51 protein-coding genes and 1 riboswitch (2 of these 52 cut by a window edge) are annotated in these 57,671 nt (G+C 38.6%); of the genes, 11 read left to right on the top strand and 40 right to left on the bottom strand.

The features are described from left to right. On the top strand, positions 1 to 168 hold the 3' portion of the coding sequence (locus JHE06_RS01845; RefSeq protein WP_058919874.1) for a YdiK family protein. Its footprint begins 39 nt before the window's first position; 168 of the gene's 207 nt are visible here — the last part of the coding sequence; its start codon lies off the left edge, out of view; the stop codon is at positions 166 to 168. A 14-nt stretch (positions 169 to 182) separates the two neighbouring features. On the opposite strand, the gene JHE06_RS01840 is transcribed toward JHE06_RS01845, so the two are convergent. Further along, positions 183 to 845, bottom strand: coding sequence for a redox-sensing transcriptional repressor Rex (locus JHE06_RS01840; RefSeq protein ID WP_058919873.1), 663 nt, complete (start codon positions 843 to 845; stop codon positions 183 to 185). A gap of 315 nt (positions 846 to 1,160) precedes the next feature. On the opposite strand from JHE06_RS01840, the gene abc-f reads away from it, so the two are divergent. Beyond that, positions 1,161 to 3,119 carry a ribosomal protection-like ABC-F family protein gene (abc-f, locus tag JHE06_RS01835; RefSeq protein WP_201089210.1) on the top strand — a complete coding sequence of 653 codons (1,959 nt, stop codon included), beginning with the start codon at positions 1,161 to 1,163 and terminating at the stop codon, positions 3,117 to 3,119. Between the two features lie 247 nt (positions 3,120 to 3,366). On the opposite strand, the gene JHE06_RS01830 is transcribed toward abc-f, so the two are convergent. From JHE06_RS01830 to tsaB, 5 genes are all read right to left on the bottom strand, one after another. Continuing rightward, positions 3,367 to 4,074: a DNA alkylation repair protein gene (locus JHE06_RS01830; RefSeq protein ID WP_201089208.1), complete on the bottom strand. Its 708-nt coding sequence runs from the start codon at positions 4,072 to 4,074 to the stop codon at positions 3,367 to 3,369. Positions 4,075 to 4,304: 230 nt separating this feature from the next. Beyond that, on the bottom strand, positions 4,305 to 5,345 hold the full coding sequence (tsaD, locus tag JHE06_RS01825; RefSeq protein ID WP_201089206.1) for a tRNA (adenosine(37)-N6)-threonylcarbamoyltransferase complex transferase subunit TsaD: 1,041 nt from the start codon (positions 5,343 to 5,345) through the stop codon (positions 4,305 to 4,307). Between the two features lie 27 nt (positions 5,346 to 5,372). Next, complete coding sequence (gene rimI / locus JHE06_RS01820) at positions 5,373 to 5,864, bottom strand: ribosomal protein S18-alanine N-acetyltransferase (RefSeq protein WP_058919869.1); 492 nt, start codon at positions 5,862 to 5,864, stop codon at positions 5,373 to 5,375. Continuing rightward, positions 5,851 to 6,459 (bottom strand): ribosomal protein S18-alanine N-acetyltransferase, encoded by a 609-nt coding sequence (rimI, locus tag JHE06_RS01815; protein WP_058919868.1) that lies wholly within the window; start codon positions 6,457 to 6,459, stop codon positions 5,851 to 5,853. Before rimI (JHE06_RS01815) ends, rimI (JHE06_RS01820) begins: the two co-directional genes overlap by 14 nt. Beyond that, positions 6,443 to 7,165, bottom strand: a complete 723-nt coding sequence (gene tsaB, locus JHE06_RS01810; protein ID WP_201089204.1) for a tRNA (adenosine(37)-N6)-threonylcarbamoyltransferase complex dimerization subunit type 1 TsaB — start codon at positions 7,163 to 7,165, stop codon at positions 6,443 to 6,445. Before tsaB ends, rimI (JHE06_RS01815) begins: the two co-directional genes overlap by 17 nt. 776 nt (positions 7,166 to 7,941) lie before the next feature. On the opposite strand from tsaB, the gene JHE06_RS01805 reads away from it, so the two are divergent. Both JHE06_RS01805 and JHE06_RS01800 read left to right on the top strand, forming a co-directional pair. After that, positions 7,942 to 8,163, top strand: coding sequence for a CsbD family protein (locus tag JHE06_RS01805; protein ID WP_201089202.1), 222 nt, complete (start codon positions 7,942 to 7,944; stop codon positions 8,161 to 8,163). 77 nt (positions 8,164 to 8,240) lie between these two features. After that, complete coding sequence (locus JHE06_RS01800) at positions 8,241 to 8,999, top strand: NAD-dependent epimerase/dehydratase family protein (RefSeq protein WP_201089200.1); 759 nt, start codon at positions 8,241 to 8,243, stop codon at positions 8,997 to 8,999. A 62-nt stretch (positions 9,000 to 9,061) separates the two neighbouring features. On the opposite strand, the gene JHE06_RS01795 is transcribed toward JHE06_RS01800, so the two are convergent. The 6 genes from JHE06_RS01795 to JHE06_RS01770 form a co-directional block, all read right to left on the bottom strand. Beyond that, positions 9,062 to 9,997, bottom strand: a complete 936-nt coding sequence (locus JHE06_RS01795; protein WP_201089198.1) for an RluA family pseudouridine synthase — start codon at positions 9,995 to 9,997, stop codon at positions 9,062 to 9,064. A 202-nt stretch (positions 9,998 to 10,199) separates the two neighbouring features. After that, positions 10,200 to 11,192: a LacI family DNA-binding transcriptional regulator gene (locus tag JHE06_RS01790; protein WP_201089196.1), complete on the bottom strand. Its 993-nt coding sequence runs from the start codon at positions 11,190 to 11,192 to the stop codon at positions 10,200 to 10,202. Between the two features lie 33 nt (positions 11,193 to 11,225). Next, positions 11,226 to 12,284, bottom strand: a complete 1,059-nt coding sequence (locus tag JHE06_RS01785) for an aldose epimerase family protein (RefSeq protein ID WP_201089194.1) — start codon at positions 12,282 to 12,284, stop codon at positions 11,226 to 11,228. 21 nt (positions 12,285 to 12,305) lie between these two features. Beyond that, positions 12,306 to 13,802 carry a UDP-glucose--hexose-1-phosphate uridylyltransferase gene (gene galT, locus JHE06_RS01780; protein ID WP_058919862.1) on the bottom strand — a complete coding sequence of 499 codons (1,497 nt, stop codon included), beginning with the start codon at positions 13,800 to 13,802 and terminating at the stop codon, positions 12,306 to 12,308. 20 nt (positions 13,803 to 13,822) lie between these two features. Further along, positions 13,823 to 14,818 carry a UDP-glucose 4-epimerase GalE gene (gene galE / locus JHE06_RS01775; RefSeq protein ID WP_058919861.1) on the bottom strand — a complete coding sequence of 332 codons (996 nt, stop codon included), beginning with the start codon at positions 14,816 to 14,818 and terminating at the stop codon, positions 13,823 to 13,825. Positions 14,819 to 14,822: 4 nt separating this feature from the next. Beyond that, complete coding sequence (locus JHE06_RS01770) at positions 14,823 to 15,995, bottom strand: galactokinase (protein WP_201089904.1); 1,173 nt, start codon at positions 15,993 to 15,995, stop codon at positions 14,823 to 14,825. Between the two features lie 285 nt (positions 15,996 to 16,280). On the opposite strand from JHE06_RS01770, the gene pfkA reads away from it, so the two are divergent. Beyond that, a complete protein-coding gene (pfkA, locus tag JHE06_RS01765) occupies positions 16,281 to 17,249 on the top strand; it encodes a 6-phosphofructokinase (RefSeq protein ID WP_058919859.1) in 969 nt (322 codons plus the stop codon). Positions 17,250 to 17,320: 71 nt separating this feature from the next. Here pfkA and JHE06_RS01760 read toward each other — a convergent pair whose 3' ends face one another. From JHE06_RS01760 to JHE06_RS01720, 9 genes are all read right to left on the bottom strand, one after another. Then, positions 17,321 to 18,049, bottom strand: a complete 729-nt coding sequence (locus JHE06_RS01760) for a DUF975 family protein (RefSeq protein WP_201089192.1) — start codon at positions 18,047 to 18,049, stop codon at positions 17,321 to 17,323. 256 nt (positions 18,050 to 18,305) lie between these two features. Continuing rightward, entirely contained in the window at positions 18,306 to 19,439 is a 1,134-nt protein-coding gene (locus JHE06_RS01755) for a glycerate kinase (protein ID WP_201089190.1), read from the bottom strand. 173 nt (positions 19,440 to 19,612) lie between these two features. Beyond that, entirely contained in the window at positions 19,613 to 21,223 is a 1,611-nt protein-coding gene (locus JHE06_RS01750; RefSeq protein WP_058919856.1) for a gamma-glutamyltransferase family protein, read from the bottom strand. Positions 21,224 to 21,250: 27 nt separating this feature from the next. After that, positions 21,251 to 22,456 (bottom strand): hypothetical protein, encoded by a 1,206-nt coding sequence (locus JHE06_RS01745; protein WP_201089188.1) that lies wholly within the window; start codon positions 22,454 to 22,456, stop codon positions 21,251 to 21,253. Between the two features lie 250 nt (positions 22,457 to 22,706). Continuing rightward, positions 22,707 to 23,636, bottom strand: a complete 930-nt coding sequence (locus tag JHE06_RS01740) for a 1-phosphofructokinase family hexose kinase (protein WP_201089187.1) — start codon at positions 23,634 to 23,636, stop codon at positions 22,707 to 22,709. 247 nt (positions 23,637 to 23,883) lie between these two features. After that, positions 23,884 to 25,029: a mannitol-1-phosphate 5-dehydrogenase gene (locus JHE06_RS01735; protein ID WP_058919854.1), complete on the bottom strand. Its 1,146-nt coding sequence runs from the start codon at positions 25,027 to 25,029 to the stop codon at positions 23,884 to 23,886. Between the two features lies 1 nt (position 25,030). Further along, positions 25,031 to 25,471 carry a PTS sugar transporter subunit IIA gene (locus JHE06_RS01730; protein WP_058919853.1) on the bottom strand — a complete coding sequence of 147 codons (441 nt, stop codon included), beginning with the start codon at positions 25,469 to 25,471 and terminating at the stop codon, positions 25,031 to 25,033. Between the two features lie 24 nt (positions 25,472 to 25,495). Continuing rightward, complete coding sequence (locus JHE06_RS01725) at positions 25,496 to 27,625, bottom strand: BglG family transcription antiterminator (protein ID WP_231726736.1); 2,130 nt, start codon at positions 27,623 to 27,625, stop codon at positions 25,496 to 25,498. Positions 27,626 to 27,804: 179 nt separating this feature from the next. Further along, positions 27,805 to 29,610, bottom strand: coding sequence for a PTS mannitol-specific transporter subunit IIBC (locus JHE06_RS01720; protein WP_201089185.1), 1,806 nt, complete (start codon positions 29,608 to 29,610; stop codon positions 27,805 to 27,807). A 415-nt stretch (positions 29,611 to 30,025) separates the two neighbouring features. Here JHE06_RS01720 and glmS point away from each other — a divergent pair, with 415 nt between their 5' ends. Then, positions 30,026 to 31,834 (top strand): glutamine--fructose-6-phosphate transaminase (isomerizing), encoded by a 1,809-nt coding sequence (gene glmS, locus JHE06_RS01715; protein ID WP_201089183.1) that lies wholly within the window; start codon positions 30,026 to 30,028, stop codon positions 31,832 to 31,834. 288 nt (positions 31,835 to 32,122) lie between these two features. Next, positions 32,123 to 33,148, top strand: coding sequence for a N(5)-(carboxyethyl)ornithine synthase (locus JHE06_RS01710; RefSeq protein WP_201089181.1), 1,026 nt, complete (start codon positions 32,123 to 32,125; stop codon positions 33,146 to 33,148). Between the two features lie 194 nt (positions 33,149 to 33,342). Here the strand turns inward: JHE06_RS01710 and JHE06_RS01705 are convergent, their stop codons facing one another. Next, positions 33,343 to 35,061: a Na+/H+ antiporter NhaC family protein gene (locus JHE06_RS01705; protein WP_201089179.1), complete on the bottom strand. Its 1,719-nt coding sequence runs from the start codon at positions 35,059 to 35,061 to the stop codon at positions 33,343 to 33,345. A 97-nt stretch (positions 35,062 to 35,158) separates the two neighbouring features. After that, a riboswitch (Lysine riboswitch) is annotated at positions 35,159 to 35,340 on the bottom strand. Positions 35,341 to 35,562: 222 nt separating this feature from the next. Here JHE06_RS01705 and JHE06_RS01700 point away from each other — a divergent pair. Then, positions 35,563 to 36,435, top strand: coding sequence for an SDR family oxidoreductase (locus tag JHE06_RS01700; protein WP_201089177.1), 873 nt, complete (start codon positions 35,563 to 35,565; stop codon positions 36,433 to 36,435). A 204-nt stretch (positions 36,436 to 36,639) separates the two neighbouring features. Then, positions 36,640 to 37,506 carry a hypothetical protein gene (locus tag JHE06_RS01695; protein ID WP_201089175.1) on the top strand — a complete coding sequence of 289 codons (867 nt, stop codon included), beginning with the start codon at positions 36,640 to 36,642 and terminating at the stop codon, positions 37,504 to 37,506. A gap of 50 nt (positions 37,507 to 37,556) precedes the next feature. Here the strand turns inward: JHE06_RS01695 and JHE06_RS01690 are convergent, their stop codons facing one another. Next, entirely contained in the window at positions 37,557 to 38,225 is a 669-nt protein-coding gene (locus tag JHE06_RS01690) for a DUF421 domain-containing protein (protein ID WP_201089173.1), read from the bottom strand. A gap of 282 nt (positions 38,226 to 38,507) precedes the next feature. Here JHE06_RS01690 and JHE06_RS01685 point away from each other — a divergent pair, with 282 nt between their 5' ends. Further along, on the top strand, positions 38,508 to 38,771 hold the full coding sequence (locus JHE06_RS01685) for a YrhK family protein (protein WP_201089171.1): 264 nt from the start codon (positions 38,508 to 38,510) through the stop codon (positions 38,769 to 38,771). Between the two features lie 144 nt (positions 38,772 to 38,915). Further along, entirely contained in the window at positions 38,916 to 40,013 is a 1,098-nt protein-coding gene (locus tag JHE06_RS01680) for an AI-2E family transporter (RefSeq protein ID WP_201089169.1), read from the top strand. Positions 40,014 to 40,104: 91 nt separating this feature from the next. Here JHE06_RS01680 and JHE06_RS01675 read toward each other — a convergent pair whose 3' ends face one another. The 17 genes from JHE06_RS01675 to JHE06_RS01595 all read right to left on the bottom strand — a co-directional run. Continuing rightward, positions 40,105 to 40,710: a VanZ family protein gene (locus tag JHE06_RS01675; RefSeq protein WP_201089167.1), complete on the bottom strand. Its 606-nt coding sequence runs from the start codon at positions 40,708 to 40,710 to the stop codon at positions 40,105 to 40,107. A 238-nt stretch (positions 40,711 to 40,948) separates the two neighbouring features. Further along, positions 40,949 to 41,221: a hypothetical protein gene (locus JHE06_RS01670; RefSeq protein WP_201089165.1), complete on the bottom strand. Its 273-nt coding sequence runs from the start codon at positions 41,219 to 41,221 to the stop codon at positions 40,949 to 40,951. A 163-nt stretch (positions 41,222 to 41,384) separates the two neighbouring features. Next, positions 41,385 to 42,788: a hypothetical protein gene (locus JHE06_RS01665; protein ID WP_201089163.1), complete on the bottom strand. Its 1,404-nt coding sequence runs from the start codon at positions 42,786 to 42,788 to the stop codon at positions 41,385 to 41,387. A 79-nt stretch (positions 42,789 to 42,867) separates the two neighbouring features. Beyond that, a complete protein-coding gene (locus tag JHE06_RS01660) occupies positions 42,868 to 44,835 on the bottom strand; it encodes a bifunctional metallophosphatase/5'-nucleotidase (RefSeq protein ID WP_201089161.1) in 1,968 nt (655 codons plus the stop codon). 236 nt (positions 44,836 to 45,071) lie between these two features. After that, complete coding sequence (locus JHE06_RS01655; RefSeq protein WP_201089159.1) at positions 45,072 to 45,413, bottom strand: zinc ribbon domain-containing protein YjdM; 342 nt, start codon at positions 45,411 to 45,413, stop codon at positions 45,072 to 45,074. A 176-nt stretch (positions 45,414 to 45,589) separates the two neighbouring features. Continuing rightward, positions 45,590 to 46,567: a DUF1002 domain-containing protein gene (locus JHE06_RS01650; protein ID WP_058919839.1), complete on the bottom strand. Its 978-nt coding sequence runs from the start codon at positions 46,565 to 46,567 to the stop codon at positions 45,590 to 45,592. A 203-nt stretch (positions 46,568 to 46,770) separates the two neighbouring features. Beyond that, positions 46,771 to 47,454, bottom strand: coding sequence for a YjjG family noncanonical pyrimidine nucleotidase (locus JHE06_RS01645; protein ID WP_201089156.1), 684 nt, complete (start codon positions 47,452 to 47,454; stop codon positions 46,771 to 46,773). Positions 47,455 to 47,483: 29 nt separating this feature from the next. Then, positions 47,484 to 48,671, bottom strand: a complete 1,188-nt coding sequence (locus JHE06_RS01640; RefSeq protein WP_201089154.1) for an MFS transporter — start codon at positions 48,669 to 48,671, stop codon at positions 47,484 to 47,486. 95 nt (positions 48,672 to 48,766) lie between these two features. Beyond that, positions 48,767 to 49,348 (bottom strand): hypothetical protein, encoded by a 582-nt coding sequence (locus tag JHE06_RS01635; RefSeq protein ID WP_058919836.1) that lies wholly within the window; start codon positions 49,346 to 49,348, stop codon positions 48,767 to 48,769. A gap of 319 nt (positions 49,349 to 49,667) precedes the next feature. Then, a complete protein-coding gene (locus tag JHE06_RS01630) occupies positions 49,668 to 50,309 on the bottom strand; it encodes an HAD family hydrolase (RefSeq protein ID WP_082664232.1) in 642 nt (213 codons plus the stop codon). 91 nt (positions 50,310 to 50,400) lie between these two features. After that, on the bottom strand, positions 50,401 to 51,525 hold the full coding sequence (locus JHE06_RS01625) for an NADH-dependent flavin oxidoreductase (RefSeq protein WP_201089152.1): 1,125 nt from the start codon (positions 51,523 to 51,525) through the stop codon (positions 50,401 to 50,403). 450 nt (positions 51,526 to 51,975) lie between these two features. Beyond that, on the bottom strand, positions 51,976 to 52,485 hold the full coding sequence (locus tag JHE06_RS01620) for a (d)CMP kinase (protein ID WP_201089150.1): 510 nt from the start codon (positions 52,483 to 52,485) through the stop codon (positions 51,976 to 51,978). 14 nt (positions 52,486 to 52,499) lie between these two features. Continuing rightward, positions 52,500 to 53,381: a peptide transporter gene (locus JHE06_RS01615; RefSeq protein WP_236253532.1), complete on the bottom strand. Its 882-nt coding sequence runs from the start codon at positions 53,379 to 53,381 to the stop codon at positions 52,500 to 52,502. Positions 53,382 to 53,616: 235 nt separating this feature from the next. Further along, the gene (locus JHE06_RS01610) at positions 53,617 to 55,065 is read right to left on the bottom strand and encodes a hypothetical protein (RefSeq protein WP_201089148.1); all 1,449 of its coding nucleotides are present in this window, start codon (positions 55,063 to 55,065) and stop codon (positions 53,617 to 53,619) included. 685 nt (positions 55,066 to 55,750) lie between these two features. After that, positions 55,751 to 56,710 carry a metal ABC transporter substrate-binding protein gene (locus tag JHE06_RS01605; protein WP_201089146.1) on the bottom strand — a complete coding sequence of 320 codons (960 nt, stop codon included), beginning with the start codon at positions 56,708 to 56,710 and terminating at the stop codon, positions 55,751 to 55,753. Positions 56,711 to 56,985: 275 nt separating this feature from the next. Next, complete coding sequence (locus JHE06_RS01600) at positions 56,986 to 57,438, bottom strand: nucleoside deaminase (protein ID WP_058919827.1); 453 nt, start codon at positions 57,436 to 57,438, stop codon at positions 56,986 to 56,988. Positions 57,439 to 57,495: 57 nt separating this feature from the next. Next, on the bottom strand, positions 57,496 to 57,671 hold the final stretch of the coding sequence (locus JHE06_RS01595) for a glucose-1-dehydrogenase (RefSeq protein WP_058919826.1). It continues 610 nt past the right edge of the window; 176 of the gene's 786 nt are visible here — the last part of the coding sequence; its start codon lies beyond the right edge, outside the window; it ends in the stop codon at positions 57,496 to 57,498.

Genomic DNA, 57,671 nt, shown 5'->3' with positions numbered 1-57,671 from the left:
TACTTGATGGCTGTTCTTTTTGTTTGGTTTACCATCAACTCCGTATCCTCAGATGGTTGGGGTATTTTCCCAATTTTGTTTGTTATCTTCGCAACCAATGATTTTATCCGAGGGTCTAAAATTCTTGAAATTTATTTGAAGATAAAAAAAGGCGGCAAACCTAAATAAGGTTGCCGCTTTTTTTATTCTTCGTCTTTCTTGTCTTTATCTTTATCTGTATTGTAATGATCTAAGAAATAAATCAACGTTTGTAATTCATTTGTTAAGTCAACATTTTGAACACGTATACTCTTTGGTACAGAAATCCGGATAGGCGTAAAGTTCATGATACCTTTAACTCCTGCTTCTGCTAAATCATTTGTGGTTTCTTGGGCTACTTCCGTAGGTACCGTTAAAATGACCACTTCGATTTGCTGTAAGCGAAGTTGTTCAACCATTTCGCTCATCGGATAAACAGGTACTCCGCTTAGGATAGTTCCAACGATTTCTTTATTGATATCAAAGGCAGCGCTGATCCGCATATTATTGCTTTGGTGAAAATTGTAATTCAATAAAGCATGGCCTAAATTCCCTACACCAATTAAAGCTACGTTAGTCAAACGATCTTGTTTCAATGTTTTGCTGAAAAAATTCATCAAGTCTTCAACATCATAACCATAACCTCTTTTTCCTAAAGCTCCAAAATAAGAAAAGTCACGGCGTATAGTAGCACTATCAACTTTTACTGCTGCACTTAATTCAGTCGAAGAAACACGTTCTTTGCCTGCATCATGCAAAAAACGCAAATAACGGTAATAAATCGGCAATCTTTTTGCCGTTGCTTTTGGTACTTTTAAATTGGACATTTCTTTTCCTCCACTTTATTATTTTCAGTCAGTTAATTAATCAAATATTTTTTCACAATTATTCCGATTTAAACGAAACTTCACAAGCGATTTTTTGTTTCAACTAAGCAATTATAGCATAGTTTTATGATATTACTAGTATTTAGGACGTTATTTTTTCCAAAAAAATGATAGAGGCACTTTTCTGCTTGTGAACATTCACAAACTTCGCTTGTGAATCAAGGGTTTCTGACCCAAAAAAATCTGTTCGAATAATATCAGAATGTTTCGTTCTATGCTAAACTATAAAAGAGAACTATGAAATGAGGAAATGACATGATTTTACTACAAGTCCAACATGTAGCTCGTTATTTTGGAGCAGATGTGTTGTTTGAAAATATTTACTTAGAAATCCAAGAAAATGCACGTGTTGCTTTAGTGGGTCGAAACGGTGCCGGAAAATCGACCTTATTAAAAATGATTGCAGAAATTGAACAACCTGATGCTGGACAGATCGTTAAGAGTAAAAATATTACGATTGGTTATTTAGCACAGAATACCGGCTTGCAATCCGAGAAAACCATTTGGGATGAAATGCTGGTCGTTTTCGAACCTGTGATCCAAATCGAGAAAAATATGCGTGCCATTGAAGTTCAATTGGGCGACCCAGGACTGTTAGCCGATAAAGAAGCTTATCAAAAAACCTTAGAACGCTACGATCAATTGCAACACGACTTTCGAGCAGCTAACGGATTCGGTTACGAAGCCGAGATCCGTTCTGTTTTGCATGGCTTCCGTTTTTACGAAGAAGACTATCAAAAAAAGATCCATCAATTATCAGGTGGCCAAAAAACACGTTTAGCGCTAGCTAAACTGTTATTAGAAAAAAAAGATTTATTGATTTTGGATGAGCCGACTAATCACCTGGATATCGAAACATTGGATTGGTTAGAGAACTATTTGCAAATGTATCGCGGGGCATTATTGATCGTTTCACATGACCGTTACTTTTTAGACAAAGTCGTCAACGAAGTTTACGAGATCAGCCGTCAAAAAATCACTCATTATAAAGGAAATTACTCCAAGTACCTAGATTTAAAAGCAGCTCAATTAGAACGCGAATGGAAAGAATTTGAAAAGCAGCAAACAGAAATCGCTAAATTAGAAGACTTTGTTAACCGCAACTTGGTTCGGGCTTCTACAACCAAACGAGCACAAAGCCGCCGGAAACAACTAGAGAAAATGGAGCGAATCGATCGACCGCAAGGCGATGAAAAATCAGCTCATTTTCGTTTTCAATCCGGAAAAGAAAGCGGCAATATGGTGTTGACCTTAGCCGATGGAGCTATTGGGTATGAACGCCAAATCCTATCTGCTCCGATTGATTTAGAAGTTCGCAAATACGATTCAATTGCCTTAGTCGGACCGAACGGGATCGGAAAATCGACCTTATTAAAGTCTTTGATTGGCCAGTTGCCATTGATTCAAGGCAGTGAGCAATTAGGGGTTAATGTTGATTTAGGGTATTACGATCAAGAACAAGCTAATTTGAATTCCAACAAAACTGTTTTAAGCGAATTATGGGACAGTCACCCAACAACTCCTGAAAAAGATATCCGCAGCATTTTGGGCAGCTTTTTGTTTACAGGCGAAGATGTTGAAAAAGCGGTCACTAGTCTAAGCGGTGGAGAAAAAGCTCGTCTAGCTTTAGCTAAACTGTCTATGCACCGCGATAATTTTTTGATTTTGGATGAGCCGACCAACCATTTAGATATTGACAGCAAAGAAGTGTTAGAGAATGCTTTGATCGATTTCGACGGCACACTTTTATTTGTTTCGCATGACCGTTACTTTATTAATCGGTTAGCGACTTCAGTGGTAGAATTATCGGCAGAAGGCAGTACCCTTTATCTGGGAGATTATGACTATTATCTGGAGAAAAAAGCCCAGCAAGAAGAACTCCGCCAACTTGCTGAAGCAGAAGAGCTAGAACAAAAAGGCATTCCATCCAAGCCCACTAACTCCACCGGAAAAAACAAACGCGAAATCGATAAAGATGCCCAAAAACTGGTCCGACAATTGAAACGCCGAGTCGACACACTGGAAACCGACATGTCCGCTATCGAACAAAATATCGAAACTTTTGAATTGCAGTTGACCGAACCTGAAGTGTTTGGCGATCATGTAAAAGTACAAGAAATCAATCAAGAATTAACTGCTCTACACTCCCAGCTTGACGGTATTTTAGCAGAGTGGGAAGAAAAAAGCATTGAATTAGAAGAGCTCAGTGATTGATCGACATCTTTTGAAGCAAACCTTGCTTCAAAAGATCTAAACTGAAAACAATTAACTAAATTTAAAAGGACATAGCCTATTTTATAAGACTAATAGGCTATGTCCTTTTTTCTACAAACAACTGAGGTTAAATAATTCTTTGTCAATCGTATTCATAGTTCTTAAGGGAATGAAGTTTCCGAAAAAATTTCTCTCACTTATCCGCTTCGTCTAATCACTAACTTCAACTTCTCATACGAAGCTAATGTTAACACCTTACATATTTGCGTTTGAAACCTAACTTTCCTTTATCCATCTCTTTTTGAATACTTTCATAAGCGTTTAGAAAACTGTTTTGTTTCTTTTCCCGCTTGACTTCTACGATGCCTACTTCTGCTGCAGTCTCACTAGCCTTTTCGTTTAGTGGTGAAAATGATACTCCCACAGTGTATAGAAAATTATTCATAGCAGCTTTCGTCCGCTCTGGCGAATCATGAATCGTATTTTTCACGATATCAAGCATATTAGACATCTTACTTTCAGAAAATTCATTGTCTGGACGGTTTCCTAAAAGCCAACAGTAACAACTCCAGCCTGCTGACATTTTCAGCGCTTGACCGCTTGCAATCCATTTATCGGCAATATCTTGTGCATGGTCTGACTCAGATAATGTTACGGCCACCACGTAATCGGACAGCATATAAAAATAGGCTGCATCAATCCAGCGCTCAAAGTCCGACTCTGTCATGGCTTTTGGATCGGCAATAATACCTGCAAAGTACATGGCATCATAATTCCCTGTAGCATAAAGCTCTTCAGCTAACGGTTGGTTTATTTTTATTTTCTTTGCGATGGGTTTCATAGCGCCTGTAGCCGTACCAAAAAGCGGCTCGTGGGCTCCATTAGATAGGTACATTTTCTTCATTCTTTCCTTGCCCAAAGCTTCAAGCTCCTGCATAACTGTTTCAAAATCCATTTTTTTGTACTTCCTTCCTGAATCTTAATACCTGTTGAATTGTAAGAAACTTATTGATACTCTTTTCTAAACTTCTATACTTTTCAATTTTACCATAGTTTTATACTGCTATTTTGCTTTCTGAATTGGTTGAATTGCAGACACTGCTGTTAAAAAATGTATTAGATAAAGCCAAAAAAGATTAAGTCCAATTGAACTTAATCTTTTTTGCTTCAATATTATTTTAATCATCAAGACAATGTGACTTCATAACTATCAAAGGTTAAACCTGGTTGTGCATTCAAATCATAATCTGCAAATTGTTGTTGGTTGTATTCTATATAGGCTGCAGCGCCAATCATGGCGGCATTGTCTCCACACAGTGCCAAAGGCGGGATCAAGAACTCCACTTCCGGCAACTCTTGAGCCATCGCTTTTGATAATCCGTTTCGTAAGCCTTGATTTGCAGCGACACCGCCAGCTAAGACTAGCTGCTTAACTCCCAATTCCTTAGCGGCCCGGATTGTTTTTGTTACGAGCACTTCCACAACACTTGCTTGAAAACTAGCCGCTAAATTATCAGCATCTAGTTCCTCGCCTTTTTGTTTAGCATTGTGGACTAAGTTGATAAAAGAACTTTTTAACCCACTAAAACTAAAATCATAATTATCATCTTTCAACATTGCTCGCGGGAAATGATACGTATCTTTGCCGATTTGTGCCATCTCATCAATGCGTTTGCCGCCCGGATAAGGCAGTCCTAAGACCCGGCCAATTTTATCATAGGCTTCTCCGGCTGCATCGTCTCGAGTCTCGCCGATGATTTCAAATTTTCCATCTTCTTCCATATACACTAATTCAGTATGTCCTCCGCTGACCACTAAAGCCAATAACGGGAAAACCAGCGGCTGGATCAATCGATTGGCATAAATGTGTCCTGCCATATGATTAACGGCAATTAAAGGCAAGTTATGAGCATACGCAATCGCTTTAGCTGCATTAACGCCGATCAGTAATGCTCCCACTAATCCAGGACCATTTGTTACGGCAACTGCCGATAATTCTTGGTAAGCAACTGAGGCTTCTTCCAATGCTTCTTCAATGCATTGCGTAATCTGTTCAACGTGATGCCGGCTTGCAATTTCTGGGACTACTCCGCCGAAACGCATATGGCTCTTGATTTGTGAAGCGACTATATTCGACAACAAGCGATGCCCATTTTCGACTACTGCCACACTAGTTTCATCACAACTTGTTTCAATTGCTAAAATTAAATTTCGTTTGGTTTCCATGCTTTCACTCTCTTCTACCTGACATTTTTAGTCGCCGTTCACTAACTTGCTATAGCGCATCACTTGCGCATCTTCTACGGGATTCCTGTAATAAGCTTTGCGTACAGCTACTTTTTCAAAGTCTAATTTTTGATAAACGGCAATGGCTGCTTTATTGCTGGAACGTACTTCTAAAAAAAGTTGTTCCATTCCATTTTCGCTTAAATGATTTAAACAGGCACCTAAAAATTGGCTGCCGATTCCTTGGTTTTTATAGGCATGATCCACCCCAAAATTCGTAATCTCTGCTTCGCCTAAAAAATGGTGGTAACCAATAAAGCCTATCGCTTTTTGATGTTTGATTGCAAAACCATACCCAACAAACGGAGCTTCTAAATCTGTCGAGAAGTTTTCTGCTGTCCAAGGCGAACCATTAGAGTAACTAGCTTCAGCCAGTTGATGAATTTGTTCACTAGACAATAGCACTTCTTCTGGGAAAACAAACTGAATTTCCCGAGATTCAGTTTTAATGCGGTTCATAACTATCCCTCTTTCTTAACAATAAACTCATTTCTAAAGCATCTTCATGATCTCCAGCATAATACTCTTTTTTTACTTTTCCGTCTTTGAAGCCTAATTTTCGATATAAGTGCTGAGCCGCAACATTTGAAACTCGTACTTCTAAACTGACTTTCACCATGTCTTCTTTTTGTGCCAATTGCATCATTTCTTTCATTAAACGCAGTGCAATTCCCTTGTTTCGTTCAGCAGGTACTACTGCAATATTGGTGATATGAGCTTCTTCTTCAACAAACCAAGCGCCAATAAAGGCTAGCGGGCGTTCTTGGTCTCTTACAATCAAATACAGCGCACGTGTATTGTGATTGATTTCATGCTCCAATGCCTTTTTATTCCAAGGAGCACTTCCGTTGTAGCTGAGTTCTTGGATACGGACAATATCTGGAATATCTTCATCTGTTGCTACGAACCATTGAAAAGCTTGGTCGTCTTCCAACCGCATCACAGCCGTTGATAGATGAACTCGGTTTGCTAATGTCGTCGGCCAAGATTGTCCTTCTGCTTTATTCAGTGCTGCTCGGTTCATCGCGAACCACTCTCTAAATTTTTTCAACATACGTTTCCTCCAGCTGATCTGGATGCTCTTTACGCCAATTTTCCTCCGCTTCTGCCAGCTTTAAATAATCTGGGACTAAGGTATGGGCATCTTCCGGCACTTTCGTTATCCCTAATAATCCTAAAACACCGGCTTTGGGCAAATGATCTTTCAAAGGCGCTTCAGTTATCCGTCCAGATAAATGTTGTTCAAAAATCTCTTGGTGTAATAAACGATCTTCACCAATCAATTCAAATGTTCCAGGTAAACCACTTAAAAAAACAGCCCATTTCTCCGCTGAAATATGAGTATCTGCTTCAATTTGGACTAATTCCCCTTTTTGCCATTGATACAAACCTGTATAAATATTGCCGCGTCGAGCGTCAAATAACGGCACTAAATAGTTCGGCGACTCTTCACAGTTGCCTGCTAATACAGCTAAGCTAGAAACGCCGACTATTTCCTTATCTAATGTCCAAGCTAGTGTTTTTGCGATCGTCACTCCAATTCGCAAGCCTGTATATGATCCAGGACCTTTTGCAACAACGATTCGGTCCAATGCAGACGGTTCCCAATTAACTTCTTTCATTAACGTATGAATCGCTGGCATTAATCGTTGGCTGTGATTACCTTTCACGTTTGTCGTTACTTCTCCGATAATTTTTTGATCTTCCAAAACTGCGACACTCATCACTTGATTGGATGCATCGATTGCTAATAATTTCATTGTAAAACGCCTCAGTTCTAAATAAATTCCTATTGTTTCGTTTATCTTTATATTTTAGCACATAATAGACGAAAGATTAAGCAGACGAACCACTTGTACCGTTCATGACTATAAATCAAAAGAACAATTCATTTGATCAATGGTTGCCAGCTAATTTTTAAAATAGTCGTCGTGATAGAGAAACCCTTCTTTCATATGCCATTTTAACAGGCTTCCTTTTATGATCTAACTATAAGGGGTTGCCAGCTAATCAGTGTGACTCGTGCAGTAGAGGTGTGCTTTTCACGATCCGAGACAAACTTCTCTCGGTTCAGGGCTTATTTGTCCCGTTTCCTTAGATTCGGAGTGAATGGTTAGAGCTAGAGCCTGTCTAGCTCGTAAAAGGTACGAGAAACGGCCATCTATTTGTAATTTGATGAGCCCTATCTCATCACTGTGCTCAAAAATGAGTTTATATGATGTAGTAGGTTGTTGGTTGTTTGGAAAATGTTCGGATCCGAACATTTTGCTATAAGAAAAACCAACCGAAAAATCAGCAAACGCTCTAAGTGTCAGGGATAAGAAGAGGTTTTGCCTTTTTTATGCCTTTCCCGAGAATATCTTGACACTAAGGTGAAAGGGTTATCGTTTGATTTTTTAAAATAAACACGTTAGACTTTAGTTGTAAGAGAGGTTCACACTTTTGTCACAAGTTGTTTTTGAACTCTTTACCAGCACAACTTGTACAGCAGTGAGAATTGTTTTTTAAATAATATACTTATTAGGAGGAAAACAACATGGCAGACAAAGATAACAGTATGAAAGACAAATTAAAAGGTATGAAAGACAAAGCGGTCGGTTCAGCTAAAGACGCTTATGGTGACGCTACCGATAACGTAGGCAAACAAGCTGAAGGGAAAGCTCAAAAAGCTAAAGGCGAAGTAGAGAAAAAAGTCGGCGAAACAAAAGACGATATGAAAGATCGCGCGGATGAACGTGCTGATCGCAACAATAACTAATTTAACTTTTAAAAGGCACTGCAGTTGTGGTGCCTTTTTTCTCTTTTTTTATTTTATTGACAAGGAGGAATCATTGAATGGCACGAATTTTAATTACAGGTGCAACCGGAACGATTGGACAAGTCATTACGAAACATTTAAAAAACAATCATGAATTAACGTTAGTTGATATTCATTTTTCTGATATCGATCCGGAACTTCTAGCTGGAACTGTAATAAAAGATTTGGATTTATCCATTGAAAAAAATTGGGTTGGATTATTAGACGGCATTGAATATGTCTTGCACTTGGCCGGCGATCCTAGCCCAGATGCTGAATTCTACGACACGTTATTAGATTTGAACTATAAAATCCCTTATAATCTGTTCCATCAAGCTACTCAAGAGAGCGTTAATGTAAAACGCATCATTTTTGCTTCTTCCATTCATGCAGTCGATGCTTATCCGCAAAATGTCCAAGTGCACACCAATCAACCGGTTCGCCCTGCTGACTTATATGGCGTCTCTAAAGCTTATGCAGAAGCTTTAGCTAGTTACTATGCTTATACAACGAATCAGGAAATCATCGGCATTCGAATCGGCGACTTTAAAAAAGAAGGCGAACTTGATCCAAGTTCCGGTCCTGAAGGGATGGCTACTTTTTTATCGGCTAGAGACTTTTGCCATTTGATCGATTGCACATTATCCGCTGAACTCCAAGAGCCGTTTTTATTGGTCAACGGGATTTCTAACAATACTTTTCCTCGGTTGGATATCGATCAAGCACGCGTTGCTTTGGGTTATCAACCGCAAGATGATGCTTTTCAACTCAATAAGATTTGGGATCAGCAAAATTAACTGAATAATAAAACAGCCAAGTTCTCCCATTATTTGGGAAAGCTTGGCTGTTGTTCTTTCTGTTATTTAGAATTTTGTAAAAATACTTTTGGTACTTTAGCTTGAAAACGGACAACTTCTCCTGTTCTAGGGTGTACTAAAGCTAAAGTGGACGCATGCAGACCCAGACGTTTTAGAGGATTGATTCTTGATCCGTATTTTTTATCGCCTACAACTGGATGGCCCATCTCTTCCATGTGGACACGAATTTGATTTTTACGGCCCGTTTCCAATTGAATTTCTAATAGCGAAAACTGTTCGTTTGATCGGATTTTTTTGTAATGAGTGACCGCATGTTTCCCGCCATTATCAACTGGGCTTGAAAAGACACGCATGGCTTTATTTTCCGTTAACCAAGAACTGATGGTTCCTTCTTCATTGCGAACTACGCCTTCAACTAAAGCCGTATAAATTCTTTCTTTCACAACATCGCTCCATTTTTCTTGCAGCGCTATTTTTACGGCTTCGCTTTTCGCAAACAACATCACGCCTGACGTATCTCTGTCCAAACGGTGAACGATATAAATGCGGTTTTTTTGATTGTCTTCTTTAACATAAGTCGTTAATTGTCGATAAGCTGTCAAATCATTTTCATTTTTAGAAGCCATAGACAACATGCCGGCTTCTTTGTTGATCACAATAATGTCTTCATCTTCATGTAAAATGCTGACCCCAACTAATGCATTCTCTTTGATGGCGACTTTATTAGCGACGATGCCGACTGTTTGTCCAGGCAGTAATGAATAATTATGCTGTGTGATAACCTTTCCATCTACTATCACTTGACCGCGGCTTAAAACGGATTTTATTGAATTTCGGCTGTTTTTCACTTTTTCTTGCAGCAAAAATGCTAGTAACTCAGTCGGCTCTTTCACTACATAATTAGTTGTTTTAGCATTGCTCACTTGTTTCGTTGCTTCTTTTCGTTTTCTTGCTGGCTGTCTGGAATTCTTTTTCATAAAAAAACCTCACTCTCATTTCTAATCATACCAAATAGTTGTTTTTAGACCTAGAAAAGCCTTCAAGCTACTCCTCTGACCGTTATCCTACACTTGCAGTATAACGGAAAAACCCAAAAATAAATAACCCGAAAACTAAAATTGCTTCTAAAACAGCAATTTTAGCTATCAGGTCAACTCTTCTTTCTATTTTAACCGTTTTCTATGTGGTACTTTCACGTAAAATCAAATCTGTGGATAACGTTATTTTTTTCGCTACTCTCCGATTTGATTCAAGCTGATCCATTAATAGATCAAAACCGGCTTCTCCCATCATTTCCGTATAAACTTTAACGGTACTCAATGTTGGGTAAACATACTTAGCCACACTGATATCATTGAAGCCAATCACTTCAACTTGTTCTGGAACAGATATCCCCGCTTCTTGCAACGCTCGTAAAGCACCGATAGCTAAAGCATCATTGGCCATAAAAAAAGCTGGTGGCAAATCATCGCCTAACTCTTCCATTGCTTGCTTCATTAAGTGATAACCTGATGTCACATTGAAAGAACCGATAAACCGATGCTTTTCTTGATACAAGCTCAAACGACGAAGATAGTTTCCCACTAGAATAGATCGCTTATCCACAGGCGTGCTGGATCGATCTCCGTAATTTTCCTGTCCTCCGATAAAGCCGATTCGCTGATGGCCTTTTTTTGTTAAATAATCCATTACGGAATGAACGGCCTGCTCAAAATCAACGACCACCGAATCCAGCTTACGGTCCAATAAATCGAAATCCACAAAGCAAATGCTACTTGTCCACCCTGTTAACCGTTCAATTTGAGAATCACTGAATTTCCCAATCGCTACAATGCCTTCAATATCTGCAGTTGTGTCAATATCTGTATCTTGAAAAAAACGAATGACTTCATACCCTTCTTCTTCCGCGCGTTTCTCAACACCCAGCCGGATGGATAAATAATATAAATCATCCAGTTCTTCTTTTTCAGTATACCACTGCACGATTGCCAGCTTGCCCTTTTTTTTAGCTCTCTTTTTCTGGTATTTGGTATAGTCCAAAGCTTCAGCTGCTTCAAAAATACGCTTCTTTGTATCGTCGCCTACCGATAACGTTTCATCATAATTCAACACTCGCGAAACCGTTGCACTTGAAACACCGGCTTTTTCAGCGATGTCTTTAATCGTTGCCATGCTTTTCCTACTTTCTTTTCAGTCTATTTTTTATCAAATTAAATCAAAGTGGTAAACCGTTTCTGACTGAAAAGTTTCACCCGGGTTCAAAATACTATTGCCGAAATTTTTGTGGTTGATCGCATCTGGTAAGGTCTGTGTCTCTAATGCCACTCCTGAATAAGCTAATACAGGCTGACTGTCGATGTCATAAGCCCCATCCGCCCAATTGTTTAGATACACAACGACGGCTTCACGATCGGTCGTAAACCGCACACGTCGACCGCTGACCGGATCGCTGATTTGACCGTCTGCTTGGTGTTGGTTCAATGAATGGTTCAGCACAAAAGGATGATCGTATCCTCGATTTAACTGCAACTGTGGATGATCGCTATCTACACCCGTTTTTAATGGTTTTGATTGTCTAAAATCAAAATCCGTGTCGGTTACATCCGCTAATTCGCCAGTTGGAATAGAGTCTTCTCGCAAAGGAGCATAACAATCGCTGTTCAGTTGAAGTTCATGCTCTAAAACACCTTTCGTATGATCACCTGTCAAATTAAAGTAAACATGATTCGTCGGATTAAATAAGGTTGTCTCATCTGTAGTGGCTGTATAATGGATTTTCCACTCGTTTTGTTCCGTTAATGTATAAACCACTTGCACCGTCAAATTACCTGGATAGCCATTTTCACCGTCCGGGCTTACATAAGTAAACGTCAACGTGCCTTCATCGGCATCTGCTGCTGCTTTTGTTTCGACTGTCCAAAATCGTGATTCAAAAGCTGGGTTTCCACCATGATGGTGGTTTTCACCTTCATTGACCATCACCTGAACCGTTTTATCTTTTAACTTAAATTTCCCGCCCGCGATCCGACCAGCAACACGGCCAATCGTTGCACCGTAAAATGGACGGTGTTCAACATATTTATCTACTGAATCAAAGCCCAATACGATGTTTTTATTTTTTCCGAACTTATCCGGCATCAGGATAGCCGTCACAGCAGCTCCATAATTCATCGCCGATAATTGCATCCCTTTGGTATTTACCAAAGTATACTCGTAAACTGGTTCGCCATCCACTTTTCCAAAAGGACGTTTGCTTACTTTCATTTAAATGCTCCTCCTATTCTCCTACTGTAACGTTTTGATAAATCGTTTAAAGGCCGTTTGTCCTGCCAGCGTTTGTTTGTAAACTCCCGCATCTTCCAATACACGTAAGAAAACTTCTCCTACAGCTTCTTCTACAATGTGGTGAACAGTTGCTGCAGTCGGCTGTTTTTCTGCTTTCAACACATTTGCCCATTCTTTATGAGAGTCCGCTAGGTCATTAGGTTTATCCAATAAATACTGTTCAACTTCTTGCAGCTCTGTTTTTAATCGCGGCGGCAAAATTGCTAGACCCATAACTTCGATCAAGCCGATATTTTCTTTCTTGATGTGCTGTACATCAGGATGCGGATGGAAAATACCATCCGGAAATTCTTCTGACGTCCGGTTATTTCGTAAAACCAGATCCAATTCAAAATCAGTTCCTTTGCGACGTGCGATGGGCGTGATCGTATTATGCGGCACTTCACCCGTATAAGCTAAAATAGCCGCTTCTTTATCAGAATATCCGCGCCACTGCTCTAGAATAAAGGCAGCCGCTTCAATCATCGCTTCTTTATCGGCGCTCTTCAGCCGGATTACGGACATCGGCCAGTTAACAACTCCTGCTTCAATCATTGGAAAAGCATCTAACGGAAATGAAAAGTTTACCTCCGCTTCAGCCATTGCAAAAGTATGGCGACCTCCTTGATAATGATCATGCGATAAAATTGATCCCCCAACAATCGGCAAATCGGCATTAGACCCTACGAAGTAATGAGGAAACTGTTCAACGATCCCCAGCAGTTTACTGAAAGTAGCTTTTTCCACTTTCATGGGTTTATGAACTTCCGATAAAAAAATACAATGCTCATTGTAATAAGCGTATGGCGAGTACTGTAAACCCCAGCATTCCTTATTCACCAACATTCGGACAATGCGATGGTTGCTTCTGGCCGGGTGATTAACGCGTCCGGCATAGCCTTCATTTTCCATACACAGCAAACAGATTGGATAACCGGAACTCCCCGCATGCTTCTCCAATGCTATTTGTTTGGGATCTTTTTCTGGTTTAGACAGATTGATCGTTATCTCCAGTTTGCCGAACTCACAAGGAAAATAAAATTGGATATTTTTCGCAATGCTGCGTGTTTTAATGTAATCATTTGACTGACTTAATTGATAAAAATAATCCGTCGCCGCTTGCGGTCCGAAAACGTAACGCTCCCAAAACTGGCGATTTACTTCAGAGGTCAGCGGGGTGATCAAACTCATGATCTCTGCGCCTAGTATCTCATGCGCAGCTTGGATATCTTCAATGACTTTTTCCTGCACTGCATATTCGATAAGCTGATCCAAGACGGCTAACCGTTCCGGCAGCGGATCAGACGCTGCTAAGTTTTGTTGAAAATCTTCTTTTTTCAATAAGCGCAACAATTCATTTGTTTTTAGAATTTTATCCAGTGGATCGATCTCTTGCTGGAAAACCCCTAATTCAATAAAATCAGTAATAAGTTGATTGATAGTCTTTTGCTTACCCATAAAAGTAAAAAGCCCCTTTTTTATTTTTTGGATTGGTAACCTTCTGGATGCAGCTCATGCCAGCGCCAAGCAGAAGCGATAATGTCTCTCACATCCGTTTGTTTTGGATTCCACCCTAAAACAGTTTTAGCTTTTTCACTTGAAGCGATCAAGGTACTTGGGTCGCCCATTCGGCGTGCTTCAATTTTAGCCGGAATTTCTTTTCCCGTCACTTGTCGTGCGGTTTGTAAAATTTCTTTGACTGAAAAACCTACACTGCTGCCTAGGTTAAAAATAGAACTCGGGTTGCCTGCTTTCAAATACTCTAAAGCTAGAATATGTGCTTCGATCAAATCGACCACATGAATATAGTCGCGAATACATGTGCCATCTGGCGTATCGTAGTCTTCGCCAAAAATAGCTACTTGTTCACGTTGTCCTAAAGCCGTTTCTAAAATGATGGGAACCAAATGAGTTTCTGGCGAATGGTCTTCCCCGATACTGCCATCCCATTTTGCTCCAGCCACATTGAAATACCGTAGGGCAACAAATTGCATATCATAAGCTTTACTGCACCATTTCAACATCTTTTCCATCATCAATTTCGATTCGCCATAAGGACTTTCTGGATTGGTTTCAGCTGTTTCTTTAATAGGAATGGCTTTCGGTTCGCCGTAAGTAGCAGCCGATGAAGAAAAAACGATCGGCTTAACGCCAAATTGCTGCATTACCTCTAAAGTCACTTGTGTACCATAGACATTGTTATTGAAATACTGCAACGGTTCTTGCATAGATTCGCCGACCAGCGAATTGGCAGCAAAATGCAGCACTCCTTCAACCGTTTCTTTCTCGAAAACACTGCTCAAAAAAACTTTGTCGCGAATATCGCCTTGATAAAAGCGTGCTTGCGCTGGAATGGCTTCTTGATGACCCGTTTGCAGGTTATCGACCACCGCTACCTCATACCCGCGTTCAATCAATTGGTCAACGGCATGCGACCCAATATATCCTGCCCCGCCTAGTACTACTACTGTCATAATGTTACGCCTCCTCTAGCATTTTTGCGCCGTCGCTGATACTGGCAATATAAAATTCAGCTGGATAACCGATTTCAGCTTCATACACTTTCCCAACCTTTTCAATAAAGGTCTCAATTTGATCGTCAGCAACCAATGCAATCGCACATCCGCCAAATCCTGCACCGGTCATGCGTGCCCCGATCACACCAGGTTGATCCCAAGCCGCCTGTACTAACGTATCCAATTCTATACCCGTTACTTCATAATCATCCCGCAAAGAAATATGCGAAGCGTTCATCAATAATCCGAATTCTTTTAAATTCCCAGCTTTCAATGCTTGTGCTGCTTTTAATGTCCGTTGGTTTTCACTTACAGCATGACGCGCTCGTTTTTTGATCATTTGATTTGACAATTGATCTTGATACGTTTCAAAGGTCGCTTCATCCAAAGCACCCAATGATGGAATAGAAACAAATTTTTGTAGCTCTTCCAATGCTTGTTCACATTCGCTATGACGTGTATTGTAGCCTGATTCTGCTAATTCTCGACGTTTTTTCGTATTCATAATGACAATTTTGTTGTCGCCTAATTCGACAGGAACCATTTCATATTCAAGCGTATTGCAATCCAATAAGATAGCTTTATCTTTTTCGCCCATTCCTACTGCAAATTGGTCCATAATACCAGAACTGACACCGATAAATTTATTTTCTACTTTCTTCCCGATTTTTATCAAATCCAAACGAGTTACATTTAGGTTAAACAACTCTTCCAGCATAACACCTGTCAGCATCTCAAGCGAAGCAGAGGAAGACAATCCGGCACCATTAGGAATATTTCCGTAAATCACAACATCCATTCCCGTATCAATCTCATACCCTGCTTCTTTCAAGTACTTAATGACGCCTTTAGGATAGTTTGTCCATTTATCTTCCTTACGATACTCTAAATCCGTTACATCAAATGAGATAATGCCTAACTCAGGAAAATTTTCAGAATACAAATTGATTGTCGTATCTTCTCTTTTAGCAGCCAAGCCAAAAGTCCCAAGTGTGATCGCACACGGAAAAACATTCCCGCCATTATAATCTGTGTGTTCACCGATTAAATTAATCCGACCCGGAGCAAAAAACGCTTTCATTTCTTTGTCGCCAAAAAACTCTTGAAATTTTTGTTTTAATTCTGTCAATTCCATCATCATTCTCCTTTGATTCGTAGTGTTACTCTTATTCTATTTCTTCCAGTAAAAAAGGTCAAGTAAAGTTTAGTAAATATTTTAAAAAATCTCAACTATAAGGAATAGTCCTAATTAGTATATTCCATTAGAGTTAAATGTTAAAATGAAAAAATAAGCATCATTATCTGAAACCCAATTCTAACTTTCAGATAAGGTTCTAGACTTGACCGCTTAGACTATCTATAATAGATAAGGGTTGTTGTAGATAGTAATGAGATCAAATACATTTATGAGGTGAAAAACATGAAACGTATTGCTGTTTTAACAAGTGGAGGAGACGCTCCTGGTATGAACGCAGCTGTTAGAGCTGTTGTTCGTAAAGGGGTTTACGAAGGCATCGAAGTTTTTGGAATCAACTACGGATTTGCTGGACTAGTGGCTGGAGACATCCGAAAATTAACCGTTTCTGATGTTGGTGAAAAGATTTACAAAGGAGGAACGTTCCTGTATTCTGCTCGTTATCCCGAATTTGCATCTGAAGAAGGACAATTAAAAGGTATTGAGCAGCTGAAAAAATTCGGTATTGAAGGTTTAGTGGTTATTGGTGGAGATGGTTCTTATAAAGGAGCCCTTGCTTTAACAAAGCACGGTTATCCGACCATTGGCATACCTGCTACGATTGATAATGATATTGCTGGAACTGATTTCTGTATTGGTTTTGATACAGCTATCAACACTGTTTTAGAATCTATTGATAAAATCAGAGATACAGCTACCAGCCACATCCGGACGCTGGTTATCGAAGTTATGGGCAGAGATGCTGGCGATATTGCGCTTTGGTCAGGCATTGCTGGCGGAGCGGAACAAATCATTATTCCTGAAAAAGAATTTGATATGGAAGAAATTGCAAACACGATTCGCATCGGAAGAGAACGCGATAAAAAACATAGTATTATCGTTGTTGCTGAGGGCGTAATGAAAGCAGATAAATTTGCTGCTGAACTTAGCAAATATGGAGACTTCCAAACACGTTTCACTGTATTAGGACATGTTCAACGAGGCGGTTCTCCTACAGCCCGCGACCGTGTGCTTGCAAGTGTTTTCGGAGCAAAAGCTGTTGAGTTGCTGATGGCCGGTAAAGGCGGTCTAAGCTTAGGAAACGTAGAAAATAAATACGTAGAAAATGACCTTCTTGACACTCTAAAGAATAAAAAGCATATAACCGATCCTCTTAATTTATATAAATTAAGCCAAGAAATTTCTCAAGGATAAAAGCTCCTCTCTGTTCTGAACAAAAAAAGTTCCCATCATTTAGACTGATGGGAACTTTTTTATGTTTCTTTTTAGATTATTTCTACTTGTTCGGTTCTATAATAATTTGCAGATAAGTCATCATAAAAGGCGGCCATAGTAGCATTCATATAAGGATTTAACCATAAGAATCCAATTCCGAAAGTCAAGATGCTAAGCAGTCCCCAACCAATGAAACTTAGTTGTAATTTAAAATATTCCCACTTGTGTCCATCCATCATTCTTCTGCTTTCAGTAATGCAATCTAATGCAGATGGTTTTTCATTTTCAGAATGATTTGTACGGTCTTTATAAATAAAATAAGCTTGGGAATAAGCTAATGATTTAATAATTCCTGGAACAATAAATAACAGTGTCCAAAAAAAGGTGAATATTGAAATGATAATATAAATTAATACGGATCTTAGAAAATACTTTTTAGTAAAAACTTGAAAAGCATTCTTAAATGGATGGATAGTCAATTCTGGATTTCTAAACCAATCTAAAAATGTATAAGAAATCCCGACAGTTATCAATGTAGAAATAATGCCACCAGCAGTTCCAGCGTTATCAGAAAAACTCGTTTCATAATTCGGCATATAATCAGCTGCGACATCCATAGGTTGATTCATTATTCCAACTATAACAATTGCACCTATTACGCCAATTGTTAACATCAATAATGTTGGTACTAAATTTAGTAAAATCGCGTCTTTCCATCTCCCACGAAAGAGATCTTTAACATCTTGTTTCAATTCAATTCTTCTTTTATAATTTTCCAATCCAATCGTTCCTTCCATTGTGCTTGTTTTTGCAGATAAGCCATTGTCTAAACTTAATCATACCAAAACTGCTCTTTATATATCAAACGTTAGTGATTTAATTCTGTAGTTTTCTTTAATTCTTCCTACATTATCATTTTTTAACGGATAATATCGTTTCGGCTTTCATAAAAAAAGAAAAAACTCTTTTATTTTTGCTTACATCTATAACTTGTGTAACAAGTAACCTATCGACTACTATAATTCCTCTTTATTATTACTTTCCAATCTTAATAACTGCCGCAATGTTTTGTGCAGTTTGTTTTATATTTTCATATCCCGTTTCCAATGCACTCTCTAAAGAAGTAATTTCAGAAAGAATGCTGAAGACGGCCGTCACTCCATGTTCATAAATCGCCTCATAATCACCAGATAATCGTCCGGCAATAGCGATGACCGGCACTTGATACCTTTGGGCAATTTTAGCCACACAAATAGGCGTTTTTCCATAAATCGTTTGATGGTTGACCCCGCCTTCGCCCGTAATAACTAAATCGGCATTGCGGACTTCATCTGCTAAACCGACCAACCCGCTAACCAATTCACCGCCATTTTGCAATTTACCGCCTAAAAAGGCTAATAATGCGCCTCCTAAACCGCCAGCTGCTCCTGCTCCAGCAACAAACTCAATGTCTTGATTCAAATCCTGACGAATCAAACGGGCAAAGTGTGCTAAATTTTGATCGAGTTGTTCTACTTGTTCCAGTGTTCCGCCTTTTTGGAATCCATAAACATAAGAAGCTCCTTTAGGTCCGGTTAAAGGATTGTCCACATCACACGCTACTTTGATTTCAACTTCTTTTAATTTTGGGTTTAATTTGGCAAGATCGATTGAAACTAAATCAGCTAAGCCGATTCCACTCGGGATGATTTGTTGTCCTTTTTTATCCAGCAGTTCCCCGCCTAGACATTGAATCATTCCAGCACCGCCATCATTGGTTGCACTGCCTCCGATGCCAATTAAAATTTCTTTGACCCCTTTATTTAAAGCATCTTGAATCAATTCTCCAGTACCCCATGTAGAGGTAATCAGTGGATTCCGTTCCGAAGGGGGAACTAAGTGCAATCCTGAAGCTGCCGCCATTTCAATAATGGCGACCGTACCATCTCCTGAAATACCGTAAAATCCTTCTACTGGTTCCCCTAATGGTCCTTGAACAATAAGCGTTTCCAGCCTTCCTTTTGTAGCATCAACTAAAAACTGCACTGTTCCTTCGCCTCCATCAGCCATCGGAATTTTTACATATTCTGCATCAGGAAATACTTTTTTAAATCCTTCTTCGATAGCATTGGCTGCTTCTAATGCGGTTAAACTTTCTTTAAACGAGTCTGGTGCAATGACAATTTTCATTTGGACCTCACTCTCCTCATATAAACCATTTACACGTTATCGTCTGAATGGCTTTACTGTTATTATATAAGTTTCAGCTTGTTTAATGAAGTTTATCCTTTTGAATCAAATCTAGCGGCCAATAAAAACAAAGACAAGTCACCACAAAAATGGGAAGACTTGTCTTTGTTAGTTTACCAGACAGATAAATACCCGTCTGATCTTGGTTCTGTTCCACCGACTAAAACACCATTCTTATCACGCAAAATGATTTGGCCGCGTCCGAACATAATTGTTTCATTGACCACTTCCACTTCATGTCCTTTTCGCATCAGCGCTTCGGTCACATGGAAAGGCATGCTCGGTTCAACTTGAATGTGTTTTCCTTTGATCCATTGCCATCTAGGAGCATCTAGTGCATCTTGCGGATTCAAATGAAAGTCGATCATGCTGCTGACCAGCTGCATATGCCCTTGAGGCTGCAATGGTCCGCCCATCACACCAAACGGTCCAATAGCGGTATCGCCTTGCGTTAGAAATCCAGGAATGATGGTATGGTAAGGACGCATACCCGGTACTAAATAATTTGGATGACCTTTCTCCAAAGTAAATTGACAACCGCGATTATGCAGACTGATTCCCCATCCAGGTAAAACCGTTCCGGAGCCAAAACCTGTGTAGTTGCTTTGGATATAAGAAACCATGTTGCCGTCTTTATCGGCTGTTGCAAAATAAACGGTCCCTGACTTATCCAACTCACCAGGAGCTGGCGTTAACGCTTCTTCACCAATCAGCTCGCTGCGTTCTTTTGCATACTCTTTTGATAACATCGCTTCTAATTCAACTTTCATCGCTTTGGGATCAGCGATATGCTCTAAACCATCGCTGAATGCCAGTTTGATGGCTTCAATTTGCTTATGATACGTTTCAATATCGTCTTTCCCTTTTAACTCTAAGTTCTCTAGGATATTGAGAGCCATTAAGACAATTACACCAATCCCATTCGGCGGCAGTTCCCAAACATCATAACCACGGTAATTCGTGGAAATAGGGTCGACCCATTCTACTTGGTGCTTTTCCAAATCTTCTTTGCGTATGTAGCCGCCATGCTCCCGTGAAAATGCATCGATCTCATCCGCAATTTTCCCGCGGTAAAACGATTCTCCATTTGTGTTGGCAATTTCTCGCAGGGCTTTAGCGTGACCTTCAGAAGACCACATTTCGCCGGCTTCCACCGGACGGTCATCTGGGCAAAAAACATCGAACCACGTTTTCAAAACAGGGTAATCTTTTAAAGCAGCTGAGTAAATTTTATAGTATCGTTTCCATAAACGCGCAACATTACTGGCAACTGGGAAGCCTTCTTCAGCAATTTTAGCTGCTGGTTCCAACACTTCTGTTAAAGGCAAATTGCCAAACTTTTCAGATAAAGCTACCCAACCGCTAGGCAGCCCTGGAACAGAAACAGGATCTAATCCAAATTTGCTGATTTCTTGGTAACCTTTTTTTACAATAGATTCCGAAGTCATCAAATCGGGTGCTGCTCCGCTGGCATTCAAGCCATACATTTGCCCTTCAAACCAAACCAAAACAAATGCGTCGCCTCCAATCCCATTCCCTGAAGGTTCAACCACTGTTAATGCCGCTGAAGTAGCAATTGCTGCATCAATGGCATTTCCGCCTTTTTTCAGTATTTCTAGTCCTGCTTGCGACGCCAGCGGACTTGCGCTGCCAATCATTCCTTTATGGCCGTAAACTAAATTACGTCTTGATGCGTAATGAAATAAATTCGGATCAAATTTCATAGGTATTCCCCTTTGCATTTTAATGGTTTATAAAAAGTTAACGAAAACTCCAGCGATCACAATGGATAACGTCGTAACTGTCGACAATCCGGCTACTACATAAGCTGGCATAATGTGTTCTAGAATTATTTCTTGTTCTTCAGGATCATCCGTTACGGCTTTAGCAATTTCGTTTGAAATCAAAAAAGTTGCTGGGAAGCCTAAAAATTGTCCCATGGCAATTCCCATAGCTAAATTTTTAGTTTTTGTCAGTTTCCAACCTGGCAGTAAATAGAAAACAATGTATAAAGCTATCAAAGACACCCCGATCAGCAAAATAGTCGAGAGACCTAATGAAAGCAAGTCAGCCACACTAATGTTAGCCAGCGAAGGAACGATTGTCGCAAAGACTAACATGGACAGCAATCCTGAGGCTTTCCCTTTTTCTAAGATCTTATTGGGAACCAACTTGGTATAACTCATCACTGCTCCAAATAACAAAGCCCAAATCGAATAGTTGATAGGAGTGACTGTTCCTAGTGAAACTGCAATCCAAGCAAAGAAAACAGCAATTGCTACACAGACAAAATCAGTAAAATACTTGTTGTTTCTATCAGCGAAGCCGATGTTTTTTTGTAAGTCTGCTTGCATAGATTCTTCTTCACTTGGCGTTAATACCTTTTTTTGCTTGCTGCGGTAATCAGCCAAAACGTCCTTTGCCTCTCTTACTCCAAAAAAGGAAGCTGGATAAGAACCGGCAAATTTCTTAATAGCGTATAGCACTACTCCTAAAGCAGCAGGAATAGCTAAACCTATTTCAGAAGCTGCACCACTCATGATTTGTGTCGAAACGATCCCGCCGTTTAACACTGGAATTGCTACAATAGCACTCTTAACTCCGACGATTGGAGCGACCGCTAAACAAGCCAACATGACAACAAACATGGATACAACGGCTGTCAAAACGGTTCGCCATTCTTCAGCTAATTGCTTTAAATTGATCATCGTACCCATATGAAAAATCAATAAGCCGGCCGATAAACTGCCAAATTCCGATAAACCAGCTAATTCGATAATATTAGCGGGTAAGACATTCGTCAAAAAACCGATAAGAAATAAAAATAATGCCACAAATACAGATGAAACTTTAGCTTTGGAAAGAATCCCAAAGAAGTCCCCAATCGCAAAAATACCAACTACAATCAAAAAATAAAAGTAGCTTCCACTTGTGAAAGCTGTCAAGATATCCTGCATAAAAATTCCTCCCTATAAATCGTGCTTTTTTAGTCGATTTGATTAAGATGAAAGAAAATAAACTAATCAAAATCTAATACAATGGGCATATCTTACCATTGTATTCTAATGAGTGTCAATCCTTATTCTGGCTTTATGCACAATATATACGGTTATTTAATAATGATGGTATTAAAAAAGACACCATCAAGCAAATGCCTTTTCTTTCCAAGGCAAATCTGATGGTGACTTGTTAATAATTTGTTTATTTTTAGTCCATTTGTAATTTTTCAACTCGTACTTTCTTTTGTAACAACTTAGCTTCTTTCACACTAAATGTTGTGCTGTTCGTGTATTGCACTTTGCTTGCAGCACAACCGCTCGCAAAGGCTAACGTCTCAGTCAATGGCTTTCCTAAAGATAAATTTGCTAAGAAAGCCCCGACAAAGCAATCACCAGCACCCGTATCATTCACTGCAACGACTTTAGGAACCGTGATTTGGTAAAACTCACCATCATGGCTGCAAATGCTGCCTTCACTTCCTTGCGAAACAACGACATAATCGATTTTTTTAGACAGTTCTTTTAAGTTCTCTAGTAAAGGATTTTCTGCGGAAACAATTTCTTGTATTTCAAAGGCATTCGGTTTGATAAAGTTTACTCCTACCTCAACTGCTTTAGTCAATGCTGCTCCCGAAAGATCGCATGCGATAAAACAGTTTTTCTTTTTCAATACATGCAGCAACTCTTCCAAATCTCTCAGTTCGAATCCCGGCGGCATCGAGCCGGCAATCAAAACGATATCCTTTTCTTGAATCTTTTCTTCAATTTTTTCAGTCAACAATTCTATATCATAACTGGAGACTCTAAAACCTTTTTCAGTGATCAAGATACTACCGCTAACGTTCGCTTCCAAAATAACATAGCTTTCTCGAGTCGGCTTTCCATAAACCTCTACCAAATCATAATTGAGTTCTTTTTCCTTTAAAATTTTTTCCAATTTACTTTTGTTCGTTGTACCGCAAAAACCCAATGCTTGGTTTTCTACGCCTAGTGTACTCATCGCAAAAGAACCATGGTGACCTTTTCCGCCTAAATCATACTCGACTTTACTAAGCCGGTTGTTTTTTTCTTTGACCAATGTTTTTTCAAGGAATAACAAACGGTCAATGGCTGGATTCAATGTAATGGTGTAGATCATATTTTTTTCTCCTTCCAATTGCACTATTTTCAAAAAAACCTTCTTTTTCTTCTTATTATATCACCTAACTGTACCGCTTACATTTATTAACCTTTCAGTGAACAGCTGAAAGGCTAATACCGGCTTCCGTTTTTTCATTCAGCGATGTCCAAATAGTTGCTTGAAATCGTTTAATGACAAAAAAACCACCAACATTAGCAGCTTTTTGCTGAATGTTGGTGGTTCCTTGAATCGTTTTGATTAGATACTAGACTACTTTAGTGTATTCGTCCGCGATTTTATCAATTAAGGTTTTGTCTTTCAAACCTGTTACTTCCTTAATAACTTCTTCAACTGGTTTTCCTGCTAATAATTCAGCTAGCTTTTGACTTTCTTCATCAGCAGCATCACGATAAACCAATATTTTGGCTACTGTTTTGATTAAATGTTCAGTAGACAATCCTCTTTCATTTGCTTCCCGAATAGGTCGGATAAACCGTTCATCGTAGCCTAATTTTCTCATCGGTGTTCTTGCTACACGTGTAATATCATCTGAGATATAAGGGTTCATGAAACGTGACAATATTTTTTCAATATAAGCTTGGTGCTCAGCTGCATCGAAATCCCACTTCTCAATCATTAAAGCACCTGTTTCGCCTAAAACGTGTTCAACTTGCGCTTTTACTTCTTCATCTTTTAAAGCTTCATCTATGGTTTTGTAACCCGCATATTTTCCGGTATAAGCTGTAGTCGCATGTCCGGTATTCACAGTGAATAATTTTCTTTCGATATACGGTTCTAAATCTTCTGCATAATGGGCGCCGGTTAACTTAAGGTCTTTATTTTTCAAAGCTCTTTCGTCAATGACCCATTCTTTATAAGGTTCAACTGAAACAAATAATTTATCTTCATGCGTTTGCAGAGGAACGATCCGGTCAACAGCTGCATTAGGAAATCCAATGTATTGTTCAACGTATTGAATTTCTTCATCCGATAAATGCTTGATAACTTCGCTTTTAAGGAAATCACTTCCGCCAATCATATTTTCACAAGCAATCACATCTACTGGTTGAGTAGAGTTCATTTCTTTACGTTTTTGAATTCCTTCAGCTATCAATGGTGCAATAAACGGCAATATTTTCGGGCCAATGGCAGTCGTAACAATGGCTGCCTGTTTAAAAGCTTCCACGACTTCTTCAGGATGGGTACCATTGTTGATGCCGGAAACATTTTTGACCGTAATGTGTTTTTTATTTTCTTCAGCTAATTCGATCGTATATTCTTTGTACTGGTTCAAGGCATCAATGATGTCTTTATTGACATCGATAAATGCAATGTCGAATCCATTTTCAGATAGAACTTCTCCAATAAACCCTCTGCCAATATTGCCTCCGCCAAAATGAATAGCTTGCATATTATTCGACCCCTTCCAATGCAGATAAAACTTCTTCTGCTGTAGTTGCATCTGCTAATTTAACAACGTTATCGATCTCTGAGCAATAAATAGCGATTTTTGAAAGAATGTCCAAATGCTCATTGCCGACTCCAGCGATTCCGAAAACAATGCTGACCATTTTTTCATCTTCCTCTGTTCCAAAGTTAACGCCGCCTGGAATTTGGACAACAGAAAGTCCTGATTTTTTGATCATATCTTTTGAATTTTCTGTACCATGCGGAATAGCAATAAAGTTGCCCATATAAGTGGTTAAATTCTCTTCGCGTTGAATCATTTCTTTAATGTAGCCTTCTTCTACATATCCTCCATCAACTAAAATTTGACCAGCGTAACGGATAGCTTCCTCTTTATCTACAAAAGCTTGGTTTAAACGAATGTTTTCTTTTTTTAAAATGTCCATTTTATTCATCCTCTTTCTTGTTCATTATTGTTTTTGGTATTTTTCTAAAAATAAGGCATTTAAATAATTGGTGAGCAATTTTTTCGAACCAGCATTAAAGATTTCTAAATTCAAGTCACTTTCAACAATAGCAGAACTGATCAATCCCAATACTTCTTGAGCCGCCTCGCTTAAAGGTTCAGGACCAAGCATCATTAACACTCGTTTCATCTCAATGGTCCCTTTATCAATCGAATCCATCACAAAAGATGCCGGAATGTCATAAATAGCAAAGTACGGCACGGTCACTTCTGAATCAATACAATGGAATAAAGCCATGTTCGTTCCAGGTAAACCAATAGGAGCTATAGTCATGCGCTCCAGCAGCTTCCATTTGATTTTTTCGGGATTCGAAAGAACGGCTTCTTCTTCCAAATACAAACAAATAGATTCAATCAGTTCTTCTATATTGCGGTGATTCTGCCATTTCTTCAAATCGAACCGTTCGAATAACTGATTTACGATCGTCATTTTATGATAAAAGGTTTTAAATTCATTTTCTTCTATCGGCGATGTCACTAGATTTTTAGTATCAGAAGGCTGTTTTTTCAATTTTTCGGATAGCAATTGTTTAATAGACATCCGGATGCTTTTGATTTCATCATCCATCAGCAATGGCGTAACAACTTTGTATTCTGATTCAAACCCTTGCAAGAAAATCGTGGAGAGAATCAAATCGTAGTCTTCCAATTCTAGTTGATCCAATTGAGAAATACGCGAGGTCGCGATATCAGATATTTCTGGAATATTTTTCTTTAAACGGTTTTGCACTATTTTAGCCATGCCGACACCACTTGAACAAATAACCAATACAGAAACATGCTGTCTAGCAATCAACTTCTCATAGGTGGAGGCAAAATGAATCACGATATAGATGATTTCATCAGGTAAAAACTCAATGTCTGTAAAGACTTCTTTTAAGTTTTCCTCCACTACAAGACTCAATTGTTGATACTGTGAATGTATCTTTTGTAGTAGTGAACTTACATTGCCTGGCATCGGCGCCATCGCTCGCTTAACCGCAGCAGAGATATGAGCCAGCAAATCATTGTACAAGGTTTCGTCTTGATTGAAATCCCAATCCATTTGATAAGAAACTCTACGAATCAATTCGCTCACCTTAAAACTCAAATCTGCATCATAACCTTCTGAAAAGAACTCTTTTCGTATGTGGACATTCAAGCCTTCTATCTGAAGAGCCAGAAAATAAGTTTCTGCCAAGTTTACTTCAATAGCATCCCTCTTCTGGGTAGCTTGAAAAATTCCTTTCGCGATGCTGACACTTGTGGAGTCTTCAACCGTCGTTAACGGCGTATGGAAGGATTCCAAAGTATAGCCTTGCTTGATGCGCATAATGGAAAAGGTCAACAAAATAATGAGTTTTTGAAATTGAGTATCGGTCACTTGTTTAAAGAAATCTTGATCAAACTCTTTTAGAACATAGTACACATTGGTCAACACTTGTTCATCCAATAGATTTAAAAACAAGTTCTCTCTTTTTACCCATTGGCTCTCTTTATTTTTCTTTGAGAAGCTCTCGAGCAATCGAGAAAAATCGTATTCGTTGATTTCGCTGCTGATCAATCCGCTAATAATCAACCTGCGATTGCTTTCTTCAGCAACGGCTTTGATGCCTTTGGATTTTTTTCTTTGAATTTCAATTTTATAGTCTTTAAAAATTTCTTCTATCGATTGTAGATCTGATTGGATCGTCCCCACGCTCACTTGAAGTTCAAGGGCTAAAGCTTCCATTTTAACTTCTTCTTCATTTAGCAACAATTGGATAACTAAGATGCTCTGGCGTTGTTGAACCGACAATTCTTTAGAGGAGTCATGCAGATTTTCTTGCAATTCCTGGAGTGCAATAGCATTGCCAATTAAACGATACCCCTTATCCGGTTCTCGAACTAATTTGATTTGGCTTTTGGCTAATGTGCTTTCCAGACTCGACATTTCACGGTAAATCGTCCGGTCACTAACACGAAGAGCCTCGGTCAAAAAGTCTAATGTCACTCCGTTTTTTTGTTCCAAGAGCAGCTCGATAATTTTCTTTTCTCTTTTAGAAATGTTAATCGGGATTTCCTCCTTTCCAAAAAAATCAAAATGAGTAAACACAGTGACTACTCTTCACTGTGTTTACTCTCCTTATTTTAAATTTTGGGGAAAGCATACCGCTACACACTGGTTGCAGTTGAATCCCAAAACTCTTATTCTATATAAGAAAAGTATGTTGTTTACATTACTTATCTTATCCTAGACGATCAAGTTGCTAAAGCAATAAGCCTTCCAGTGAACTATTCGTTAATAGATTTTTTTAAATCATCAATAATTTCATCGTATTTCGGACTATTCAAGAAATTTCCCACCGAAACTTGTGTTGCATGAGGCGTTTTTTGTTGTGCACGAACGGTTAATTCTTCTTGCGTAATGACCAACAAACCGTCTTCATCTGTTAGGTTATTGATCGATGAGTTTGTCACCGAGATATCCAAACCAGCTTCTTTTACTTTTTTGCGTAAGATAGAAGCTCCCATTGCACTAGAACCCATACCAGCATCACACGCAAAGATGATCTTAGAAATATTTTTAGGAACTTCACTTGATGTTGTTCCTGTATTAGCAGACACTTCTGCCGCCGCTTCAGTAGCCGTTGAGCCAGTATTTTTTAAGTTATCAATGATTTCCTCGTATTTAGGACTGTTTAAGAAGTTTTCAACAGAAACTTGTGTTGCCCGAGGTGTTTTTTGTTTTGCACGAGCTGTTAATTCTTCTTGCGTGATAACCAGCAAACCATCTTCATCTTTCAGGTTATTGATCGATGAGTTTGTCACCGAAATATCTAAGCCTGCATCTTTCACTTTTTTGCGTAAGATAGAAGCTCCCATTGCACTAGAACCCATACCGGCATCACACGCAAAGATGATTTTGGAAACTTGCGCTTGTTTAACTTGTGCTACATCGTCTGTTGAAGTTACTGCAGATGCAGATTTGCTTGTTCCTTTTGACTGAGCTTTCATAGCTTGTGTTTCTTTAAGTTTCGTTTCAAATTTTTCGGATTCTGGATCAGATTTATCGGCTTTCAAAATGACCATTGCCACTAAGAAAGAAACAACTGCTCCAGCAACTACTCCTAAAATAACTCCTAGATATCCTCCTTTAGGCGCCATTGCTAGAATAGCAATAATGGAACCTGGAGATGCTGCAGCGACTAGACCAGAGTTCATGATTGTGTTTGTCAACGTTCCAGCCATCCCTCCAGCGATAACAGCTAAGAACAGCAATGGTTTCATTAAAACATAAGGGAAGTAGATTTCATGAATCCCTCCAATAAATTGAATCAATGCAGCTCCAGGTGCAGAAGATTTAGCTGCTCCTTTACCAAAGAATGTATACGCTAATAAGAGTCCTAAACCTGGTCCTGGATTAGCTTCTAGTAAGAAAAGAATTGATTTCCCTGTTTCTGCAGCTTGTTCAATACCCAATGGTGTTAAAATACCATGATTGATAGCATTGTTCAAAAAGAGAATTTTTGCCGGTTCAATAAAAATATTTGCTAGTGGCAATAAGCCTGCGCTAACGATCCATGCTACTCCGCTAGCCAAAGCTCCAGTTAAAATCGTTACAAATGGACCTACTCCATAATAAGCAACGATCGCTAATAGAAATCCAATGATCCCACTAGAAAAGTTGTTGACCAACATTTCAAATCCTGCTTTGATCTTGTCTTTAAAAATGTCATCAAACCATTTGACACAATAACCGCCTAATGGCCCTAACGCCATCGCTCCAATAAACATTGGAACCTCTGACCCCATGATAACTCCAAATGTTGCGATTGATCCCACGACCGCTCCTCGTTGGCCATAAACCATACTTCCGCCCGTATACCCTATCAATAAAGGTAACAAATAGGACAACATCGGACCAACCATAGATGCTAAGTCGGCATTCGGCCAATACCCATCTTCAATAAATAAAGCGGTTATAATTCCCCATGCAATAAATGCCCCAATGTTCGGCATGACCATACCGCTTAAATAGCTGCCCATTCGTTGAACAAATGCTTTTGCCCCTTTTTTTCCACTATTGGTTTGTTCCACAATACTTCCTCCTCAAGTTTCACTTTGTACTTTCTACCTATAAGTAAGCTTAACTCCTTATGAATACGATTACAATAATTGGTACCGCCATTTTTGGCAAACTGTTCACTGCCATAGGTGCCTCTAACTCGATTGGTCTACATAGAAAGAAACAAACGAACAAGGTATACCAATGAAATTAAATGCAATTAAATTCTTGACTTTATCTTTATTCAAGCTTATTATTACCGTATCGCGATTATTCAAATATAAAAACCAGTCTATACCAATACAAACAAACACGTTATTTGGTATAGTCCGTTATCAATTGTTAGACGAATGCTGATGCGTCACTCGGTCATTTTCTACCGTTGACGATTCGTCATTAGAATAAACAGACTCGTATTTGTTTTACTACAGAAAGAAGGACAAGGAAATGTGTGGAATTGTTGGATATATTGGTTATCAAGATGCAAAAGATAGTTTATTGCAAGGACTAGAGAAATTAGAGTACCGAGGCTATGATTCTGCCGGTATTTACGTTATGGACGAAACTGCTACGGGCCACCTGTTCAAAGAAAAAGGCCGAATTGCCGCCTTACGAAATATAGTCGACTCTTCAATAGCAGCTAACGTCGGAATTGGCCACACACGTTGGGCAACTCATGGTGTTCCTAGCGTGGAAAACGCTCATCCTCATCAATCAAACAGCGGACGCTTCACTATTGTTCATAACGGAGTTATTGAAAATTATAAAGAAGTTTATGCTGTCTATTTAAGTGACGTTGACCTACATAGTGATACCGACACTGAGATCATCGTTCAATTAATCGCCCAGTTTGTCGAAAAAGAGCACTTTTCAACGATTGATGCTTTCAAAAAAGCGCTTAGCTGTTTAAAAGGATCTTATGCTTTAGCTTTGATTGACAACGAACAGCCCGATGTCGTTTTTGCGGCAAAAAATAAAAGCCCGTTACTGGTAGGGAAAGGCGACGGTTTTAACGTTATTTGCAGCGATGCCATGGCTATGATCCAAGAAACCAACCAATTCGTTGAGTTAATGGATGGCGAAGTCGTGACGTTAACACAAGAAGTCATCAAAATAGAAAATGCCGTTGGCGAAGTAATGGAACGTGATGCCTATACTGCCGAAATCAATCTAAACGATTTAGATAAAGGAACGTACCCTTACTATATGGCGAAAGAGATGGATGAACAACCTGCTGTGATACGCAAAATCATCCAAAGTTATCAAAATGAAGCAGGAAACCTCGAGATAGATCAAGCGATCGTAGCTAAACTGACTGCCAGCGACCGGATCTACATTGTTGCTTGCGGAACGAGTTATAATGCCGGTTGGGTCGGAAAGCAATTGCTTGAAACCTTAACGCATATCCCAACCGAAGTTCACTTAGCCAGCGAATTTGGCCACAACATGCCATTGCTGACTAAAAAACCGTTCTTTATTTTCTTATCCCAAAGCGGAGAAACAGCGGATAGCCGCCAAGTTTTGGTTAAAGTCAACGATATGAACTATCCTGCTTTAACACTGACTAATGTAGCCGGTTCAACGCTTTCTCGTGAAGCAGAATTCACCTTATTGTTACATGCTGGTCCAGAAATAGCTGTTGCTTCAACCAAAGCTTATACTGCTCAAATTGCTGTTTTAGCTATTTTGGCTGAAGTAGTCGGCAAAACAGTAGGCTTATCAGAAGAGAACAACATAATTCATGATTTAGGCATTGTCGCAAGCAGCATGGAAAGCATTCTTTCTGAAAAAGAACAAATCGAGAAACTAGCTACTGATTATCTTAGCACTACCCGAAATGCTTTTTATATTGGGCGAGGAATTGATTATTATGTAGCTATGGAAGCTTCTTTGAAATTGAAAGAAGTCTCTTATGTACAAACAGAAGGATTTGCAGCTGGGGAACTGAAACACGGCACCATCGCGCTAATCGAAGAAGGCACTCCTGTCATTGCTGTCATTACTGATGAACGCATTGCCGGACATACCCGTGGAAACGTTCAAGAAGTCCATGCCCGTGGTGCACATACCATTGTTATCGTTATGGAAGGATTGGAGCAAGCTGGAGATCAATTCATCTTACCGAAAGTCAACCCGCTGCTTTCACCTTTAGTAAGTGTTGTGCCTACTCAATTACTAGCATATTATACTAGTTTGCACCGTGGAAACGATGTCGACAAACCAAGAAACTTAGCAAAAAGTGTGACGGTTGAATAGAACTACTCTATTTATGTATCTTTTAAGAATTTAAAATTAAAGGTTGAAAATTTATACTAAAATTTGCTAAAAACAATCCTTTACAAATATTATATTCGTAAAGGATTGTTTTTTACTTATGCAAAACGATAATAAACTTTAAACATAATGTTTTAAATACTGTGCAGTTGAGGCGAACTCTTATCTCCTTTTTTCGCCTTGATTTGTAACTAGCTGTTATTAATGCGATAATAAGGTACTATGTCCGGCTTTCTCGTACATAATGATCACATATAGGAGGTTAGGAATATGCTGCACAAACAACTGAAAACTATCGGATTTGTCAACAGTCACAAAGCTGGTGAGAAGCGGATCGCCTTGCTGCCTAGAGACATTGCACAGTTAGAACATCGAGAAGCTTTATTTTTTGAAGAAAGCTATGGAAGCGGTTTAAACATTTCTGATACTGAATATGCGGCTTTAGGTTGTCAGATTGTTTCGAGAGAAATTGCTTTAGCGCAAGATATCATCTGCGATCCTAAAATTGGAGACGCTACCTTTTTAAAGGATTTACACCCAGGACAAACATTATTCGGTTGGATCCATGCTGTCCAGAACAAAGAAGTAACCGATACATTATTAGCTAATGAGCTTTCAGCATACGCTTGGGAAGACATGTATGAAGATAATCGGCATTCTTACTGGCGCAACAATGAACTGGCCGGCGAAGCAGCCGTCATGCACGCCTGTCAACTAAATGGCGTTATGCCTTACGATACCAAAGTTGCCCTTTTAGGTCGCGGCAATACTGCACGAGGCGCACAACGTATTTTAACCGGTTTAGGAGCAGACGTTCGAGTTTACGACCGTCGCCAAGAAAAACTGTTCCGAAAAGAAATGACTGAATTTGATGTGATCGTTAATGCTGTTTTATGGGATACTTCTCGTAAAGACCATCTTGTTTATCAAACAGATTTAAAACATCTTAAACCCGGGACTATGATTATCGATGTCAGCTGTGATGAACATGGCGCCATCGAAACAACCGTTCCCACTTCTTTAGAGAATCCGATTTATGAAATAGATGGTGTTGTCCACTATACCGTTGATCATACTCCGACTATTTTTTATCGTTCTTCTTCAAGCGCTATTTCAAACGAGACCGCTAAGTATATCGATGACTTGGTTGAAAATCAGCCTAATGAAATTCTAGAGAATGCTTTGATTATTGAGCGAGGATATATCATTGACGAGCGGATCAATCAATTTCAGAATAGACCGGTCTCTGATTCTTTAATAAACTCAGACCGGCAAGATCCAGCTTCAGCAATGTAAATAAGAAAAGAAGAGGTTGGGACAAAAGTCCCAGCCTCTTTTGCATATCCGAATATTTATTCTAGAACGTGTTCCAAAAAGCAGACCCGACGTCCACTTCACGAATAATGCTCGATGGTCTGTGACCATACTGCGCTCATTCGTTCCAGTGATTCGGGTCTAAACGCTTTTTGTCTCACTCCCTTCTTTTTCCATTATTTGCTGCTATCCGTAACAGGCTCCTCAACGTGTTTGCCGAAGAAATAAACAGTGGCAACTGTCACGACCATCGCAATCGGCATCACGATCCAAATCGATATCCCTAGTCCAACAGGAATAAATCCGAAAACAACAGCGATAGTAGCAACCACAATTGCATACAACAATTGGGTCTTCACATGTTCTAAATGATCTGCTCCAGCTCCCATCGACGATAAAATAGTTGTATCGGAAATCGGTGAACAATGATCCCCGAAAATAGCTCCCGTCAAGACAGCACCGGTAGTCATAACAATAAATTCTGGATCATTAGACAATGCAGCAGATAACGGTATTGCCAGTGGCATCAAAATTCCCATCGCTCCATAAGAAGTCCCTGTTGCAAATGAAATAATCGAACCAAGAATAAAAATGATCGAAGGCAATAAGAAAGCAGGCATTGAATCTGATAATAACGAAACTAAAAATTCAGCTGTACCCAATTCTCCAATAACGGCACTTAAGGACCAAGCCAATAACAAAATAGCTCCAGTAACGATCAATGACTTCATTCCGTTGATCCAAGTATCAACTGCTTCACCCCAAGTAAAGATTTTTTTCGACACGCCCATCGTCATCGCTACGATACTTGCCAACAAAGCTGCCTGGAACAAAACGATACTCGCATCTGAAGCACCAAAGGCTTCTTGTATAGCTAAAAGCGAAACAGGGCTTGTTTTTAGAACTTCTATAGCCGCAGCTTCGCCGCTTTCCATAATGGCAGCATACCCATTGAAATAGAAACCGACAAATGCTGCTATGATCAACGTTCCAATTGGAATCACCATGTTCCAAACACTCAATTTAATTCCTTCAACAGGTTCCATTTCATCCAGTTCAGTTGCTGTAACGACACTAAGGTCTTCCGCATCTTGAGCGTTGCGTTTACGCGCTCTCTTTTCAGCGTTTAACATTGGACCAAATTCTTTTAATAAGAGAGCCGTCGCCAATACAAAAGCCAGCATTAAAAAGTTATAAAAACGATAAGGCAACGTTTGAATAAAAATGCTATAGGCATTGACTGTTTCCCCAATTGCTTCATATCCATCTTTGATCAATCCTACTTCATAGCCTACCCATGTTGAAATTAAAGCTATTCCAGCAATAGGGGCAGCTGTGGCATCAACAATAAAAGCTAGTTTTTCTCTGGAGATTCTTTTCTCGTCTGTTACGGGACGCATTACAGGCCCAACGATCAGCGAGTTGGCATAATCATCAAAAAACATTAAAATCCCTAGAATCCATGTAATGACTTGTGCACTTCTAGGTCCTTTAGCTTTATTCGATAAGACAGCCGCAACAGCTTTTGCACCTCCCATTTTAGTCATTAGCGCAATCAACCCGCCTATCGTCAAAACTTGCAAAATGATTCCGGCATTCCAAGGATCAGCCAAAGAAGTCAACGCGTAATTCACTACACTTAAGAAGGCTTGCATTACCGCAAAAAAGAGCGAACCATTTGCCAAATGGAGCACATAAGCTCCTGAAAAAACACCAATAAACAATGAAATAATGACGTTTTTAGTCACAAATGCTAATAATATCGAGACAACCGGCGGAACTAACGTAAACCAACCATAATTGACGGCAGCACCGTCAACATTTGAAAAATTCATACTAGCGGCGAATACCATAAAAACCGCTACGACTAAAACCAAACCAACTTTCTTCTTCATTTCCTTACTCCCTTTCCTATTTGAACGCAAAAAAACGCCTTGAGTTCTATTCAACTCAAGGCGTACTTTATGTATTCATTCATACACTTCAATACCCTTTGTTGATAGTCCTCCACAAATTCATACCTGAAATTTTGTGACAGTGCTGAGCATATTCTGCTCAACCCCAGCAATCAACAGTTTGGCTCTGTCGAACACTTCGGCGATTTCCCCTTTCCAACTACTTCATTGTGCCCTCTCAATAGTTGTACTCTTAAAAATCGCGCCTCTATCTTTACTTTAATTAATTTGTTTTTAAAAAGCTACCTTTCTACTATACGATAGTTCTTAAGATTTGGCATTAATTCTATATGGATGCACATCAAATTCTAATCTTTCTTTTGTTAGAGAATCATTTTGTTCCCTTTGCAATTTTGCCTTTAAGTTGATTAACTTTTTAATCAAGCGTAGACTATTTATAGATCAGTAAACGCTTTCTGTTTAAATAAGGAGGATACAATAATGAAAATCTTAGTCACAGGCGCCACTGGTATGCTGGGTAGTAAAGTAGTAGAAGCTTTGTTAAAAAAAGGAGTCCCGCCCGAATCTATTGCAGTTGCTGTACGTAACCCTGAAAAAGCTGAAAATTTCATTTTACAAGGAATCGATGTTCGTCAAGCTGATTATGAAGATCCGCTTTCTTTAGAACAAGCTTTTACTGGAATTCACCGTTTATTATTGATTTCTTCTCAAGGCGATGATGATCAACGTATTTTGCACCACAAAAATGCTGTTTTCGCTGCCAAAGCGGCCGGTATAAACTTTATTGCGTACACCAGTATCAGCAAACCTGAAAACAGTCATTTAAGCATCTCCCATGTTCATCGTGTAACAGAACAACTCATTCATGAAACAGGGATTCCTTATGCGTTTTTACGAAACAACTGGTACATCGAAAATGAAATAGGTCTTGTAGAAACCATCTTAGCTGGCGAACCGTTAGTTACGTCCGCCGGCAATGGGCGTGTCGGCTGGGTCCCGCGAGTTGATTACGCCGAAGCTGCTGCGGTTATTTTAGCTGCCGGAGGCCATGAAAATAACATCTATGAATTATCGGGCACTCCTCAAACTTATACTGATATGGCACAGATTTTATCAAGTTTAGCAGATAAAGAAGTTCCTGTTTTGCAAGTAGACGATGGCGCTTATCGTCAATCCTTGATCGATCACAACACTCCAGAAGGATATCTCGATTTCTATGTAGGAATTCAACAAGCGATACGACAAGGGGATTTGGATGTTGAGAGTGAGGATTTACCGCACTTGCTCAATCGCCCTGCGATCACATTGCAAGAATCCTTAACAGAAATTGTCCACAAACTTAAAGAACACTAACCTATTTAAAACTAAAGAAGGCGTTGGAAATAAACCTTCTTTATTCGTTTGCCGCTGCTCTCTTCATTGGTGTTCTAAAAAACAGATGATTGGATATCCTTATTTCCAACTTCTATAATAGGTTGCAAGGCAGTTTCTTTAAAATCAGTCTCTGTAATTGATTCACTGACCGTACATTCTAAACTAAGAAAGGAAGAATTCTTTATGAAAAATAAGAAAGTATTTTTGCCTGCATTTATGACCCTGGCTGTGTTAGCAGGATGTTCAATGAATAATAACACTACGGAACAGCAAGCAAGCAGTGCTTCTTCTCAAATAAGTTCGCAAGAAACAACTAGCCAAAGCAGTCAATCAGAAAGCTCTATCGAAGAAAATTCCAGCAGCGAAATGACCAGCCAGTCCAGTGACAGCGCTGCAGAAAATTCGGGCGAACAAGCGGTTGACTTGACTCAACAAGAAGTGCTTGAAGCCATTGGAAATGAACTGTATACTGATGCACCTATTAAATTGCCCAAACAACTTCCAATGAAAGAAGGGAAACATTTGAGTGCAACCGCTTCTTCTAAATCCGGTATGTACGCAATTGTTTTCTATGAAAGCGATGAACCTATTCCAATTAATAACGAACAGTTAACAGATGGAACGAGTTCAGCTGAAGAAATCGCTCGATTGACCGTTCAACAATACCCGTCACAAAAAGAAGCCGATGAGCAAATAGCCCACCAAACATTCAGCGAACAAGGCGGACAAGAAGTTGATCTAGGCTACGATATCAAAGGTTACCAAGATGCAGGGGCCGGTTCTGTTTATACGGGTTGGAATGAAGGGCAGTGGGCGCTAGCTTCTCATGCAAGGACTGAAAATAGCGAACAAGGAGCTGCATTGGCAAAAGAAGCTGTAGAATTTTTAGAAAATAATCTGCTCCCCATTCCTGACCAGCATGGATTTGCCCATCTTGATGCTGAACAAGGAGACAATCGTATCCTTTGGCAAGATAGAATGACCGTTTATACTATTGATCAAGTGGTCAATCCAATAGATGCCCTCATGATTGCTGTCGCATTTGACTAACATAAGTTCCTATCCTTTTCTAAACGAATCAAGGATAGGAGTTTTTTTTATTAACCATCAATTTTATAGGGCTCTTTCACTGACTCTGCATAAGTCTTCCAGTATAAACCGTGTTCCCTTGACCATTCTGCGTATGCAATTTCAGTTACCTGAGATTGGCCTTCTTCTTTTAAAATATCCAGTAACCAATCTTTAGTTTGATGGATACTTAGTAGAGCTTTCTCACTGATTACTCCTTCATCTATTAAAAGGATGGTGAGCACCGCGTCTTCTTCTTCATTTCTCATCACACTAATCGTCCCTCCTGTTTCAAGAATCACGTATTTTGCTTCTTTCAAAGAAAAACAATTTTGTTGCCGCATCATCGTTCTCAACTGTTCCATTTCTACATGGTTGCTATTTAATCCTTTTATATTCAGTTGCCCGTCTTGTACTAACATACACGGTTGGCCTTTGATCCACTTATTGATAGTAGAATTTTTTTGAACAAGAGACTCGATAATATAAATCATCACTCCCCATACTGTCAATGCCAGAAAAAAATGACTTAACTTGATCTTTTCATCATAAATCGTTTCTTCTAAAATGCCGCCTAACACTAGAGTATAAATCAAATCGAATGGTGTAATGTCAGACATACTTTTTTTACCTAATAAACGGGTAAAAAGCAACAGTCCAACTAACCCAAAAGCAACCTTTAACACAATACTCCCATACATAGCAGACAATCCTCTCTTTTAAGCCGGTATTTTTCAAACGGTATTCTCCCTTCTTTATTCTAACCTTTCTACTAGAAAAGTACTATCGAAGCGACTGAGGTGTTTGCTGTCTTATCAGCTCATCAGCTTTATTAAGCAGCGTGCTGCTCTGTTCGAAAAAATAGAGTGAAATAACCCAAGTTTATTTTAAGAATCTGTTAAACTAAAATTAGCTCTACTGTCGCAATCCAGTGTGACTATTGAAGAAACTAAAGGAAAAAAATGAACGAAAGGATGAGCATTATGCCAAAAATCAAGCGTAAAGAAAACGACGTTGAGATTGAAGCTAAACGTTTCAAAATTTATTTCCAGAAAAAATACCAAGTTATTTCCTTAACGAACGATGTTATTACTGGGTTAATGTTTATTGCTGGGAGCTTATTGAACCTTTTTGGAGCTCCTGCTATTTATGGCAATGTTATTTATTTACTGGCCAGTATCTTCTTAACCATACGCCCTCTCCTTAAAATTTTCCGTCATACTTGGATTTCTAAAACAAAGAAATAAGCAAACAAGAGAACGATTTATGGTTTCTTGATTGTTTTCAATTGCTAATTAATGCAGAACAAACTGCTGAATAATGTTACTATGGAAGGAGATGAGACGATAAACAATCAGTTCGATCAGAGCTGATTTAAAAAGGAGACTGGCATGAATTATTTTAAAAAATCATCATTATTATTTTGGACTCTATGGCTATTAGCAGTAGCTGCTATTATTTATATAGCTTCTCAAATCAGTTTTATTTTCCACCCTATCTTTATCTTGTTTTCTACGCTTTTTATACCTATCTTAAGCGCAGGCTTTTTATTTTATTTACTAAATCCCTTAGTCAAACTTATGCAAAAAATGAGAATCAAACGCCCTTACGCCATTGTTTTGATGATGATTTTATTTATTGGCGGAATGATCTCTTTTATCATTAAAATTGCACCTGCCTTAATGGAACAACTGACCGAATTGGTTATTAATATTCCAGTTTTAATTGAAAATATCGAAATTCATGCTGAAGATTTAAAATTGCTTCCAGGACTTACGAACATAAACGTCGATGAAACATTGACTCGTTTGAATCTTTCACTTGATACCATTTCAAAAACGATTTTGTCTAGCTTTACAACAAGCATCAGTTCTATTATTTCTACCGTCACTAGTGTAGCCATTGCCTTGATCACTGTTCCAATCATATTATTCTACATGTTTCATGATGGCGAGAAATTTAAACCTGCTGTTGCAGCGATTTTCCCTAAAAATTTTCAAAAGCATGTGTTTGAATTGCTCCCCCAGATAAACGACGTTATCTCTTCTTATATCAGCGGCAAAGGATTAGCTAGTATTGTAGTGGCTATCTTGATGTATTTCGGTTTTTTAATGGTCGGTATACCCTACACTTTGCTATTGGCTATCATTAATGGCGCAACCAATCTTATCCCTTACATTGGTCCTTTCATTGGTGCAGCCCCTGCTTTTATTATCGGATTAACGATTTCTCCTGGGACCGCTTTTTTTGTTGCTTTAGTCGTTTTTATCGTTCAGCAAGTAGACGCTAACTTTTTAACTCCAAAATTTGTCGGAAAATCTCTAGCGATTCATCCGTTAACCATTATTTTTATTTTATTAGTAGCAGGAAAAATGTTTGGAATCGTTGGAATCATCTTCGGAGTCCCAGCTTTCGCAGTGATTAAAACAATTATCGTCTATATTAAGGACACTCGAACAGCTGCCAAAGAAATAAAAAAACCAAGGTAGAAAAACGACCGCCATGCTAAAAAGCTCTCTTTATTTCCAACTGTTTAATGGAAATTAAAGAGAGCTTTTTTGACAAGTTTTAAAATTCTACCTATTTAGTCATCATTCGCTTAACAAAACGAGCATTCATAAGTTGGTACCCTACGAATAATCCCATATAATTTAAAAATAGGTCACTCACATTAAAAGACCCTAAGCCTACTATGTATTGAACAAGTTCTACTGAGAATAAAGGAACAAATGCTTTTGCCACTATTTTCTTAAGGTTGAATCGCTTCAAATAAGAACCTAAGGGAACAAAACAAGCTAGGTTAAAGAACGGATCCACGCCACTGCCGCTTAACAATTCTCCAACAAAAGCTAAAGGGTTTAACGTCGTTCCTTGACGGCTTGAACTGTTGAAAAACAAAAAGCCGATCAAGGCTATCAAATACACGAGTGAAGAAAGTTTTATGTTCTTTAGACTCTTTGTACGGTAAATGATGCGATAAAGGGTTCTTGCTAAAAGAAAAGCCAAACACAAAGATACCATTAATGAAATAATGAGGCTATCTGGCAAGATGTAAATCGGCTTTAAATATAAGGCCAATTTCTGTTGAATGATGGTTTGGTAAAACCAATTTATCACGAGAAAACTGATGAGCATTAAAAAGATGAACACACGACGTTTATTTTTCTTTCCTTTGAATAGTTGCATAACCTTACTCCTGTCGTTAATTTTGCAGCATAATTTCTTACTCCATAGTAGCATGGGCATTCACAAATGTGAACAAAAAAAACAAACAAACGTTCTCGAAAGTATTCTGATTTTATTTATACTCAGTAATCGCTAGTTCCATTTGGCTATTAGCTTTTAAAGTTTTAAAAAAACAATAAAAAGCTCCTAAATTTAGCAGATGACCGCTTTAGTTTAGGAGCTTTTAGGGTTCTTGTCTTTAATTATTTTTTTCTTCCAATAAACTTATTAATGTTTTAGCATCTTCAAAAAACTGACCGTCATCATCCTCTTGAACGAATTCCAACATGAAATATCGAGCTGGTTGTTTCGCTTCACCGGCAGTGATGCGATTAGCATAATCGACTTGGTCAATTGTTTCAATGTGCTTCTTCCATTCTATTTTCCCTTCGTTTAATGGCAAGCCTTCTAATTCTTCCCACTCTTTTTTTATAGGTTTAAGGTAAACTTGATCAATCATTTTTTTATCCATAACAAATCATCCTTTTACCACTGTCTCACCTCGTTGTTAATTTTAACGTTCATTATTTCTTTATGTTTTTAATAAAAAGCTTAGTAGTTTATTTTAAAAAAACCAACTCTAATTTAAGAGATGGTTTTCCAACTAGCTTAGAGACGATGTAAACTAAGCTAGTCTAATGTTTGTATAAAAATCCTCCCATGCTAATAGCTCCTAGCAAAACAAGGATAGGTAAGGTCAAAGAACTAAAAATAGAAGAACCTTTATCTACTGATTCATTATCCGTTTCTGGATCTGTTTGTTCTATTTGTTCTTCAATGCTGCTTTGAGATGAAAACACAGTTCCCAGCTTATCAGATTCAAGCATCTCATTATCCCCATCAGATTCTTTCACTGGCGCTTTTGGAGTACTCTCCTCGATTTGATTACTCATGAGTTCTGTCGCTGCCTTTGCCCTTAGCGGCTTGTCGATAACTGAGCTGCTACCAACCTCTAAATCTGCTTTTTTTTCTATTTTTGAAGAATCAATGATGGGCTCATTTTCTGATACAATTTCTGGTTCATTCGCCGGTTCTGTTTTCTCAAGTTCAGCAGGTTCTTCTAACAATACAAACTGCTCAAAACTAGCATAACTGCCTTTCACATCTGTTATTGTAAAAAGAATCGTGTCGTTTTCTGTTAGTTTGCCTAAGCTGCTGAAATCAGCTGAAAAATTTCCTTTTTCATCAGACCTAACTTCAAGGATAAAATCTTCAGGCGATTGACGGTTTTCAACAGCAATAAGGGCATTTGAAATGGTTTTTCCAGTATAGGATGTTGTCGTAGAATAAATATCAGGTAAAATTGTTTCTTTTTTTATTTTATCACTTGCGGCTTTCCATTCTTCTGTGGGTTCTGAAACTATCTGATCCAGTATGCTGGTCGTTCCTTTAGATACGATCACAAATTGAATAGATTGCCCAATTTGAAGGGTTTCATCAATAAAAGACCACTGAAATTCTCCGGAAGAGGAAACAGATTTCACAAATGACTCGCTCAACACACCGTCTATCAATAAACGAATGGTGCTGCCCGGAACAGTGCGTCCTGTATATTCTTTTGTATAAGGATAGAGGGCTGGTAACGACGACGCTTCTTGAAGAGCTGTTTCTTCTTCTGAAGCGGTTTGGTTCATGCCCATGACTTCTGAACCGGTTGCTGCTGGCAAAATGCTTTGTTCTAATTCTGTTGTCCAGTCCGTCGACTCATCTAGAATATAAAAACGAATGGTCTCACCAATAGTAAAGTTAATCGTTCCAAAATCGATGGCAAACTTGCCTGTTTCGTTTACAGGCACTGCTGTTCGTGTTTCTTCTCGGTCGCTAATTTGATAATAAACAGTTGTTCCGACTGCACTCTTTCCATTGTAAATTTTAGTATTCTCATGAATAGCGGGAAGGGAGATAGACTCTTCCAATGCTTTTTCAGACTCAGCATTAAACTGAGTAGGTTCTTGGCCCCAAACAACCGGACCAGAAATACCAAAAACAGCTAAAAATATCAGCAAGATGGCCAACCGATTAATTTTTATTTTTCTCATAGTTGTAACGTTGCCCTTTCTTAACTCAGGATAGTGAACGATTTGCTGAAAAAAGGTTATGCTTCTCAGTAAACGCAGTTTATTTTTTTACAGATTCTGACTCTTTTAGTACCTGCGCTAATTTTTGATAAAAATCTCCTGTCGTTTTCACTTCAGAAAATGGTTCTTCGCTTACATTTGCTTTTAAAGCTAATTTTTTTACCATTGGTTTTGAAATAGGATCCGTTACATTAATGGATTCAATATTGGTCCCTTTTCCATCTTTTGTACTCGGTATTTCTATAATTCCTTTGTTAGCTAAGTAAACTACTGCTGAATAGGCAGCTGATTCTGTGTCGATTCCGACTATTCTCCAGTTGGTTTGCAAGTCCGGTTTATACTCGCCTTTTTGGACTTCCTGCAAATAGTGAATGGCTAAATTACGAATGGAACCTTCTGTTGCTCCATAAGCACTTTCATCTTGCGAAGCCCAAATCTTTTTAAATTTTTTCCCTTCAAATAGTTCTCCTTTTGAGCGAAGAAATTCCATTCGATCTGAGTTCATACCTAAGGTTAGCTGATCATCTGATTTAATTGGTGTTCCGTCTAACTTCCGCAAGTGTTTGATCCTGTGTCCAGGTTGTTCTCTTAAGTCAATTTCATATTTAACGTTTCCGAAAATGTCATTTGTCCCTTCTTCAGCTGAACGGCGCGATTTATCGAAACTAATAGTGACATCTCCTGAGCGAGCTGTATTGAAATAACCAGCGGCCCATTCCATATACTCTTTCAATTCTTTACCGGTAACTCGGTAAACCGAAACATCCCCATCTGCAAATTGGTAATTGTACCCAATATCTTTTTTTCTGATTGGGCCTCGATCTAAAGAAGCTTGATCATTATCGATTTGATGGGCAACAACGTCTGCTTCACTATAGTAAAGCATCACTTCATGCAGAAAATCGGTTAAAGGAGTTTCTTGGATCTGTACGGTTGGGATGCCTTTAATCACATCTTTAGGGACTAAATCCGTTCCTTTTAATTCCGCTATGACTTTATTGGATTCTGCACGAGCAATGTCATGATAAGGTTTTAGTAAGGTTTCCAACTCTTTATCCGATTCAGCAATGCTTCCATCCGCAGCTACAACGGGAATCACCGTTGCGTCCTTCGCTTGTAATACCCAGTGATCACCTTGGTGCTGAAACGTTAAATCAATCCGAGAAAGATGTGTCCCGTAGCGGTTAGGCTCGGTCACAAGTACACCGTTCACTTCTTCTTTTTCAATCAGCACATGATCATGTCCTGCGAAGACCGCATCTAATTCAGGGACTGCGTTTGCAATATCTTTGACGCCTGTTTCTGGAACTCCCAATTCATTTTCCAATCCCATATGAACTAAACCGATGATAGCATCCACTTTTCCATCTAATTCTGCAACAGCTTTTTTAGTTTCTTCGATCACATTTTTGATGACTACACCATCCAAATGGTCCGTATCTTTTTCATATTCAGTAACCATTGGTGTGACCATTCCGATGATACCGATTTTGATTCCTTCTCGTTCTATAATGGTGTACGCGGGTAAAAACCGTTCTCCGTTTTCTTTGTAACTATTTCCCGCTAGTTTAGGCCCCTTATATTGGCTAGTAATTTTTTCTAATTCATCCAATCCAAAATTAAATTCATGGTTTCCCAATGCCCAAGCATCGTATCCCATTTCATTCATAGCCACCATCAGAGGTGATAGAGATTGATCATTGAATACTTCAGCGTAATTATCTTGAATCGTATCTCCGGCATCTAATAAAATAGTATGCGGGTTTTCTTCTCGAACTTCTTTGGTTAGTGTTTGTAGTTGCGTTAAACTGCCTTCTAAATTAGGTTCGTCGCTTGCATAGTCCCAAGGCATAAAACGTCCATGAATATCAGAAGTCGCCAACAGTGTGATGTCGATTTCCTTTTCTTCCACATTAACACGGCCTTGTATAAAAAAGAAGCCTATTCCGATACCTAGTATAATAGCTAAAGCCAATGGTGTGATTCTATTAAATACATTTTTTTTCATGATTGTCCTCCTGCATTCGTCAGGTTTTCTTATCTTGTTTTAAAAAAACAGACAGTTCCCATTTTAACATATAAATGTCTATTTTAAATTTTTCTTGCATAAATCTCAGCAGATTTTTTGAAAGAAAAACAAAAAAACCAAAGCCGTTTAAGTTAAACGAAATGGCTTCGGTTTTTGCTGCTTCACTGATATTAAGTAGTTGGGTTAGACTGCATTTAATGGGTTTCCTTTTGACACTAAGCTTTTTTTACAAATTCCGTTTTCAATTGCATGGCTCCAATACCCTCGACTTTACAATCAATATCATGGTCGCCGTCAACCAAACGAATATTCTTTACTTTGGTTCCTTTTTTTACAACGAATGAAGTGCCTTTTGCTTTAAGATCTTTAATAACGATCACTGAATCTCCATCCATTAGTTTGTTTCCATGTGCATCTTTGAACTCTTTTTCACTTTCGTCTGTTTCAACAATTGTATCTAAAGCCCATTCATGGCCGCATTCTGGGCATACTAAAAAGCTGCCGTCTTCATAAGTGTATTCTGAATTGCATTTTGGACAATTTGGCAAATTAAACATGTGTCATTTCCTCCAATTACTATTGCTACTTATATAGTGGCATACCCTTGCTGGATTGGCAACGTTCATTTTACTTTCAACTCCATTAATTGAAGGTAAAGTAAAGCTCCGCCTAAAGAAACAGACTTTGTTTCCTTAAACGGAGCTTATTAACATTTATGAAGATCTTCAAAAATTTAATTAAAAAGCCCAACAATAGCATCCCAGATTTGTTTGAAGAAGTTTCCGATTTTATCGGTTAATCCGCTATCTTCTGCTTGTTGAACGACATTTCCAATTTTATCTTTGACCGTTTCTGACAAATTTTGTAATTGTTCTTTTACTTGTTGTGAATCAATGGCAGAAGTTTTTTGGTATTTTTCGAATAAAGCCATCAACTGATCGATTTGTTGTTGAGTCACTACGTTTTCAAGTTGGTTGTTGGCTAAAGCTTCATCAATAATTTGTTTGATGTCTTCTTTCGTTGCCAATTGACCTTGCTGCTCTTTCAAGTCAGCCAATGCTTGTTTGATTTCAATAATCGCTTTGTCGAGTTTAGCTGAATCAAAATCTGAGTTTTCTGCATTCTCTTGGGCGATTTCATTCGTTGTCTCCAATTCTTCTTGGGCAACTTCCATTCTATCTTGATCCAACTCTTCACCATTGACATCAAAGGCTTTATAAATTCCAGTCAATGCACTTTCACCTGTTACTGGACGCACGCTGGCTACCATGATCTTAGCATCGTTTACCCCAGCAGTGATTGCTGCATTGGCGTATTGTTCTTGAGTGATCTCTGAGATGTTTTCTGGCGTTTCAATGGTTACTTTGACGCCCGTTCCTTCATCTTCTTTCTGCACAAGTACGGATGAAATCATATTAGCGGTATTGCCGGAACCAGTGTTTAAGTAATGTTGCAAATCTTTTCCGGTAACTGCGACACTTGCCACATTATCCAAATCCTTGATATTCAATAATTGTTCGGTTTCTTTGATTTGAGCTTCTGATAACCCGCCGCCGTAGACAAAAGTCGGCTTGCCCCATTTTTCATTGACAACTGTTGTATCGATTCCATTACTGGCTGCATCTACGCTGGCTGAGTTGGTTAAAGTTCCGCTCCCAACTAAACCCACCATCACTACTGCTGCTAACCCGATTTTCTTTAGTTTATTCATATGTCCCTCCGTTGGTACTTTTTTGTATTCTCATCTTATCGTATCTTTTTTATTCTATCATCCTACTTTAGGCTGATTAAGAAATCCATAAGGAAATCCCTATCTATTTATTAGTTTACCATTTTTCCTCGAAAAATGAACCGAAAGGCTTTAAGCGGATTTCATGTCTCCCTACCTATCTCTGTTCCAGTTAAATAAGTATTTTATAAAATTTGATAGAGGTCTTCAATTTTATGAATCTCGTAATTAGGATGGATTCCTGTCTTATTCGCTTTCTTTTCAGGATTGAACCAGCACGTATCGATTCCAGCTAATTGGCCACCCTTGATATCTGACGTTAGAGAATCTCCTATGATCAACGCATTTTCTTTTGAAAAGTTGGGGATGCGGGCAAAAACATAATCAAAATAAGCTTTCATTGGTTTTTGGTAGCCGGTATCCTCCGATACGAAAATATCTTTAAATAGCGGATAAAGACCAGAATCTCGTAACCGCCTGTATTGTGTCTTGGAAACACCATTGGTTACGATGTATAGATTGTAATCGTTTTTCAATTCGTGAATCAAATCAAGTGCTCCTACGATCAAATCGTGTCCTTCATTTAAATAATTGCGGTATTTTTGTTCAAATAAAATTCCATCAACCTCTTTTTCAAATTCTTTAAACAACGTAGAGAATCGAGTATTCACGACTTCATCGCGTTCAATTTTGCCTTCCTCAAAAGATGCCCATAGGCTTTGGTTGATAAGGGTATACCGTTCTTCCATTTCTGCCGTAAACGCTAATTGCTGTTCTTCAAAAAGCAAAGCCAAAGCTTGTTTTTCTGTTGCGCCAAAATCAAGCAGCGTATCGTCTACATCGAATAATAACGTTTGATAATTTGCCATTGTTTCACTCACTCTTTCATATTTTAAATTTAAATTTCTGTTTCGACAGAATATAATAACAGCAGACAGCCCATTGCAGCACCCAGTACTCCAGCTATTAACATCATAGTGACATTCGTATGATCCAACAGCCACCCTCCTAAGCCATTGCCAAATACACTTCCTAAAGTCGTGGCACCGATAACTAACGCTTGTCCTTTCACTTTATCCTCTGTCTGCATCAGCTGGTTAACATAGTAAGCAGAAGCGGGAACGTAAATAGCGAAAGAAAGAGCTTGAAACAGCTGAGCAAAATTGATCATCCAAACTGTACTGGAGCCTAAAAACAACAGACTGCGGATAACAAAGAAAACGCTTGAGATTTTTAGTAATCGACTGCTTTTATATTTAGTGGCTAAATAACTGAACCCTAACATAGCTGGCAGTTCTACTGAAGCCGCTATTGTCAAAGATAAGCCGAAATCACTATCTTTTCCACCAAGACTAGTCATAATTTGAATAAGGTAACTGTTAATAATGGTATGAAAAACAAAAAGAAATACAATAGCCATTAAAAAAAGGATAAAGCGGTCGTATTTTCTGAAAAAATACACAGAACTTTCTTGATGTTTTGCTTCACTTTGTTGAAGAAAAACAGTTTCTTTAGTTAATTGCGCTTCAGTTGTTGGAAAAGTTAATACGAGAAGCAAAAAAAGCGAATATAACACAATGCAAAGTATTGGGATAATAGCTGCACTGTAGTCGTTAAGAGCTCTTCCTAAAAAAAAGGAAATAAATGCAAAAGAAAGAGAACCGATTCCCCGTGCCAACCCATAATTTATTTCTAGCCCCTCGTTGATGTGTTCGAAAATCAGCGAATTAAGCAGCGGTTGCACCGTTAAGGTTAATGACACTACGCCAATGTACAACACTGTGCTTAGCAGAAGGTTACCGGGTTCAGCGATTAAGCCAATCAATAAAATAATGTTGATTACTGCTATAGAAGAAATAACCCTCTTTAGAGTTAAGTTGACGAGCTTATCGATCAGAAACCCAAAAGCCGGCTGTAAAATAACCGAAAAGATATTTACTAATGCTAATATCAGACCGATTTGCTGGTTTTCAAAGTTTTGGGCTAGCAAATACACCGATGCAAATCCATAAACAGCGCAAAAGCTCATCCAATATAGACTCTGTAATCCGGCATATTTTAACGTTAACGAGATTTGTTTAGTCATGTTTTTTCCCTTTCTAAACTACCTTAAAGCTCTTTATTTTTCCTGCATAGCCTGTAGTAGTTGTAGTAGTACATACAACCTTATTCTCTTGTGTCTTAGTGGTGTTCTTGACTCTTGTCAGCCATTTCTTGTTCTATTCCTTCGTCATCATTAATTTCTAGCGAAGCTAGTTTTCCCTTTTCTTGGCTTTCGGCTTGCCCTGTAATAAGAACAATTTTTTCTTCACCGTCATCTGTTATACAAATTAACTGAACATCAAATGTATAATGATGTGGATGATCTTCATCTTGTGTGACATCAATTTTATCGATAATTAATTGGTACTCTGAAGCCTCCGCTCCGATAGAATAGTTGAACGCAAGCTCATCAATAAACTTCTCGTAACCTTGCTCTGTAAAATAATCGCCAAATCTTTCTTCTAACAGAGTATCTAATGTACCCGTTTCTGGTTCTTCCCGTTCATCAGAGGCTGCCTCAGAATTAACCAGGTAATAGTATTCTGCAAGAAGTTCTTCATCTGGAGCATTTAAAGTTTGTTGGAGCACTCTTTCAATCGCTTGGACCGTTTGATCCTGGACTACTGCTTCATCATTTTTTGCACCGCTGGAACACCCTGAGACCAGAATTGAGATTAAGCTGAAAAATCCTATTGCAATAAAGAATTTAGTCTTTTTCATACTGCTACACACTCTCCTTTTGTGCATTGTTCTATAGAGAGACAACTAAAACTGACTGTTGCAACTCTATACTTTTTTCATCTTTTTTTACATTTTCCGTCTTCTTTTCTTCACATTTCATGTTTATACTAAGTTTATACCACAGAAAGAAACTAAACCAACCTTTTTATTTATTCAATTCCCCAAATTGAATTTTTAGCTTCACCCCCTTTTTAGCCTTTGCTTTGATTAGCAGAGGCTTTTTTGTCGTCATTAGCAAATTGGCAACTAAAAAAATACCGCCTCACTTTCCTTAAAGGGGGGCGGTAATTTTTCTGATTTAGTTTTTTAATTCAGTAATCACTTGTTTTAATCGCTGGATTTTCCCATCGGCAAGTCCTTGGTTAAAATTAAATCGGTTATCTTCTTTAGCCAAAACATACATTCCTGCTGCTTTGCCTGCCATAATACCGTAAGTAGAATCTTCGATCACAAGACATTCGTCCGGCTGAACCTCTAGCGCCTCGGCAGTTTTTAAATAAATTTCAGGATTTGGTTTTGATTGTTCAAACATCTCTCCACTTAATACAGAATGAAAATAATGTTTAATGTTGCATTGTTCCAAGACTTCTTGGATATCATCATAAGATGAAGAAGAGGCTAATCCTATTTTATACTTTTCTTTGGTCAACCATTCCAAGACTACTGTAATATCTTGATCGACTATTTCTTTAAAGTCAACCGGCTTATTTTCATGAAACTCGTTGTATTCTTCTTCGTACTGGTTTTTATCCAGTTCTTTGCCCCAGATACGCTGAATGGCATCCCAAGTATCGACAGAACTAGACCCTACGATGTTGTCTAGCTCTTCAATCTCCGGGTGTATATTGTTGTGTTTAAAAAACTCATGGAGCCTTTCATAATAAACCGGCTCTGTGTCTACTATGACACCATCCATATCAAATATTACAGCTTTGATCACAGTTATCCCCCTTTTAAAAATTGTATTTAACTCTTAATGTTATTTTAGCATAAAGAAACTGGAAAGCCCTAAAGGAAAGACACCCACGGCACTAGTCTTCAACAATCGGAAGCCAACCCGGTCTGCTTTCTACGTATTCCCACATAGCATCCGGCAACATTAAATCTGCTCTATCTTGGGGACGAATTTCAGTACGAATAAATTTTTCATTTCCTTCTCTGACTTTTTTGATCCAATCCGGCTCTACAATTGCTTCACGCCCAATGGCGATAAGCGGAATACCTAATGCCAACGCATCAATTGCCTCATCCGGGCTTTGGATCAACCCAACACCAATGATTGGAATATCCTTTCCAACTTTTTCTTGAATGATTTGAATGACCGGTTTCTTATTCTTTTTATCGCGCATGGGTCCTTGCATTACGTTGCCAACTGAAACATGGAAATAGTCCAGCCCTTGCGTTTTAAGTTTTTCCAGCAATTCCAACGTATCCTCAAGCGTAATACCTGGTTCTTCCATTTCTTCTGGGGATATCCGGTACCCTAAAATAAAAGGTTTTTCAGCATAGGTTTTAACAGCTTCTTTTGCTGCTTGTACAACTGCAAGCGGAAAATTCATCCGTTTTTCACGTGTGCCTCCCCAATGGTCGTCTCTGCGGTTCGAATGCGGAGAGAAAAATTGTTGTATGAGATAGGTATTTGCTCCATGAAGTTCAACACCATCAAAACCAGCTTGAATAGCTCTTCTCGTTGCTTCGCCATATGCTTTTATTAGCTCACGGACTTCTTGATCCGATAACGCTCTTGGTGTTTCTGCAAAATCTCTAAGCGCCGGTACCGCACTAGCACTTACCGGTTGTTCGCCTCTAAGTGTGCTGCTTGTGCCCATCCGTCCGACATGGAAAATTTGTAAAATCGCTTTAGCCCCTGTACTCTGTATCGTCTTGGCTAATTTCGAAAGACTTTCAATTCGATTGTCAGAAGCTGCACTAAATGACCCGGCAAATTTCCCGTTTTCCATCACTTGTGCACAAGAAGTGATCACTGCACCTAAGCCAGCTGATCTGCGTTTATAATACAACAATTCATCGGTCGTCACCATACCGTTTTCAAAAGCTGAATTGGTAGTCATCGGCGCCATCATGACACGGTTATCTATAGTTACACCTGATGCAAATGTGAAAGGTTCAAATAATTTATTGTAATTCGAATTCATTGTTAGCCTCCTGATTTTTTATAAGTAACTAGTCTAGTTCATATTACGTCAAAGTAGCTGCTTTTTAAAGAAAAACGAGTTTTTTCTGGTTTTCTGAAAAAACTGAATTATTAATGATTGCAATGGAAGATCAATAGCTGGCACCTTTATTTAAAATAAATATATATTTTTGCGGCAGCTCGTCCCATTTTGACTCTGTTAGGACAAAACCGACATATTTTTGCGATAGTTTGTCTCATTTTCACTTTTTGGGACAAACTTGCCCTGCCCTAAAGACAGAAACAATGCAGAAAAGAACCGTTATCCCAATCCCAAACTAAAATTTAATACTTATCCCCAACATGTGGATAAGTAAGCTGGTTTATCCACATGTTGTTAACAAGTTTCCGTATGATCCAACAAAGTTCAATACAGTTAGTATCTCTAAATCAATTTTTACATTCAAATTCATTAATTAATTGTATCAAGATAATGGTTTAGTTCTTTGGTATTCTTTAAGATCACTATATTATTTTTGTCTTTGCTGTGTTCATTCAAAATAGCCAGCAAATTTTTTCGCCTTTTAGGAAAATTCCAAACATATTTAAAAAAAGAAAAATCGAAACGTTCAAAGCACCCTTCTGCCATATCAGGACGAGTACACCCATAGTATTTAAAAGAACGTTTAATCGCTCTGAACAAATAAAGAGAGCGAGGATAATCAAGAAAAATAACTTGATCACAATGTTGTAACCGTATGGGAAATGTAGAGGAATAATTGCCTTCAATGATCCACTTTTCATTAGTCGAAATAAGATGTGTGACTTTTTCTACTAATTCCTTTTTTTCGATTTCGACCCAACCAGCTTTAAAAAAGAGCGAATCTAAATGTGTGACTGGAATATCTAATTTATCCGACAAGGTTTTACCAAGGGTAGATTTGCCAGATCCTGATGGTCCTACAATAACTATTCTTTGCATTTGAACACCTCTCCTCAATCTTGTTTAATCGGCTGGCTAAAAATCTTGACCATTTTAAATAAAATACTCATAAAAAGATATGGAATCAACAATAAAAACAAATAGTTAATGACCATTATTTGCGGGCTGTGATTAGAGGGCATGATTTGCGTATTTCTTAGACCGGTCAATAGTCCGCCTGTATTGAATTGAATCTCAATAAAAAGCATCACTGAGATCATTTCTAAATAAATAAATTTTATAATGCTTTCTAAAAATATTAATAAGCTGGGGATAACATAGGAAAAAAATAATTTATATTTAGGATATCCCAGTGATTTTGCGAAAATGAAATAATTGGAACGGTAAACATCTTTGATATAGGGAGTCATATATTTGATTAAAAATACAATGGGAAAAATACTCAATATAACTAATGGGACGACTATCGCTGGCTCTCTAGGCGTGCCAACTGTTTTAAATAGATAGATGGAAGTTGCTTTATAGATGATCACACTGAACCAATGGACAAAAAGCACTATGCCAACAACGGGCAAACTCTCAATATCTTCCAAATACCTTATGAGTCTCATAATCGATTTATTCTTCAGCCTCGGAAAATAATAACTATACACAATTAATGAAAATAAGGTTATCCCCAGACTTGCACTGATCAATTTCAATGTGTAGTAGCCATTGACCTGTTGATAACTTGTGGATAACTCGGAAAAATTACGATATGTAAAGATTTGCGCAACGGTTTCTTTAACTGTATCCAGAAATAAACCTGGTTTTCTCATACTGAAAGGCAATGAATAACTCAAACAAACCAGTAAAACAATACCAGCAGGTAGTGTAATAAGTGAAATGGATTGCTTTATAATCTTTCTAAATAGAATGATTTTGCATCCCTCCAATTAAAGCTCGTTTGATTCCATTGAGCAAGAAAATAAGACCACTCTGAACCTCTCATGACTAAAGTCACGAGGTTCTAAGGAGAGACAAACTTCGTTTGACTGACTTCAAGAACTTGCGTTCCCGAAAGCGGACATCAACCACTGGTTTGAAGTTCCTTAGACTTTCATGGACAAGCATACCGCTGTACACATTAGTGTCCTGTGGGCACAGTTCAATACCCGTTGTTTTTTTGTTTCACAATCCGATACTGCTTAATTGTTTTTTATTCAACCCTTTTAGACGATTGATTTCAGCATCATGTAATCTATGAAAGTTCTTCCATGTTTGGTTTACGCGTTCCATATCGATCGATTTCAAATCTTCTGTCGTGTTTAGGACCAAGAAGGCACTGTATAAGTCGCGTTGGATCTGGCCTTCTTCAAAGGAGTTCCATCGTTGTGATAAGTTCTTCTTTGTATACGTTTGGTTAATATGTTCAAATTGACTAGCTTTTACTTTTGCGGTGTCGATTTTCTTTAGAGATAAATCAAGGTAGGATAGCTTTCGATCTACGATTTTGAGAAACAAAGCGGGTGCGCGAGCAGCGAGAGACTTTCCGAACCGTTTCTTGCAGTTGAACTTTCCTGTCTTTTTATTGAGGGTCGTTTCTTTTGCTCTTTTCTGCAAACCGCTCCAATTCATTTGTTCGACTCGAACATCCAGACCTAAGGATAAGATAGCGTTAGCCAGCCGATTGTGCGACTGCTTGCGCTTATCTGCGATTTTTCGTTGAATCTCCGTTAGTTCCCTGCGGGTTTTCTGGTAATTTTTACTGATGACCCATTTGTCTTTGTTGCCTTTCTTGATCGTGCCGTCTTCGTTGAACTTATTTGGGTTGTTGGCGCGTCTTTGCCGATCCAATCGGCGTTGGATCCGTCGTTTTTTCTTTTCTTCTCCTTCAATGCCTTCAGCTAATTCGACCAGTTGAACTTTTGTGTCGCTTACGACAGCCAAAGTAGCTGTTCCAATGTCTAATCCGACACGTGCCGTTTCATCCGTAGAGTGGTTATGGGTTCGTTTTTTCGGCGGGATGCCTTCCAGCACGAGTTGAATAAAGAAGCGGTCTTTCCCGCGAATTTGTTTCTTCATTAAACGGCAATATTTCACTCGATCCAATAGAGCTGTATGAGCATATTCGTCGGTTGTTTTTAATTTGACGGGCATCACCAAGCCGAGCCACTTAACGGTTCGCGTGTCTGAAAAATAACGTAGACCGGTTTGATTTGTTTTTTCTTCTACCGAAAAGAAGTGCCCAGAAGGGACAAAGTGAGCCTGACGGCTCTTTCCGTATAAAACTTTTTCTGCCGCAGCAAAAGCTCGTTCAGCTAAGTTTTGCGCCATTTGGGAACCGATATTCTGCTTGAACAAATGGCCCATCTCTTGAACATACCCGTTTAAAGCATACTTCTCCACGCCGTACTGTTTTTTTAAAGAACGGAAGCCCTGATTTCGTTCTATCCCTTTTGGCATCTTAACGGTTTTTCTGTATGCTGGATCTCTTTTCATATAACGAATCCGTTTTAGAGCTTCTCCCAGACAGGCATTGTAAATGCCGCGAGCAATCTCCAACCGTTTATTCAGTTTATGTTCTTGCCCAAGCTCTGTTTTTAACGGCAAAGTCAATACATATGTTGGGGTTGCCATCTGGAGTCGCTCCTTTCATCCATTCCGTTGTTTTAGATTGATTTCAAGAAGTAATTTTTATTTATAAGATTATACAAACCACGCAAAGAAAACGTATTCATTATAATTGTTAACTCTCAATTTTTTCCTCTTATTTACTGTGTTAGTATACCAGATGTAAGGGAAGGGGTTTAGTGTAGTTGAAAACCAGTCGTTTAACGTTCTTTTCTTTTCTTCTTTTTACCGCTATTGATCTAGAATAAGTTCCGCTTTCCGCAGATACCCATTCATCTCACGAATGTATTCACGAGTGTTCTGGGCAAAAGAATAAACAACTGAGCAGTAAAAAAACCAATACAATTGAACACAATATCCACAATGTTATGTTTTTCTTTTTTAACGCTAGCATATAAAAAATGATCTCCTCCTTGCATTTTTAAAGCGTTCTCACAAATGAAATATACCACTTTTTTTAAGCCTTAACAATCTTATCCAAACAAAGCGCATTGATTTGGATGGCTGTTTTTAAAGACAGAAAAAAACAAACGATTAACCTCCTATTTAATATAGGTTGCCAATCATTTGTTTTTAGATATAGATCATTTTGTTATTGTTGTTTTTCCTGTCTATTATTTTTTAGCATTCACTGTTTTAATTTTAAACAAGTTGATCTTGGAAGTGTTAAAATAGTCGACTTGTTTTACTATTATTGGATACTTTTCTTTAAAGCATTAAGGTTATCTTGCATCACATGAATGTAGTCTATTCCTGCATCTTGTTCTTTTTGCGTAACGCCTTCAATCGGACTTAATACCAGCAACTCGACATCAACTTCATCTGCTAATGTTTCTGCAATTTTAGAGGATGCATTATCTTCAAAATAAATGTAATCAACCTTATTTTCAGTTACAAAATCAGATAGTTCTGCTAATTTGGCTGGACTAGGCTCTGCATCAGAGGATAACCCTGAGACGGAAATCTGAGTTAAGTCGTAGCGTTTTGCTAAGTAAGCAAAAGCTGCATGCTGCGTCACAAAAGAACGTTTTGTCGCATTTTCAAAAGCCGATACAAATTCTTGATTTAAATCTTCTAACTTTTGTTGATAAGTTTCTGCATTAGCTGCATAAACATCGCTATTATCAGGGTCAGCTTCTGCAAGACCCTTTTGGATATTTGTTACTTCTGCTTGTGCTAATACTGGGTCTAACCAGACATGAGGATCGACAGCATGAGAATGTTCTTCTCCTTCATGTTCGTGTTCCTCATCGTGCTCATCGGCATCTGCTTCGTTATGGATCAAATCAATACCTTCGCTTGCATTCACAATAACTGTTTTGCTTGTGTCAATCGATTTCAGTACACTGGGTACCCAAGTTTCCATTTCATCACTGTTGTAAACAAAAACATCAGCATTCTCAATTTGTGCTATCATTTTGGCACTCGGTTCGAAGTCGTGTACTTCTGTTCCTGCTGGAACAAGCAAAGAAACAACTGCATTCTCTTGCGCTACATTTTTTGTGAAATCATACATTGGATAAAAAGTCGTAACGACTTTTAATTTGCCAGAATCTTCTTCATTAGCTGAATTTCCTGATTTCCCGCATCCGGCAATCAATAAGACCGCCCCAAATAAAGTCAAAACTAAATAAGTTAATTTTTTCTTCATGTTCTAATTCCTCCCCATCTTAAACCATTCTATTTTTATGGACCATAATCTATGTAGTGAAACAAGGAAATTCCAAAAACTTGCGTCACAAATCGTAACGATTACGTTTTAAAGCATAACTTAATTTTATTTGCAATGCAACCTTTTTATTTAGTTTAACTTAATTTTCTCTTTTTTAAGATTTAAAACACAACAGTAAAGTACCGTTTAAATCTAAAATAGACTTAAACGGTACTTATTCTTCAACCTGTTTAAAATTCTTAAATAAACGGTTCCTACTGTTTATTTTGCCAAATTTCCATTGGGTTTTCCTGGCCTTCTTCTAATGGTATCTGCTTCATCGAAAGTTTTCGTTCTGATTTTGGTTTTTTAAAATCTGCATAAATTGCTTGAGAGGCGCCTAGGCCAGTTTCAGCAGCTGTCTCAACCGATGCGCAATAATATCCTTGCTTCATACCAGATAAATACATCGCTGCTAAACACATTGGGCACGGCTCTCCGCTGGCATATATCGTATAGTCCGATAAATCATGGGTTTGAAGCTCTGACTGAGCTTTACGAATAGCCAGCATTTCAGCATGTCCACTGATATCATAAGTGTTATGCAGCTCATTCACACCTTCAGCGACGATTTCATTCTCTTTTACCAACACCGCTCCAAACGGCTGGCCTCCATTGCGAACATTTGCTGCTGCAAGTTCTACTGCTCTTTTCATAAATTTATCCATTTGTTCTTCTCCTTCTTAAATGGTTCTTTGGCTGGCACTATCCGTTTGATTAACTGCTCAACCTTTTCCTTCTTCAAATGATGGGTAAAGCGACATTCCACCATCCACAAATAATGTCGTGCCCGTTACGTAACTTGATTCTGCAGAAGCTAACCAAGCAGCGGCCGCAGCTACTTCTTCTGGTTTTCCGATGGTATTCATCGGAATCATCTCTAAAGTACTTTCTTTTTTCT

Origin of the sequence: Carnobacterium sp. CS13 (assembly GCF_016653495.1) — a bacterium.
In the GTDB taxonomy this organism is placed as follows: domain Bacteria; phylum Bacillota; class Bacilli; order Lactobacillales; family Carnobacteriaceae; genus Carnobacterium_A; species Carnobacterium_A antarcticum.
Note: the sequence above shows the minus strand (reverse complement) of the source record. Positions and strands in the feature narration are given on the sequence as shown.

What these genes read in the sequence shown, in the direction of transcription:
- JHE06_RS01795 (WP_201089198.1), bottom strand. Translation starts at nt 9,997, where the DNA reads ATGAAAAAGAATTCCAGACAGCCAGCAAGAAAACGAAAAGAAGCAACG.
- JHE06_RS01735 (WP_058919854.1), bottom strand. Translation starts at nt 25,029, where the DNA reads ATGCAAGCTATTCATTTTGGCGGAGGCAATATTGGCAGAGGGTTTATT.
- JHE06_RS01680 (WP_201089169.1), top strand. Translation starts at nt 38,916, where the DNA reads ATGAATTATTTTAAAAAATCATCATTATTATTTTGGACTCTATGGCTA.
- JHE06_RS01610 (WP_201089148.1), bottom strand. Translation starts at nt 55,065, where the DNA reads ATGGCAACCCCAACATATGTATTGACTTTGCCGTTAAAAACAGAGCTT.
- JHE06_RS01790 (WP_201089196.1), bottom strand. Translation starts at nt 11,192, where the DNA reads ATGGCAACGATTAAAGACATCGCTGAAAAAGCCGGTGTTTCAAGTGCA.
- tsaD (WP_201089206.1), bottom strand. Translation starts at nt 5,345, where the DNA reads ATGGAAACCAAACGAAATTTAATTTTAGCAATTGAAACAAGTTGTGAT.
- JHE06_RS01830 (WP_201089208.1), bottom strand. Translation starts at nt 4,074, where the DNA reads ATGGATTTTGAAACAGTTATGCAGGAGCTTGAAGCTTTGGGCAAGGAA.
- JHE06_RS01690 (WP_201089173.1), bottom strand. Translation starts at nt 38,225, where the DNA reads ATGTATGGGAGTATTGTGTTAAAGGTTGCTTTTGGGTTAGTTGGACTG.
- JHE06_RS01700 (WP_201089177.1), top strand. Translation starts at nt 35,563, where the DNA reads ATGAAAATCTTAGTCACAGGCGCCACTGGTATGCTGGGTAGTAAAGTA.
- JHE06_RS01710 (WP_201089181.1), top strand. Translation starts at nt 32,123, where the DNA reads ATGCTGCACAAACAACTGAAAACTATCGGATTTGTCAACAGTCACAAA.
- JHE06_RS01730 (WP_058919853.1), bottom strand. Translation starts at nt 25,471, where the DNA reads ATGGACATTTTAAAAAAAGAAAACATTCGTTTAAACCAAGCTTTTGTA.
- JHE06_RS01635 (WP_058919836.1), bottom strand. Translation starts at nt 49,348, where the DNA reads ATGAAAAAGACTAAATTCTTTATTGCAATAGGATTTTTCAGCTTAATC.
- JHE06_RS01625 (WP_201089152.1), bottom strand. Translation starts at nt 51,525, where the DNA reads ATGAATTCGAATTACAATAAATTATTTGAACCTTTCACATTTGCATCA.
- JHE06_RS01740 (WP_201089187.1), bottom strand. Translation starts at nt 23,636, where the DNA reads ATGATCTACACCATTACATTGAATCCAGCCATTGACCGTTTGTTATTC.
- tsaB (WP_201089204.1), bottom strand. Translation starts at nt 7,165, where the DNA reads ATGAAATTATTAGCAATCGATGCATCCAATCAAGTGATGAGTGTCGCA.
- JHE06_RS01670 (WP_201089165.1), bottom strand. Translation starts at nt 41,221, where the DNA reads ATGGATAAAAAAATGATTGATCAAGTTTACCTTAAACCTATAAAAAAA.
- JHE06_RS01660 (WP_201089161.1), bottom strand. Translation starts at nt 44,835, where the DNA reads ATGAAAAAAAATGTATTTAATAGAATCACACCATTGGCTTTAGCTATT.
- JHE06_RS01805 (WP_201089202.1), top strand. Translation starts at nt 7,942, where the DNA reads ATGGCAGACAAAGATAACAGTATGAAAGACAAATTAAAAGGTATGAAA.
- JHE06_RS01745 (WP_201089188.1), bottom strand. Translation starts at nt 22,456, where the DNA reads ATGCAGGATATCTTGACAGCTTTCACAAGTGGAAGCTACTTTTATTTT.
- galE (WP_058919861.1), bottom strand. Translation starts at nt 14,818, where the DNA reads ATGACAGTAGTAGTACTAGGCGGGGCAGGATATATTGGGTCGCATGCC.
- glmS (WP_201089183.1), top strand. Translation starts at nt 30,026, where the DNA reads ATGTGTGGAATTGTTGGATATATTGGTTATCAAGATGCAAAAGATAGT.
- JHE06_RS01705 (WP_201089179.1), bottom strand. Translation starts at nt 35,061, where the DNA reads ATGAAGAAGAAAGTTGGTTTGGTTTTAGTCGTAGCGGTTTTTATGGTA.
- JHE06_RS01665 (WP_201089163.1), bottom strand. Translation starts at nt 42,788, where the DNA reads ATGAGAAAAATAAAAATTAATCGGTTGGCCATCTTGCTGATATTTTTA.
- rimI (WP_058919868.1), bottom strand. Translation starts at nt 6,459, where the DNA reads ATGTTGAAAAAATTTAGAGAGTGGTTCGCGATGAACCGAGCAGCACTG.
- JHE06_RS01640 (WP_201089154.1), bottom strand. Translation starts at nt 48,671, where the DNA reads ATGACTAAACAAATCTCGTTAACGTTAAAATATGCCGGATTACAGAGT.
- pfkA (WP_058919859.1), top strand. Translation starts at nt 16,281, where the DNA reads ATGAAACGTATTGCTGTTTTAACAAGTGGAGGAGACGCTCCTGGTATG.
- galT (WP_058919862.1), bottom strand. Translation starts at nt 13,802, where the DNA reads ATGGGTAAGCAAAAGACTATCAATCAACTTATTACTGATTTTATTGAA.
- JHE06_RS01650 (WP_058919839.1), bottom strand. Translation starts at nt 46,567, where the DNA reads ATGAATAAACTAAAGAAAATCGGGTTAGCAGCAGTAGTGATGGTGGGT.
- JHE06_RS01620 (WP_201089150.1), bottom strand. Translation starts at nt 52,485, where the DNA reads ATGCAAAGAATAGTTATTGTAGGACCATCAGGATCTGGCAAATCTACC.
- JHE06_RS01675 (WP_201089167.1), bottom strand. Translation starts at nt 40,710, where the DNA reads ATGCAACTATTCAAAGGAAAGAAAAATAAACGTCGTGTGTTCATCTTT.
- rimI (WP_058919869.1), bottom strand. Translation starts at nt 5,864, where the DNA reads ATGAACCGCATTAAAACTGAATCTCGGGAAATTCAGTTTGTTTTCCCA.
- JHE06_RS01785 (WP_201089194.1), bottom strand. Translation starts at nt 12,284, where the DNA reads ATGAAAGTAAGCAAACGTCCTTTTGGAAAAGTGGATGGCGAACCAGTT.
- JHE06_RS01695 (WP_201089175.1), top strand. Translation starts at nt 36,640, where the DNA reads ATGAAAAATAAGAAAGTATTTTTGCCTGCATTTATGACCCTGGCTGTG.
- JHE06_RS01800 (WP_201089200.1), top strand. Translation starts at nt 8,241, where the DNA reads ATGGCACGAATTTTAATTACAGGTGCAACCGGAACGATTGGACAAGTC.
- JHE06_RS01755 (WP_201089190.1), bottom strand. Translation starts at nt 19,439, where the DNA reads ATGAAAATTGTCATTGCACCAGACTCGTTTAAAGAAAGTTTAACCGCA.
- abc-f (WP_201089210.1), top strand. Translation starts at nt 1,161, where the DNA reads ATGATTTTACTACAAGTCCAACATGTAGCTCGTTATTTTGGAGCAGAT.
- JHE06_RS01655 (WP_201089159.1), bottom strand. Translation starts at nt 45,413, where the DNA reads ATGTTTAATTTGCCAAATTGTCCAAAATGCAATTCAGAATACACTTAT.
- JHE06_RS01840 (WP_058919873.1), bottom strand. Translation starts at nt 845, where the DNA reads ATGTCCAATTTAAAAGTACCAAAAGCAACGGCAAAAAGATTGCCGATT.
- JHE06_RS01645 (WP_201089156.1), bottom strand. Translation starts at nt 47,454, where the DNA reads ATGGCAAATTATCAAACGTTATTATTCGATGTAGACGATACGCTGCTT.
- JHE06_RS01770 (WP_201089904.1), bottom strand. Translation starts at nt 15,995, where the DNA reads ATGGAATTGACAGAATTAAAACAAAAATTTCAAGAGTTTTTTGGCGAC.
- JHE06_RS01685 (WP_201089171.1), top strand. Translation starts at nt 38,508, where the DNA reads ATGCCAAAAATCAAGCGTAAAGAAAACGACGTTGAGATTGAAGCTAAA.
- JHE06_RS01750 (WP_058919856.1), bottom strand. Translation starts at nt 21,223, where the DNA reads ATGAAATTTGATCCGAATTTATTTCATTACGCATCAAGACGTAATTTA.
- JHE06_RS01605 (WP_201089146.1), bottom strand. Translation starts at nt 56,710, where the DNA reads ATGAAGAAAAAATTAACTTATTTAGTTTTGACTTTATTTGGGGCGGTC.
- JHE06_RS01600 (WP_058919827.1), bottom strand. Translation starts at nt 57,438, where the DNA reads ATGGATAAATTTATGAAAAGAGCAGTAGAACTTGCAGCAGCAAATGTT.